This window comes from Mesorhizobium sp. 131-3-5 (assembly GCF_016756575.1).
GTDB lineage: Bacteria > Pseudomonadota > Alphaproteobacteria > Rhizobiales > Rhizobiaceae > Mesorhizobium > Mesorhizobium jarvisii.
The window spans coordinates 4699668-4754521 of the sequence record NZ_AP023254.1; the positions used below are offsets into that span (position 1 = coordinate 4699668).

The 54854-nt window shown below is 63.1% G+C and carries 60 protein-coding genes (2 of these 60 cut by a window edge); 33 read left to right on the forward strand and 27 right to left on the reverse strand.

What is annotated here, in order from left to right; translation table 11 throughout:
• The 5 genes from JG747_RS22995 to JG747_RS23015 all read left to right on the forward strand — a co-directional run.
• Positions 1-1169 carry the 3' portion of a N,N-dimethylformamidase beta subunit family domain-containing protein gene (locus JG747_RS22995; RefSeq protein WP_202360098.1) on the forward strand. The gene continues 472 nt to the left of window position 1, outside the view, so only the last 1169 of its 1641 coding nucleotides appear in the window; its start codon lies off the left edge, out of view; it ends in the stop codon at positions 1167-1169.
• Position 1170: 1 nt separating this feature from the next.
• Positions 1171-2556 (forward strand): aminotransferase family protein, encoded by a 1386-nt coding sequence (locus JG747_RS23000; RefSeq protein ID WP_038646468.1) that lies wholly within the window; start codon positions 1171-1173, stop codon positions 2554-2556.
• A gap of 4 nt (positions 2557-2560) precedes the next feature.
• Positions 2561-3490 (forward strand): 3-keto-5-aminohexanoate cleavage protein, encoded by a 930-nt coding sequence (locus tag JG747_RS23005; RefSeq protein ID WP_064982779.1) that lies wholly within the window; start codon positions 2561-2563, stop codon positions 3488-3490.
• A 211-nt stretch (positions 3491-3701) separates the two neighbouring features.
• On the forward strand, positions 3702-4205 hold the full coding sequence (locus JG747_RS23010) for a GNAT family N-acetyltransferase (protein ID WP_202360099.1): 504 nt from the start codon (positions 3702-3704) through the stop codon (positions 4203-4205).
• Positions 4202-5230, forward strand: a complete 1029-nt coding sequence (locus tag JG747_RS23015; protein ID WP_202360100.1) for a histone deacetylase family protein — start codon at positions 4202-4204, stop codon at positions 5228-5230. The genes JG747_RS23010 and JG747_RS23015 overlap by 4 nt, the downstream gene beginning before the upstream one ends.
• A gap of 15 nt (positions 5231-5245) precedes the next feature.
• Here the strand turns inward: JG747_RS23015 and JG747_RS23020 are convergent, their stop codons facing one another.
• From JG747_RS23020 to JG747_RS37135, 3 genes are all read right to left on the reverse strand, one after another.
• Positions 5246-6514 (reverse strand): cysteine desulfurase-like protein, encoded by a 1269-nt coding sequence (locus JG747_RS23020; protein WP_069092002.1) that lies wholly within the window; start codon positions 6512-6514, stop codon positions 5246-5248.
• A 44-nt stretch (positions 6515-6558) separates the two neighbouring features.
• A complete protein-coding gene (locus tag JG747_RS23025) occupies positions 6559-7626 on the reverse strand; it encodes an aldo/keto reductase (protein ID WP_202360101.1) in 1068 nt (355 codons plus the stop codon).
• A 114-nt stretch (positions 7627-7740) separates the two neighbouring features.
• A complete protein-coding gene (locus JG747_RS37135; protein ID WP_081296003.1) occupies positions 7741-8202 on the reverse strand; it encodes a hypothetical protein in 462 nt (153 codons plus the stop codon).
• Between the two features lie 385 nt (positions 8203-8587).
• Here JG747_RS37135 and JG747_RS23035 point away from each other — a divergent pair, with 385 nt between their 5' ends.
• Positions 8588-8752, forward strand: a complete 165-nt coding sequence (locus JG747_RS23035; protein ID WP_019857809.1) for a hypothetical protein — start codon at positions 8588-8590, stop codon at positions 8750-8752.
• 55 nt (positions 8753-8807) lie between these two features.
• On the opposite strand, the gene JG747_RS23040 is transcribed toward JG747_RS23035, so the two are convergent.
• Positions 8808-9314 carry a DUF1993 domain-containing protein gene (locus JG747_RS23040; RefSeq protein ID WP_027046775.1) on the reverse strand — a complete coding sequence of 169 codons (507 nt, stop codon included), beginning with the start codon at positions 9312-9314 and terminating at the stop codon, positions 8808-8810.
• A gap of 140 nt (positions 9315-9454) precedes the next feature.
• On the opposite strand from JG747_RS23040, the gene JG747_RS23045 reads away from it, so the two are divergent.
• Positions 9455-10507 carry a DUF1176 domain-containing protein gene (locus JG747_RS23045; RefSeq protein ID WP_019857807.1) on the forward strand — a complete coding sequence of 351 codons (1053 nt, stop codon included), beginning with the start codon at positions 9455-9457 and terminating at the stop codon, positions 10505-10507.
• A gap of 26 nt (positions 10508-10533) precedes the next feature.
• On the opposite strand, the gene JG747_RS23050 is transcribed toward JG747_RS23045, so the two are convergent.
• The 7 genes from JG747_RS23050 to JG747_RS23080 are packed head-to-tail and all read right to left on the reverse strand — an operon-like array spanning position 10534 to position 16881.
• Complete coding sequence (locus JG747_RS23050) at positions 10534-11433, reverse strand: alpha/beta hydrolase family protein (RefSeq protein WP_202360102.1); 900 nt, start codon at positions 11431-11433, stop codon at positions 10534-10536.
• Between the two features lie 32 nt (positions 11434-11465).
• Positions 11466-13076: an NTP transferase domain-containing protein gene (locus JG747_RS23055; RefSeq protein WP_202360103.1), complete on the reverse strand. Its 1611-nt coding sequence runs from the start codon at positions 13074-13076 to the stop codon at positions 11466-11468.
• Positions 13073-13777, reverse strand: a complete 705-nt coding sequence (locus JG747_RS23060; protein WP_202360104.1) for an XdhC family protein — start codon at positions 13775-13777, stop codon at positions 13073-13075. Before JG747_RS23060 ends, JG747_RS23055 begins: the two co-directional genes overlap by 4 nt.
• Positions 13778-13783: 6 nt before the next feature.
• The gene (locus JG747_RS23065; protein WP_027046774.1) at positions 13784-14122 is read right to left on the reverse strand and encodes an XdhC family protein; all 339 of its coding nucleotides are present in this window, start codon (positions 14120-14122) and stop codon (positions 13784-13786) included.
• A 50-nt stretch (positions 14123-14172) separates the two neighbouring features.
• A complete protein-coding gene (locus JG747_RS23070) occupies positions 14173-15423 on the reverse strand; it encodes a vWA domain-containing protein (RefSeq protein WP_202360105.1) in 1251 nt (416 codons plus the stop codon).
• Positions 15424-15427: 4 nt separating this feature from the next.
• Entirely contained in the window at positions 15428-16357 is a 930-nt protein-coding gene (locus JG747_RS23075; RefSeq protein WP_019857801.1) for an AAA family ATPase, read from the reverse strand.
• Positions 16354-16881 (reverse strand): flavin reductase, encoded by a 528-nt coding sequence (locus tag JG747_RS23080; RefSeq protein WP_019857800.1) that lies wholly within the window; start codon positions 16879-16881, stop codon positions 16354-16356. Before JG747_RS23080 ends, JG747_RS23075 begins: the two co-directional genes overlap by 4 nt.
• Positions 16882-17061: 180 nt before the next feature.
• Here JG747_RS23080 and JG747_RS23085 point away from each other — a divergent pair, with 180 nt between their 5' ends.
• Complete coding sequence (locus JG747_RS23085; RefSeq protein ID WP_069091996.1) at positions 17062-18129, forward strand: branched-chain amino acid ABC transporter substrate-binding protein; 1068 nt, start codon at positions 17062-17064, stop codon at positions 18127-18129.
• Complete coding sequence (locus tag JG747_RS23090; RefSeq protein ID WP_069091995.1) at positions 18129-19154, forward strand: P1 family peptidase; 1026 nt, start codon at positions 18129-18131, stop codon at positions 19152-19154. Before JG747_RS23085 ends, JG747_RS23090 begins: the two co-directional genes overlap by 1 nt.
• Positions 19155-19163: 9 nt before the next feature.
• Here the strand turns inward: JG747_RS23090 and JG747_RS23095 are convergent, their stop codons facing one another.
• Positions 19164-19418, reverse strand: coding sequence for a DUF2171 domain-containing protein (locus JG747_RS23095; protein WP_010909112.1), 255 nt, complete (start codon positions 19416-19418; stop codon positions 19164-19166).
• A 131-nt stretch (positions 19419-19549) separates the two neighbouring features.
• On the opposite strand from JG747_RS23095, the gene JG747_RS23100 reads away from it, so the two are divergent.
• From JG747_RS23100 to purB, 3 genes are all read left to right on the forward strand, one after another.
• Positions 19550-20275 carry a DUF2259 domain-containing protein gene (locus JG747_RS23100; RefSeq protein WP_202360106.1) on the forward strand — a complete coding sequence of 242 codons (726 nt, stop codon included), beginning with the start codon at positions 19550-19552 and terminating at the stop codon, positions 20273-20275.
• Complete coding sequence (locus tag JG747_RS23105) at positions 20272-20784, forward strand: hypothetical protein (RefSeq protein WP_202360107.1); 513 nt, start codon at positions 20272-20274, stop codon at positions 20782-20784. Before JG747_RS23100 ends, JG747_RS23105 begins: the two co-directional genes overlap by 4 nt.
• A 158-nt stretch (positions 20785-20942) precedes the next feature.
• The gene (gene purB, locus JG747_RS23110; protein WP_038646437.1) at positions 20943-22250 is read left to right on the forward strand and encodes an adenylosuccinate lyase; all 1308 of its coding nucleotides are present in this window, start codon (positions 20943-20945) and stop codon (positions 22248-22250) included.
• 79 nt (positions 22251-22329) lie between these two features.
• Here purB and JG747_RS23115 read toward each other — a convergent pair whose 3' ends face one another.
• Complete coding sequence (locus JG747_RS23115; RefSeq protein WP_202360108.1) at positions 22330-23142, reverse strand: VOC family protein; 813 nt, start codon at positions 23140-23142, stop codon at positions 22330-22332.
• A gap of 245 nt (positions 23143-23387) precedes the next feature.
• Here JG747_RS23115 and JG747_RS23120 point away from each other — a divergent pair, with 245 nt between their 5' ends.
• Positions 23388-23936 (forward strand): RBBP9/YdeN family alpha/beta hydrolase, encoded by a 549-nt coding sequence (locus JG747_RS23120; RefSeq protein ID WP_202360109.1) that lies wholly within the window; start codon positions 23388-23390, stop codon positions 23934-23936.
• Positions 23937-24102: 166 nt separating this feature from the next.
• Positions 24103-25281, forward strand: coding sequence for an acyltransferase family protein (locus tag JG747_RS23125; RefSeq protein WP_202360110.1), 1179 nt, complete (start codon positions 24103-24105; stop codon positions 25279-25281).
• 38 nt (positions 25282-25319) lie between these two features.
• Here the strand turns inward: JG747_RS23125 and JG747_RS23130 are convergent, their stop codons facing one another.
• Positions 25320-26093 (reverse strand): HpcH/HpaI aldolase family protein, encoded by a 774-nt coding sequence (locus JG747_RS23130; protein WP_019857791.1) that lies wholly within the window; start codon positions 26091-26093, stop codon positions 25320-25322.
• Positions 26094-26257: 164 nt separating this feature from the next.
• Entirely contained in the window at positions 26258-26578 is a 321-nt protein-coding gene (locus JG747_RS23135; RefSeq protein ID WP_010909104.1) for a DUF1476 domain-containing protein, read from the reverse strand.
• Positions 26579-26853: 275 nt separating this feature from the next.
• Here JG747_RS23135 and purC point away from each other — a divergent pair, with 275 nt between their 5' ends.
• The 7 genes from purC (at position 26854) to JG747_RS23170 (ending at position 30656) form a co-directional block, all read left to right on the forward strand.
• The gene (gene purC, locus JG747_RS23140) at positions 26854-27648 is read left to right on the forward strand and encodes a phosphoribosylaminoimidazolesuccinocarboxamide synthase (RefSeq protein WP_010909103.1); all 795 of its coding nucleotides are present in this window, start codon (positions 26854-26856) and stop codon (positions 27646-27648) included.
• Positions 27649-27691: 43 nt separating this feature from the next.
• Positions 27692-27934 carry a phosphoribosylformylglycinamidine synthase subunit PurS gene (gene purS, locus JG747_RS23145; protein ID WP_023759521.1) on the forward strand — a complete coding sequence of 81 codons (243 nt, stop codon included), beginning with the start codon at positions 27692-27694 and terminating at the stop codon, positions 27932-27934.
• 18 nt (positions 27935-27952) lie between these two features.
• Complete coding sequence (locus JG747_RS23150) at positions 27953-28207, forward strand: hypothetical protein (protein WP_202360111.1); 255 nt, start codon at positions 27953-27955, stop codon at positions 28205-28207.
• Positions 28204-28872 (forward strand): phosphoribosylformylglycinamidine synthase subunit PurQ, encoded by a 669-nt coding sequence (purQ, locus tag JG747_RS23155; RefSeq protein WP_019857788.1) that lies wholly within the window; start codon positions 28204-28206, stop codon positions 28870-28872. The genes JG747_RS23150 and purQ overlap by 4 nt, the downstream gene beginning before the upstream one ends.
• Before the next feature lie 70 nt (positions 28873-28942).
• Entirely contained in the window at positions 28943-29608 is a 666-nt protein-coding gene (locus JG747_RS23160; RefSeq protein WP_027046772.1) for a glutathione S-transferase family protein, read from the forward strand.
• Positions 29605-30012 (forward strand): hypothetical protein, encoded by a 408-nt coding sequence (locus JG747_RS23165; protein WP_019857786.1) that lies wholly within the window; start codon positions 29605-29607, stop codon positions 30010-30012. Before JG747_RS23160 ends, JG747_RS23165 begins: the two co-directional genes overlap by 4 nt.
• 2 nt (positions 30013-30014) lie before the next feature.
• Positions 30015-30656, forward strand: a complete 642-nt coding sequence (locus JG747_RS23170) for a Pr6Pr family membrane protein (RefSeq protein WP_019857785.1) — start codon at positions 30015-30017, stop codon at positions 30654-30656.
• A 9-nt stretch (positions 30657-30665) separates the two neighbouring features.
• Here JG747_RS23170 and JG747_RS23175 read toward each other — a convergent pair whose 3' ends face one another.
• Entirely contained in the window at positions 30666-30917 is a 252-nt protein-coding gene (locus JG747_RS23175; RefSeq protein ID WP_202360112.1) for a DUF1127 domain-containing protein, read from the reverse strand.
• A 93-nt stretch (positions 30918-31010) separates the two neighbouring features.
• On the opposite strand from JG747_RS23175, the gene JG747_RS23180 reads away from it, so the two are divergent.
• From JG747_RS23180 to JG747_RS23205, 6 genes are all read left to right on the forward strand, one after another.
• Positions 31011-32423, forward strand: a complete 1413-nt coding sequence (locus JG747_RS23180) for an aminotransferase-like domain-containing protein (RefSeq protein ID WP_202360113.1) — start codon at positions 31011-31013, stop codon at positions 32421-32423.
• Positions 32424-32585: 162 nt separating this feature from the next.
• Complete coding sequence (purL, locus tag JG747_RS23185) at positions 32586-34817, forward strand: phosphoribosylformylglycinamidine synthase subunit PurL (RefSeq protein WP_202360114.1); 2232 nt, start codon at positions 32586-32588, stop codon at positions 34815-34817.
• Positions 34814-35338: a hypothetical protein gene (locus tag JG747_RS23190; protein ID WP_202360115.1), complete on the forward strand. Its 525-nt coding sequence runs from the start codon at positions 34814-34816 to the stop codon at positions 35336-35338. Before purL ends, JG747_RS23190 begins: the two co-directional genes overlap by 4 nt.
• Positions 35339-35460: 122 nt before the next feature.
• The gene (locus JG747_RS23195) at positions 35461-35694 is read left to right on the forward strand and encodes a BolA/IbaG family iron-sulfur metabolism protein (protein ID WP_010909092.1); all 234 of its coding nucleotides are present in this window, start codon (positions 35461-35463) and stop codon (positions 35692-35694) included.
• A 153-nt stretch (positions 35695-35847) separates the two neighbouring features.
• Positions 35848-36183 (forward strand): Grx4 family monothiol glutaredoxin, encoded by a 336-nt coding sequence (gene grxD / locus JG747_RS23200; protein ID WP_010909091.1) that lies wholly within the window; start codon positions 35848-35850, stop codon positions 36181-36183.
• 136 nt (positions 36184-36319) lie between these two features.
• Positions 36320-37588 carry a multidrug effflux MFS transporter gene (locus tag JG747_RS23205; protein WP_244748198.1) on the forward strand — a complete coding sequence of 423 codons (1269 nt, stop codon included), beginning with the start codon at positions 36320-36322 and terminating at the stop codon, positions 37586-37588.
• A gap of 10 nt (positions 37589-37598) precedes the next feature.
• Here the strand turns inward: JG747_RS23205 and JG747_RS23210 are convergent, their stop codons facing one another.
• From JG747_RS23210 to rpsD, 4 genes are all read right to left on the reverse strand, one after another.
• Positions 37599-38006 (reverse strand): hypothetical protein, encoded by a 408-nt coding sequence (locus tag JG747_RS23210; protein ID WP_038646420.1) that lies wholly within the window; start codon positions 38004-38006, stop codon positions 37599-37601.
• Positions 38007-38075: 69 nt separating this feature from the next.
• Entirely contained in the window at positions 38076-38903 is an 828-nt protein-coding gene (locus tag JG747_RS23215) for an inositol monophosphatase family protein (RefSeq protein WP_202360116.1), read from the reverse strand.
• Positions 38893-39780 (reverse strand): tRNA 2-thiocytidine(32) synthetase TtcA, encoded by an 888-nt coding sequence (gene ttcA, locus JG747_RS23220; protein WP_038652570.1) that lies wholly within the window; start codon positions 39778-39780, stop codon positions 38893-38895. Before ttcA ends, JG747_RS23215 begins: the two co-directional genes overlap by 11 nt.
• A gap of 134 nt (positions 39781-39914) precedes the next feature.
• Positions 39915-40532, reverse strand: coding sequence for a 30S ribosomal protein S4 (gene rpsD, locus JG747_RS23225; RefSeq protein ID WP_013895883.1), 618 nt, complete (start codon positions 40530-40532; stop codon positions 39915-39917).
• Positions 40533-40904: 372 nt separating this feature from the next.
• Between rpsD and JG747_RS23230 the strand changes: the two genes are divergently transcribed.
• Positions 40905-41102 carry a hypothetical protein gene (locus JG747_RS23230; RefSeq protein WP_027042433.1) on the forward strand — a complete coding sequence of 66 codons (198 nt, stop codon included), beginning with the start codon at positions 40905-40907 and terminating at the stop codon, positions 41100-41102.
• 94 nt (positions 41103-41196) lie between these two features.
• Here JG747_RS23230 and JG747_RS23235 read toward each other — a convergent pair whose 3' ends face one another.
• The gene (locus tag JG747_RS23235; protein WP_010909084.1) at positions 41197-41385 is read right to left on the reverse strand and encodes a DUF3008 family protein; all 189 of its coding nucleotides are present in this window, start codon (positions 41383-41385) and stop codon (positions 41197-41199) included.
• Positions 41386-41547: 162 nt separating this feature from the next.
• Here JG747_RS23235 and JG747_RS23240 point away from each other — a divergent pair, with 162 nt between their 5' ends.
• Complete coding sequence (locus JG747_RS23240; RefSeq protein ID WP_202360117.1) at positions 41548-42930, forward strand: RNB domain-containing ribonuclease; 1383 nt, start codon at positions 41548-41550, stop codon at positions 42928-42930.
• Positions 42931-43011: 81 nt separating this feature from the next.
• Here JG747_RS23240 and murI read toward each other — a convergent pair whose 3' ends face one another.
• Both murI and JG747_RS23250 read right to left on the reverse strand, forming a co-directional pair.
• Positions 43012-43800: a glutamate racemase gene (gene murI, locus JG747_RS23245; RefSeq protein ID WP_202360118.1), complete on the reverse strand. Its 789-nt coding sequence runs from the start codon at positions 43798-43800 to the stop codon at positions 43012-43014.
• Entirely contained in the window at positions 43793-44704 is a 912-nt protein-coding gene (locus tag JG747_RS23250) for an RNA methyltransferase (protein ID WP_064982743.1), read from the reverse strand. Before JG747_RS23250 ends, murI begins: the two co-directional genes overlap by 8 nt.
• 549 nt (positions 44705-45253) lie before the next feature.
• On the opposite strand from JG747_RS23250, the gene JG747_RS23255 reads away from it, so the two are divergent.
• The 3 genes from JG747_RS23255 (at position 45254) to JG747_RS23265 (ending at position 48465) form a co-directional block, all read left to right on the forward strand.
• The gene (locus JG747_RS23255; protein WP_244748200.1) at positions 45254-46228 is read left to right on the forward strand and encodes a right-handed parallel beta-helix repeat-containing protein; all 975 of its coding nucleotides are present in this window, start codon (positions 45254-45256) and stop codon (positions 46226-46228) included.
• Positions 46229-46546: 318 nt separating this feature from the next.
• Positions 46547-47758: an NADP-dependent isocitrate dehydrogenase gene (locus tag JG747_RS23260; RefSeq protein WP_038646407.1), complete on the forward strand. Its 1212-nt coding sequence runs from the start codon at positions 46547-46549 to the stop codon at positions 47756-47758.
• An 80-nt stretch (positions 47759-47838) separates the two neighbouring features.
• Entirely contained in the window at positions 47839-48465 is a 627-nt protein-coding gene (locus JG747_RS23265; protein WP_202360119.1) for a glutathione S-transferase family protein, read from the forward strand.
• Between the two features lie 14 nt (positions 48466-48479).
• Here JG747_RS23265 and JG747_RS23270 read toward each other — a convergent pair whose 3' ends face one another.
• The 4 genes from JG747_RS23270 to recA all read right to left on the reverse strand — a co-directional run bounded on the left by JG747_RS23270 (position 48480) and on the right by recA (position 54285).
• Positions 48480-48959 carry a DUF2269 family protein gene (locus JG747_RS23270; RefSeq protein WP_202360120.1) on the reverse strand — a complete coding sequence of 160 codons (480 nt, stop codon included), beginning with the start codon at positions 48957-48959 and terminating at the stop codon, positions 48480-48482.
• Positions 48956-50251 (reverse strand): SDR family oxidoreductase, encoded by a 1296-nt coding sequence (locus JG747_RS23275; protein ID WP_202360121.1) that lies wholly within the window; start codon positions 50249-50251, stop codon positions 48956-48958. The genes JG747_RS23270 and JG747_RS23275 overlap by 4 nt, the downstream gene beginning before the upstream one ends.
• 10 nt (positions 50252-50261) lie before the next feature.
• On the reverse strand, positions 50262-52928 hold the full coding sequence (gene alaS, locus JG747_RS23280; protein WP_019857764.1) for an alanine--tRNA ligase: 2667 nt from the start codon (positions 52926-52928) through the stop codon (positions 50262-50264).
• Positions 52929-53187: 259 nt separating this feature from the next.
• A complete protein-coding gene (recA, locus tag JG747_RS23285; RefSeq protein ID WP_010909075.1) occupies positions 53188-54285 on the reverse strand; it encodes a recombinase RecA in 1098 nt (365 codons plus the stop codon).
• A gap of 281 nt (positions 54286-54566) precedes the next feature.
• Between recA and JG747_RS23290 the strand changes: the two genes are divergently transcribed.
• Positions 54567-54854, forward strand: partial view of a carbohydrate kinase family protein gene (locus tag JG747_RS23290; RefSeq protein ID WP_019857763.1) — the 5' portion only. Its footprint extends 657 nt past the window's final position; only the first 288 of its 945 coding nucleotides appear in the window; the start codon lies at positions 54567-54569; the stop codon falls past the right edge of the window.

Consider the following 54854-nt stretch of genomic DNA (forward strand, 5'->3'; position numbering starts at 1 on the left):
CGACGGGCACCTGGCTTGCCTACAACACCTGGGGCGGCTCCAACCATTATCAGGGCATCACCGGGCCGGACCGCAACCAGTATTCGCCCATCGTGTCGACGCAGCGCCCCTGGTGCCGCGGCTTCGTCGCGCTGCCCAAAGATGCGCCGCGCGTGCCGCTGGAGGTCGCCGTGCCGCCGAAGACCGTGCCGCGGTATCCGCATATGGAATGGGCGCTGGCCACCGGCCATTCGAAGAAATACGCCTCGTCAGGCTGGGCGAGCTACGACAGCCACTTCTTCCGCTTCGCCGAGCGGGCCGGCTATCATGTCGATCTCGCCAGCCAGCACGATCTGCATTTTTCGCCCGACATTCTCGACGGCTACGACTGCGCCGTCTTCGTGGGCCATGACGAGTACTGGACATGGGAAATGCGCGATGCGGTCGACAATTATGTTGAGCGCGGCGGGCATGCGGCTCGTTTCGCCGGCAATTTCATGTGGCAGACGCGGCTCGAGGACGAAGGCGGGCGGCAGGTCTGCTACAAATATCGTGCCCGGACCGAGGACCCCGCCTACCGCGGCGGCGACGTCACTCGTGCCACCAATTCCTGGGAAGCGCCGGAAATCGGCCGGCCGGGTTCAGCAACCTTCGGCCTCAACGCGACGCGCGGCGTCTATGCCGGCTGGGGCGGCTGCGCGCCGCGCGGCGTGCGTGGTTTTCCGGTGTACCGGCCGGAACACTGGGCGTTCGCCGGCACCGGCATCTACTATGGCGACCTGCTCGGCGCCGACAGCCATGTCTATGGCTATGAGGTCGACGGGCTCGACTTCGAAATCCGCGGCGGCCTGCCCTACCCCACCGCGACCAGCGGAGCGCCGGATAGCTTACAGGTTCTTGCAGTCGGCATGGCCAGCCAGGTCGAGGAAAGCGCCGATATTCCGATCGAGGACCAGTTTTTGACCGACGAGGATGGCCGCTTCACCGCCGAGACTTTGTTCGGCGAGGCGAGCGACGCCAATCTCGAAAAAGTCAAACGCGGCAACGGCATGATCGTCAATTTTCCGCGCGGCAAGGGCGAGGTGTTCCACGCCGGAAGCTGCGAATGGGTCGCCGGCCTGCTAAGACAAGACCCGATGGTCGAACGCGTCACCCAAAATGTCCTTGATCGCTACCTTGGAAAGTCCTGACATGTCGAAGACCCAGACCGCTGCTCGAGATACCGAGGCCCGGCGCCAATCGCATCTGTTCTATCTGTCCAGCCTGCGCCGGCCGCTGATCGATCGCGCCGAGGGCATCTATATGTGGACGCAGGACGGCCGCCGCTTCATCGACGGATCGAGCGGGCCGATGGTCGCCAATATCGGCCATTCCAACCGCAATGTGCTGGACGCCATGAAGCGGCAGATGGACCGCGCCACCTTCGCCTACCGGCTGCATTTCGAGAACGAGCCGGCGGAAGAGCTTGCGCGTGAGCTTGCGGCCAAGCTGCCGGAGGGCATGGACCGCATCTTCTTCGTCTCGGGCGGCTCGGAGGCGACGGAATCCTGCATCAAATTGGCGCGGCAATGGGCCGTTGCCACCGGCCAGGCCAGCCGATGGAAGGTGATCACGCGCTTCCCCTCCTATCATGGCGGCACGCTGGGTTCGCTCTCGATCACCGGCGACGACGCCCTGGCTGAGAACTTTACGCCGATGATGCGGGTGATGCCGACCGTGCCGGCGCCTACCGCCTGGCGCGACCGCGACAACCTTTCGATGGAGCAGCGCGGCATCCGCTATGCCGACATGCTGGAAGAGAAGATCCTGGCCGAAGGCCCGGAGAGCGTCGTCGCCTTCATCATGGAACCTATCGGCGGTGCGGCGACCGCGGCGCTGGTAGCGCCGGACAGCTACTATGCGCGCATTCGCGAAATCTGCGACCGCTACGGCATTCTGCTCATCCATGACGAAGTGATGTGCGGCGCCGGCCGCACCGGGAAATTCCTCGGCGGCGACCACTGGAACTGCAAGCCTGACATCGTCGCGCTGTCGAAGGGGCTGGGCTCGGGCTATGCGCCGCTCGGCGCGCTGGCGGCACCGATGCGGCTGGTGCAGCCGCTGCTGGCTTCCGGCGGCTTCCAGCATGGCCATACCTATGCCGGCAATCCGCTGGCCTGCGCCGCCGGCCTTGCCGTGTTGGGCGAGATGGATCGGCTTGACCTGATCGCCAATGCCGCCGCCATGGGAGGCGTGCTGATGGACGGTCTGAAGGGACTGGCGAAGCGCTTTCCCTTCATCGCCGACGTGCGCGGCAAGGGCCTACTGACCGGCGCCGAGATGGTTGCCGATCCAGAAACGCTGCGGCCGATCGACCAGAGCAGGAAAGCCACGCAGCGTCTGCTCGACCTCGCCTATGAGCGCGGGCTGATCATCTATGGCCGCCGGGTCAAGGGCGGCGTCGACGGCGACAATTTCATGGTCGCGCCACCGATGATCGTCACCAGCGAGCAGGTCGGCGAGATCATCTCCATCATCGGCGACTCGCTGGAGGTTCTGGCATCAGAGCTCGACCTGCCGGTCGAAGGCCGGGGGTAAAGGAATGGCGCCGCGAAAGGTCATCATCACCTGCGCCGTCACCGGCTCGGTCCACACGCCGTCCATGTCGCCCTATCTGCCGGTGACGCCGGACCAGATCGCGGCGGATGCCATTGCTGCAGCGGAAGCCGGCGCGTCGATCCTGCATCTGCACGCCCGCGACCCCAGGGATGGCCGGCCGACCGCCGATCCTGATGTCTTCATGCAGTTCCTGCCGCGCATCAAGCAGGCGACCGATGCGGTGATCAACATCACCACCGGCGGCTCTTCCCTGATGACCCTGGACCAGCGATTGGCGGCCCCATTGCGAGCGGAGCCCGAAATGTGCTCGCTCAATATGGGATCGATGAATTTCGCGCTGTTCCCGATGCTCGACAAGCCACGGGAATGGCAGCACGACTGGGAGCCGAAGCTGCTGGAGGCGACGCGCGACACCATTTTCAAGAACACCTTCGCCGACATGGAAGGCGTGCTTGAGCGGCTCGGCAAGGGTTGCGGCACGCGCTTCGAATTCGAATGCTACGATGTCGGCCATCTCTATTCGCTGGCGCATTTCCGGGACCGAGGGCTGGTGTCGGGACCGCTGTTCATCCAGTTCGTGCTAGGCATTCTTGGCGGCATCGGCGCCGATCCGGACAATCTCATCCACATGAAGCGCATCGCCGACAAATTGTTCGGCGATAGCTACCAATTCTCGGTGCTGGCTGCCGGCCGCCAGCAGATCCCGCTGATCTCGATCGCGGCTGCGATGGGCGGCAATGTCCGTGTCGGGCTTGAAGACAGTCTCTACGATGGCCGCCAGTTGGCGAAATCCAACGCCGACCAGGTGCGCCGCATCCGGGGCATCCTCGACGGCCTGTCGCTGGAGGTCGCCACGCCGACCGAGGCGCGTGAGATGCTGGCGCTGAAGGGCGGCGACCGGGTGGCGTTTTGAGATGATGACAATCTGAAATGATTGCGTTTCGTCACACCCCCCTCTGGCCTGTCGGCCATCTCCCCCGCAAGGGGGGAGATCGGCAGCTTCAGTCTCGCCGCTCCTGCTCGAACGTTTGTGATTGGCGAAAGCCTGGCGGCCGTCCAATCTCCCCCCTTGCGGGGGAGATGTCCGGCAGGACAGAGGGGGGTGCCTTGGCGCCATACCTGTCGTGAGTGCGATTACGCTCCGTCCCGGCACCATCGATGACGTCGACACCATCCACGCCGCGCTTCTCAAACTCGGCAGCCATATCGGCGCGCATCAGGAGATCACGTCCACTTCAGATGATCTCCGCCGCTACGGCTTCGGCGAAAAGCCGGCCTTCTCCACCCTGATCGCCGAGGTCGGCGGCGAATTCGCCGGTCTTTGCCTGTATTTCCCGATCTTTTCGACCTGGATGGGGCGGCCCGGCGTCTATGTGCAGGACCTCTATGTCGAGGACAGGTTCCGTGGCCGCAAGATCGGCGAGCGGCTTTTGCGGTGCGTGGCCGCGGAATGCCGGAAGGACGGCGGCGTCTATCTCAGGCTGTCGGTCGACACCGACAATGAAGGCGCCAAGGCCTTCTATGAAAGGCTGGGCATCGCCTGGTCGAGTTACGAACAGACGCAGAAAATCATCGGCGAGGCCTTTTTTGCCTTCGCCGACGCGCCGGTCAATGGGGAGCAGGAATGAAGGCCTTTTACGCCGAAGAGCAGAAGCGCCACGACCCGAAGGCGTTTCTTTCCAGTGGTGCGGCGCAGCCCAACCCGGAAAAACCGGAGCGCGTCGAGAGATTGTTAGTCGGCGCAAAATCCGCCGGCTGCACGATCGAGCGGCCCCGCGATCACGGTCTCGGCCCGGTCTCGGCGGTGCATACGCCCGAATATCTCGACTTCCTCGAACATATTTTCGAGCGCTGGCAGCGCATCGAAGGCGCCTCGGCGGAAGTGATCCCCAACATCCATCCGATCGCGCGCAATGGTTCCTACCCTGCCTCGGCGGTCGGCCAGGCCGGCTACCATATGGCCGACACCGCTTGCCCGATCTCAGGCGAAACCTGGCAAAGCGCGCTGTGGAGCGCCTGGAGTGCGGTCGAGGCAGCGGAAACGGTGATGGCTGGCGCGCCGGCCGCCTATGCGCTGTGTCGTCCGCCCGGCCACCATGCCTTTGCCGATGTCGCCGGCGGCTTCTGCTTCATCAACAATTCGGCCGTTGCGGCGCAGGTGCTGCGCAAGCAGGCGGCACGCGTGGCGATCCTCGATGTCGATCTGCACCACGGCAACGGCACGCAAGGCATCTTCTATGCGCGCCCTGACGTGCTTACCGTTTCGCTGCACGCCGATCCGGTGCGCTTCTATCCGTTCTTCTGGGGTCATGCCGACGAGCGCGGCGAAGGACCCGGCCTCGGCTATAATTTCAACCTGCCCTTGCCGCGCAAATCCGCCGACGCGGCGTTTCTGGAGGCGCTTGGCGTTGCGTTCCAGCGCATTCGCGCCTTTTCGCCGGACGCGCTGGTGGTCGCGCTCGGCCTCGACGCCTTCCAGGGCGATCCGTTCGGCGGGCTCTCGGTGACGACGCCCGGCTTCTCCCGCATTGGCGAGGCGATTGGCAAACTCGGCCTGCCGAGCGTCATCGTCCAGGAAGGCGGCTATCTCTGCGACGAACTCGGCGACAATCTCACCGCCTTCCTCTCCGGCTTCGGCGGCAGGATGCGGTGACGGTTTCTCCGGGCGTCAGGAGCGCTGCTGCCTGAGCATGGCGATGACCCGGTGCACGCTCTCCAGCGTCTCATCAATCTCAGCCGCCGTGTTGTAGTGGGCGATGCCGATGCGCACGACGCCCTGCTCGGCTGGAATGCCGAGCTGGTGGACGATCTCCCAGGCGTAGTTGTGGCCGGACCAAAGGAAGATGTTTTCGGCGTTCATCTGCCGCACGATCGTCTCCGGTACGATGCCGTCGACGGTGAAGGACACCGTTGGCACGCGATCGGCGAGCCGCTTGCGATCGGTGATGCCATGGATAGTCAGGCCCGGAATGTCGGACAGGCCGTCGATCAGCCTTTGCGCCAGCGGATTCTCGTAGGCGATGGAAACCTCGAACGCCCTGGCGATCTTCTGCCTGCGCGAGCCGCCCTCGCCCGCTGCCGCACCCAGCCCGGCAAAATAGTCGACGGCCGCCGCAAGACCGGCCATCAGCTCGATCTGCGGCGTGCCAAGTTCGAACCGCTCCGGCAGGCCATTGGACGAACAACGGCATTTGTAGGGTTTCAGGCCATCGATGATTTCGCGCCGCCCCCACAAAATGCCCATATGCGGACCGAAGAATTTGTAGGCCGAACAGATTAGGAAATCGCAGCCGAGCTCTTGCACGTCTATCAGGCCATGCGGCGCGAACTGGACGGCGTCGACATAGACCAGGGCGCCAGCCCGTTTTGCGATGGCAGTCAGCGACTTAACCCGGTTGATCGAGCCGGTCAGGTTCGAGGCATAATTCAACGCGACCAGCCGTGTCTTGTCGGACAACAGCCCGGTCAGCGTCGCCTCCTCGACCTGCCAGCTCTTTTCATCGAATGGCAGCCAGCGCACGACGAGGCCCAAATCCTCGGCCAGTTGCAGCCAGGGCGAGACATTGCCCTCATGGTCCATGCGAGTGAGGATGATCTCGTCACCGGGCTTCAGCGCGCGGCCGAGCGTGCGCGACATGTGATAGGTCAGCGTCGTCATATTGGCGCCGATGATGATTTCCTCGAGGCTCGCCGCACCGAGGAAATCGGCCATCGCCTGATGCGCCTCGTCGACGACGGATTGAGCCGCGATCGTCGTTTCGAAATAGCCGCCGAGATTGGCGTTGGTGGTGAGCAGGCAGCGCGACACCGCATCGGCGACGGCCTGCGGCACCTGTGTGCCGGCGGGATTGTCGAGATAGATGCGACGGCGGCCCTTGTCGGTCAGGGAAAGCGCTGGAAATTGTCCCCGCACGGCCTCGATCGAAAAACCCACCATTCTCTCCACCCCTTTGTTATTCCATGATAATCTATCCCCGCCGGTCAGGGGCAGGGATTGCCGACCCGCTGATGGATCGCGTCCACCGCGTTTTGCATCTCTTCGGTCCAGACGACATCCACCGAAGACAACGCCATTTCGAGCTGCGGAATGGTCGTCGCGCCGATAATGTTGGAGGTAACGAAGGGCCGGCTCGAGACATAGGCGTTGGCGAACAGCGCCGGTTCTAGGCCAAAGGAGCGCGCCAGTTCATTGTATTCGAGCAGTGCTTCAGCGGCATTCGGCGTTTCGTAACGCTGGCCGCGATTGAACAATTGCGAGCGCGAGCCCTGCGGTCGGGCGCCATGGTCGTATTTGCCGGTCAAGTAGCCCTGCGCCAGCGGCGAATAAGGCAGCAACGACACCTGTTCGCGCTCGCAGACCTCGGCAAGATTCACCTCGAAGGTGCGGTTGACGAGATTGTAGGCGTTCTGGATCGACGCAACGCGCGGACCAACGCCTTTGTCGGCCTCGGCAAGAAACCGCATGACGCCCCAGGAACTTTCGTTCGACAGGCCGAAATGGCGGATCTTTCCCGCCTTCACCAGCTCGTCGAAGACGGCAAGCGTCTCGGCGATCGGCGTTTCGTCGGCCGGTGCGCCGACTGCATCAGCACGGGGCGCGACCGCCCCGACGCGCGTCGGGTTGGCACCCCAGGGGATATCCCGCTCCGGCCAGTGGATCTGATAGAGGTCGAGATAGTCCGTGCCGAGCTTGGTCAGGGATTTGTCGACGGCGTCAAGAATATCGGCGCGTACCAGTTGCGACGGCCTGTCGCCGCGAAACCAGCTGTTGGCGGTGCGGCCGACGACCTTGGAGGCAAGGATAACCTTGTCGCGGTTGCCCTTGGCCTTCATCCAGCTGCCGATGATCTTCTCCGTCCGCCCCTGCGTCTCCGCTTTGGGCGGGATCGGGTAGAGCTCGGCGGTGTCGATGAAATTGACGCCGCGCGAAAAAGCCAGATCCATCTGCGCGTGGCCGTCGGCCTCGGTGTTCTGCTGGCCCCAGGTCATCGAACCAAGGCAGATCTGGGTAACAAGGAGATCGGTCCGACCGAGACGGCGTTTGTGCATGGAATTTTGCTCCGGAGGGAAAGTCTGCGCGGGAAGGAGGCTGCATGTATAGGGAAAGCCATGCCGCTCTCCAAGCCTCACCAAGCCGACTTTTGCGTGAGCCAGCGGGCCTGGCTAGCGGCGGACACCAGCAACGGCGCGGCGCTTGGCCTCGTCGATCAGCATGTTGGCCACCTGCATGCGGATCATGGCGCGCTGGCGCAGATGCGGGGCGACGCGATCGGGATGGTTGGTGAAAGCAAAGCTGCGGCGCATGCGGCCGAAATCGACGGCGCTCTTGGGCTGGTTCAGGCCCAGTTCGGCCGCGATCGACTCCGGATCGATCGGCGGGAGTTTTTCCTCGGGCTTCGGGTCCTCGGCAGCCAGCGCCAGCTTAGCGTGTTCGAGCAAGGCGGCGAATTCGCTCGCCAGGTCGGCACCGGCCTCGCGATACTCGGCGGCGGATACCTTGATGCGGCCGGAATGGAGTTCATCGGCGACCGACAGATAATCGAACGGAATTGACGGACGCGCGCCAGCCTCGTCGCCCTCGATACCGTCGCCCTTGTCGGAGGCAACGAAGAGGTCGTCGAGCAGCGAAGCGAAATCACGCTTGGCGCTGGTAGCGATGTCAGCCTCCCCCTTGCCTGACTGTCAAAGTTTCCAGACCATAGAACCGGCTCGTTAAAAATACATACCACCGATCTTAATGAATTTAGCCATTCGAGGATCGCGACCGGTCCCTCAAAACAAAAAGCCGGACTGCATTTTCATGCAGTCCGGAAATTCGCCAGGAGTGGCGAGGAAAAACTGGCCATGAGCCAGCGTCGAAGCCTACGGTTGGTGCGACGCGGAAGTTTCAGTCGCCGCAAAAAAATTAGGAAACTTATCCGGACATAGCAGGCATGCAAATGCTGCACTGCACAATTGTCACGATTCACCTATATTGGCTGGCGTGGAGGACCAACCAGGAGCCTGATTCATGGGTTTCTTCACGGAAATGTTCGCCCGGCCGCGCCCGCAGGAACATCTGCGATACCGCGCGGCGCTCGCGCTGCTTCATGCGATGAGCAATGCCGATCGCGCCGATATCGGCATCAAGCCCGCCGATTTTCCGCGCGTCGCCCGCGAAATGTCCATTCGCTAGATGCGTCTCGCGAGATGTCCCGGACGGATCCGGGACATCTCGGAATGCCTGCCCCTTAACGCGATCCCAGGAATGTCGCCTTGCCCAGCGGCACGCCATTGTGGCGAAGGATGTCGTAAGCGGTGGTGAGGTGGAAGTAGAAATTGGGCATGGCCACGTGCAGCAGATACTGCATGCCACCCAACGTCGTTTCGCGTCCGCCGAGTTTCAGTTCGATCACCTTGTCGTCGGAGCCGTCGATATCGGCGGCGGAGAACGTCGCCAGAAGCGCGAGCGTCTTGGCGATCCGCGCCTCGAGATCGGCAAAGCTTGCTTCATTGTCCTCGTATTTTGGTACCTCGCGGCCAGCCAGCCGCGACGGCGCGCCCTTGGCGTGGTCGGTGGCGATCTGCACCTGCCGGGTCAAGGCGAACATGTCGGGTGCGAGCCGCGCCGTCAAAAACACCTGCGGGTCGATCTTGCGGTCAAGCGCATTCTGTTCGGCAGCCGCCAGCACATTGGAAAGTGCTTTCAGCCTGGCTGAAAACACGGGCACGGATGCCTCATACATCGATATCGTCACGTCAGATCTCCTGTCCGGTCGGAACGCCGGCGCAGCGACGTAGCGCCTGCGCGCGCGATTCTTCAAGCGCCGTGGGCTCCACGTCACCACGCCGCCGCAATCGCCATGGTAGAATTTCCGTTATCGACCGGAGATTCCCGATGAGACGCGTCCTTCTTGCAGCGGCTGCCTTTCTCTCCCTTGCCATATCAGGCCAAGCGTCGCTGGCCGCCGACGACGCGCCCGAAGCACCCTATGTCGACGACCGATCGAGCGCCGAGGCGGTCATTCGCTCGCTCTACAGCGCAATCAACCGGCACGAATTCGCCCGCGCCTGGGGTTACTACGGAGACGCAAAGCCGGCTAAGGATTTTGACAGTTTCGTCAAGGGTTATGACGGGACCGACAAGGTGGAAGTCACGACCGGAGCTATTTCCGACGACGGGGCCGCCGGCAGCATCTTCTACAACGTCCCGGTCGCCATCCGTGCCACCGACAAGAGCGGCGGCGAAAAGGTCTTTGCCGGCTGCTACACGCTGCGCCAGGTCAATGCGCAGATCCAGGCCGCGCCGCCCTTCGATCCGATCCACATCGAAAAAGGCGCGCTGAAACCCTCAACGGCGGATTTCGAGGCGGCGCTGCCGCCAAGCTGCGGCGACGGCCCGCCGCCGCCGAAGAAGGATACGGCACTCGAGAAGGCCAAGAAAGCCTTCCTGGCGACCTATAGCGACCAGTGCGACAAGCAGTTCCTGGGCAATGAGCCGGAGGTATTTTCGATCAAGTACAAGGACAAGGATGCGCAGCCCGGCGATCCCGACAAGGAAACGCGGCTGTTCCATTTCTCCTGTTCGGCGGCGGCCTACAATGAAAGTTCGGTCTACTACATGACCGACGAATTGTCTGAAGTGCGGCAATTGCAGTTCGCCGAACCCAAGATGGACATCCGCTACGAGAACAATAACAGCGACGGCAAATTGCTGGGCATGAGCATCGTCGGCTTCGAGACGACCGGTTGGGCGGTCAATTCCAACTATGACGCGGACACCCACACAATCACCACCTTCGACAAGTGGCGTGGCGTCGGCGATGCCTCCGATTCGGGAACCTATCTGTTTCGCAACGGCGATTTCTCGCTGGTCCAGTATGACGTCGATGCATCCTATGACGGCGAGGAGAACCCACAGACGGTCGTCGACTACAACACCGCGCCCTGAGCGCCGGGGCTGCCAGACAGCGCCGGTCAAGGCGCCTTCGACAGCATCCAGTTCAGCGTGCCGCGCCAGTCGACCATGCGGATCGGCGTGCCGTGCGTGCCGGTCTCGAAGCGCACGAACCGGGTCGGATAGGGATAGGCCTTCGACCTGGCGATGATGGAGCGGAAGAAGGCTTCCTGGTTCGCCACGGGAAACACCACGTCATGGCTGCCCTGGCCGAAGAAGACCGGGACATGGCGCCTGAAGGCGGGACTTGCGAGAAAACTCTCGTCCCATAGCGACCCGAGCAGCAGCAGCCCGTTGATGCGCCGGCCGGTATCGTTGCGCGCGGCAAGCTTCCAGCACAGCGCGCCACCCATCGAGCCGCAGGCGACGAAGATTTTCGCGCCCGGCGACTGTTCGGCATAATGATCGATCAAGGCCGCGACCTGTGCGGCCCCCTTGTCGCCGAAATCAGGGAAATCCGGCGAGAGATAAAGCCCGCCATTGCCGGCCATCAGGTTCTTCAGTCGGTTGAAATTGCCGCCGAACGTGAAGTCGTCGACGCCCTGCTTGCGGCTGCCGCCCTGGCCGTGCAGATAGAGCACGATGAGGCCGGCGTCTTGCGTCTTGCCGACGGCGACGTGCCTGACATCGCCGGCGTCCGTCTTCAGCATCAAATCCTGCTGCACCTTGCGCACGCCGGTGTCGGTGTACTGCGGATGCACGCGCTTTTCCGGCACTTCGTCGCGCTGGTTGATATCGCGCATCTCGCGGTAGTCGATGACGGTGTAAGCGCCGCCGTCGCCGGTCGACAATGTCGCCGGATAGGCGAAGAGATCGTCCTTGAAGGGTTTTAGTTCGAGCGCATCGGCCTGGCCGGCAAGGCAAAGAACAAAAACCGCAGCCAGAAACCCGTGGAGGGAAGAAAGAAAACGAAAAGCCATACCGCAGGCTTGCGTAATTCAGCCTGGGTTTGTCAATCCTGCAGCACGCCGCCGGCGCCTTCGAGCGCCTCGCGGGTGTCGACGTCGACAGAGGCGCCCTCGCCAATCTCGACATCGACGACATCGAGCCCCTCGGCCTCAACCAGATGGCGTGCGCCGGTATCACCTTCGAGATGAGCGATGGCCGGGAACAGCGCGCGCGGCAGGAGCACGGGGTTGCCGCGCTTGCCCTGATGCGAGGCGCGGACCACGGAATTGCCTCCGGCCTCGCGGAAGGCATCGATCAGCCGGTCAAGATCGTCAGATTCGATGCCAGGCATGTCTCCGAGGACGATCATCGCGCCGGCGGTGTCTTCGGGGAGATAGGCAATGCCAGCCTTCAGTGAGGTCGACAGGCCATCGGCGAAGTCGGGATTGTCGGCGAAAGTGACGTCGAGGCCAGGCAAAGCCGCGCGTACGCGCTCGCGCTGATGGCCGGTGACGACGATCGTGCCCGACGCCTTCGAGGCGAGAGCGCGCTCTGCAGTGCGACGCACCAGCGGCTTGCCGTCGAACAGCGCCATGAGCTTGTTCGGGCCGCCCATGCGGCTCGACCGGCCAGCCGCCAGGAGCACGATGGCGACCTTGAGCCGGCTCTTGGCCGGCAGCGGTTCGCGCGGCTGCGGCCGCGTCGGGATCTCCATCAGCAGCCCGCCGACCCCCATGCCGGCAATATCCTTCGCGGTGACGTCGAGGCCGGCAACCAGCCGGTCGAGCACCCAGTCGAAGCCGTTTTCCTTGGGACTGCGGGCGCAACCGGGCGCGCCGATGACGCGCTTGCCGCCGAGTGTACCGAGCACCAGCAGATTGCCGGGATCGACCGGCATGCCCGCGCGGACAACTGTTCCGCCCGCCCTCTCGATCGCTGCCGGCACCACATCGGCGAAGTCGCTCATCGCCGAGGCGCCGAAGATCACCACCAGGTCATTGTCGCGCGCCAGCGAGGCAGCAGCCTCCGCCACGGGCGCGATCTCGTGCGGCGTGCGGCGCTCCGCCGTCAACCTGCCGCCCGAACGCGCCAGCCGCGCTTCGGTGACGCGCAGCGTCTTGTCGAGCACACTGGGCTTGATGCCCGGCAGAACCGTCTGGATGACGCCGACGCGCACCGGCTGATAGGCGTTGACGGCAAATATCGCGCCGCCGGCGCAGATTTTCATCACGGTGTCGACCAAGGCGGAGGCGACCGCAAAGGGGATGATCTTCACCGTCGCCACCATCTGACCTTTTTCGACCGGAGCATGCTGCGCGAGCGTGGCAATGGTGATGGCGGGATCGACCGCGTTGATGGCGTCGATCATCCCAGCATCGACCGTGAAGATGCCTGATGCCTTGGCGTGGAGATTGACCCGGCCGGTGGCCGCCGGCCTCACCTCGATGCCGCTGAACCTCATGCTCTCGGCAATTCTCTGCGCCGCGGCGTCCTCGCCGAGATCATCCGAGCCCAGCACCGCCGCAACGACCTGCGAGACGCCAGCCCGCTTGAGTATGGAAACATCTTCGGCGCTCAGCCTGTGCGCCTTGCGAAAGCGCTTTTCACCAGCGGTAGTGGCATGCGCCAGCACCGCGCCTTCGGCCTCTTCAATCGCAATCGGACCGAATTTCACGCCACTGCGCCTTTGGCATCGAGGCCGCGCGAGCGGAAGGCGTGGATGGTCTGAGCGAGAACCGCAACGGCGATCTCGGCGGGGCTGGCGGCACCGATATCGAGCCCGATCGGCGCGTGGATGCGGGCGATCTGGTCGGCACTCGCACCCAGCGCCAGCAGCCTTTCGACGCGCTTGGCGTGCGTCTTGCGGCTGCCAAGCGCGCCGACGTAGAAGCAATTGGCGTCGAGTGCCGCCTTCAACGCGAAATCGTCGATCTTCGGGTCATGGGTTACGGCGGCAAGTGCGGTGTAGCTGTCGAGCGGATGGCGCTTCAACACATCTTCCGGCCACTCGGCATGCAGAGCGACATCGGGAAACCGGTCCGGCGTGGCAAAAGCCGTGCGCGGATCGATGATCTCGACGGGATAGCCGGCGATCTTCGCCATCGGCGCCAGCGCCTGGCTGATATGGACGGCGCCGATCACCACGAGGCGGGGCTGCGGCAGATGCGCGTTGAGAAAGAAGGTCCGCCCTTCGGCCTCGACCGAACCGGAATTGCCCGACCGAAAAGCTCTGGCGATCGCGGCTCCAAGATCGCCGGCGACCTGGTCGCCCTCACGCACGATGCGGTCGCGGCCATCACCGAGATCGGTGACGAGGATCGCCGCGCGCCGGGCGCGGCGCTCGGCATTCAAAGTCTTCAGGGCGTATGGATCCATCTGAGATCAGCCCAACCGCTCGACATACACCTTGATGCGGCCGCCGCAGGACAGGCCGACCTGCCAGGCGGTTTCGTCGGCGACGCCGAATTCCAGCATCTTGGCTTTGCCGGAGTCGATAACGTCAATCGCCTCGCTCACCACGGCGCCCTCGACGCAACCGCCCGAAACCGAGCCGTGGAAATTGCCTTCGGCGTCAATGACCAGATGGCTGCCGACAGGCCTCGGCGCCGAACCCCAGGTCTCGACCACGGTGGCAATGGCGACATCCTTGCCATCTTTCATCCAACCTTCCGCGATGATCAGCGGATCGCGGGCCTCATCGAGATAAAGACTGTCGTTCATCGTTGCTTCTCTCAGGGTCTGTTTTTCCAGGGAGCCGGGAAAACATATGGCTATGCGGCGTGCCTCGCGCCAGCTTCCATCCATCGCCGCGGATCAACGGACTGTGCCGACTTCTTGTCCAGCGACGCGCAGAGGTCGGTGAGCGCCTCGAGATTGTGTACCGAGCGGAATTCATCGACATGCGGCAGCATCGCCTTGACGCCGCGGGCGCGTGCCTGAAAACCGTCGAAGCGCAGCAACGGGTTCAACCAGATCAGCCGCCGGCAGGATTTGTGCAGCCGCTCCATCTCTTCGGAAAGGCCGGCGACATCGTCGCGCTCCAGCCCGTCGGTGATCAGAAGCACGACCGCGCCCTGTCCCAGCACGCGCCGCGACCATATCAGGTTGAACTCGGCCAGGGTGTCGCCGATACGCGTGCCGCCGGACCAGTCCTTCACCGCCGCCGAACAATCGGCAAGGGCGGCATCGGGATCGCGGTGGCGCATCTGCCGGGTCAGATTGGTCAACCGCGTGCCGAAGACGAAGGTGTGGACGCGGCGGCGTTTTTCCGTCAGCGCGTGCAGGAAATGCAGGAAGATGCGCGTGTACTGGCTCATCGAACCGGAAATGTCGGCCAGCACCACCAGCGGCGGGTGGACTTCGCGGGTCGAGCGGAATTTCGGCAGGATCAATTCACCGCCGGTGCGCGCGGCCGAGCGCATCATGGCACGCGGATCGATGCGGCGGCCATGCGCATCGGCTTTGAAGCGCCTGGTCCGCACCATGTCGAAAGGCAGCCGCAGCTCGGCGATCGCCTTCTTCGCGTCCGCCATTTCGGCTGCATTCATCTGGGCAAAATCCTTGCCGCGCAACACCTCGTTGCCGGAAAAGGTGAAGCGGGCATCAACCTCGATCTCAGGGACTTCCTGAGGTGGCTGGTTTTTCTGATGGCCTTCGAACATGGCTTGGCTGACGCGGTTTTCGGCCGCGCGTGGCTTCTGCTTCTCTTTGATGTCGGGCGCCACCGGCGAAAACATCGCCAGCAGTTTCTCGATCAGTTCGCGCGATTTCCAGAACAGCCGGAAAGCCTCGTCGAAGACCGGGTGATCCTCGTGCCTGGACACCAGCACCGCATGCAGCGTCCAGTAGAAATCGTCACGCGAGCCGATGCCTGCGGCCAGCACCGCCTCGATGGCATCCTTGACCGAGGCCGGCCCGACCCGCATGCCTGCCTTGCGCAAGGTGCGGGCGAAATAGACGATGTTGTCGGCGATGCGCCCGTCCGCCGTCGCCTCTTTGGGGTAAGCACCCGGCGCCTTCATCGCGTTACTCCGCCGCCGCGAGCTCGGCCTTGACCTCGTCAAGGATGCGCCGGCCCTCGCCCGTGCCGATGCGGGCAATGTCGTCCTGGTATTTCAACAGCACGCCGATCGTGTCGGAAACGGTCTCCGGATCGAGCGCCACCTTGTCGAGTTCGGTCAGCGCGCCGGCCCAATCTATGGTCTCGGCAACGCCCGGCACCTTGAACAATTCGATCTGGCGCAGTTTCTGGATGAAGGAGACCACCTCCGCCGAAAGCCGCTGATTGGCTCGCGGCACCTTGCGGCGCACGATCTCCAATTCGCGCTCGGCATTGGGATAATCGACCCAGTGATACAGGCAGCGCCGCTTCAACGCGTCATGGATCTCGCGGGTGCGGTTGGTGGTGATGATGACGATCGGCGGCTCTTCCGCCTTGATGGTGCCGAGTTCGGGCACCGTCACCTGGTAGTCGGAGAGGATTTCGAGCAGGAAGGCCTCGAAGGCTTCGTCGGTGCGGTCGAGTTCGTCGATCAGGAAGACCGGAGCCGCCCCTGTCTTGCCGGTCAGCGCATCGAGCACCGGGCGGCGGATCAGGTATTTTTCCGAGAAGACGTTGCGCTCCATCGCGGTGCGGTCGACCTTGCCGGCAGCCTCCTCCATGCGGATCTCGATCATCTGCGCGGCATAATTCCACTCGTAGACAGCAGACGAAACGTCGAGCCCTTCATAGCACTGCAGGCGGATCAGCCGGCGGCCAAGCGCCTGCGCCAACACCTTGGCGATCTCGGTCTTGCCGACACCGGCCTCGCCCTCGAGGAACAATGGCCGGTTCATACGCAGCGACAGGAAAAGCACGGTCGCCAGCGATCGGTCCGCCACATAATCCGCGCCGGTCAGGAGATCGAGCGTCTCGTCGATCGTCCGCGGTACGGGGCGCGGTTTCAGTTCGGTCATTCTTTCTCCGTGAACGCCGCCGCTCCGCTGTCCAGGACATGGTAGCCGCGGGCGTGATAGATCAGCGGCCGCAAATTATCGCCCATGCGCAGGCCTGTCACCTTGCCAAAAAGCACACGATGCGTGGCCAGATCCTTGGTGTCGAACAGTTCGCAGTCGAATACGGCCAGCGCCCCCTTCAGCGTCGGTGCGCCGGTGGAGATCACGTCCCATTCGCCGAGCGCGAAACGCTCCTCGACCGGCAGGCCGGTCATGCCGGAAAAGCCGACCGACAGCGGCTCCTGGTGCGAGGCCAGCGTGTTCAGGGCAAACCGCCCGTTTTTCACGAACAGCTCATTCTTGGCATTTTCGCGGTTGAGACACACCAAGATGGTCGGCGGCGTGTCCGACACCGAGCAGGCAGCGATCACCGTCGTGCCGCGCTTGCCGGCCGGCCCGTCGGTCGTGACCACATGGACGTGGCCGGCAAAATGGCTCATCGCGTCGCGATAGGCCTGTGGCCCAATGTCATTCTTCTTCAGCACCGGAAATTGTCCATAGCCAGAACTCTACCGCTATATATGGCCAGACATGACATGCCACAAGCGAAGTGCTTGGCCCATATCCCCGAATTCGCGTGTTGCACCAAGGCCGGGCAGCCTTTAGGTCTTGGCGGAATTGGCGCTCGCGCTGTTATCGCGGGCTTGGGAGGAACTCTTCTCAGAATGCGACCCGGGGCAACGATATCGGCCGCGCTGGCCTGGCTATTCCTGGCCGGCGCCGCCAGCGCTCAGACGCTGACGCTCGGCGTTGCTGCTCCGTTGTCGGGACCGTCGGCCATCCTCGGCAAGCAGATCGAGGCCGGTGCTGGGCTCGCGGCGCAAGCAAACGGCGTCGAACTCAAGACCGAGGATGATGCCTGCACCGCCGATGGCGGCGCTGCCGCGGCCAGGGCTTTTGCCGCGGCCAAGGTCAGTGTCGTGGTCGGCTTCCTTTGCACCGAAGCCATCGAGGCGGCGATGCCGATCCTCAAGGACGCCAATATCCCGGTCATCACCGTCGGCGTGCGCACCGAAAGCCTCACCGACCGCCGCGCCAAGACCGGCTGGCCGGTCTATCGCCTGGGGCCGCGCGGCGACGATGAGCGCAACGCCGTCGCCTCCACCCTCACCCGCCTGTGGCAGAAGGAGCTGTTCGCCATCATCGATGACGGCACCATCTATGGGCGCGAGATGGCGGAAACATTTCGCGCGGCGGCCGAGCAAGCGGCGCTGAAGCCGGTGTTCGTCGACACGTTCCGGCCGCAGCTCGACAACCAGATAGGGATGATCGGGCGGCTGAAGAAGGCCGGCGCCACGCACGTCTTTGCCGGCGGCGACGGTGACGACATCGCCATTATGGGCCGCGACGCCGCGCAGCTGCAGGCCGGCATCGTCTTTGCCGGCGGCGAAAATCTGCGCACGCCGCCCGGAGACGTGCCCTATGCGACGGGTACGCTGATGATCGCGCCGCCCGAATGGGCCGATGTCGCCGACGCAAAGGTGCTGGAAAGTTTCTCCGCGCGAAAGATCGTGCCGGACGGCTACACGCTGCCGGCCTATGCGGCGGTGGAGATAGCCAAGGCGGCATCGGCCTTGTCCCCAGGCAAGCCGCTGACCGAGGCGCTGAGCGGGCATGATTTCACCACGGCGATCGGGCCGGTCCGCTTCGATGCCAAGGGCGACCTCAGCCAGAGCCCCTACCGCGTCTTCCGCTTCGACGGCACGCGCTTCGTGCCTTTGGAAAGCAATTGATGTTCCGCACCGGTCCGCGCAATCTGATCACCGACGTTGCTGGCCTGCGCGTCGGCAATTCTTCCGACGCCCGGCTGAAATCCGGCGTGACGACTATCCTTTGCGACGAACCAGCGGTGGCCGGTGTCCAGATCCTGGGCGGCGCGCCAGGCACGCGCGAGACGGACCTGCTCGAACCGCACAATTCGATCGAGGCGATCCACGCCGTGGTGCTGTCCGGCGGTTCGGCTTTCGGCCTTGATGCCGCGTCTGGCGTGCAGGCGGCATTGCGCGAGCGCGGCATCGGCTTCGAGGTGGGCGGATTTCGCGTGCCGATCGTGCCGGCGGCCATCCTGTTCGACCTGCGCAACGGTGGGAACAAGGAGTGGGGTCGTTATCCCCCATATCGCGACCTCGGTTATGAGGCAGCGCAATCCGCCGCCACCGATTTCCAGTTGGGCACGGTCGGCGCCGGCACCGGTGCGCTGACCGCCGGGCTGAAGGGCGGCCTGGGCTCCGCTTCGACGCTGCTGGACACTGGCGTCACCATCGGTGCGCTGGCCGCCGTCAATCCGACCGGATCGGTGACCGTCGGGCGCACCCGTCATTTCTGGGCGGCGCCCTTCGAAATCGGCGACGAATACGGCGGGCTCGGCTATCCCGCGCCCATGCCGGACGATGCGAAGGCGATCTTGCTGAAATACCGCGACAGGCAGGCAGACAGGCAGATGGAATCCGGCGGCAACACCACGATCGCCGTCATCGCAACGGATGCGGTTCTCAGCAAGGCCGCTGCGAAACGCCTGGCAATGTCGGCGCATGACGGCTTCGTGCGCGCCATCTGGCCGACGCACACGCCGGCCGACGGCGATCTTGTGTTCGCGCTGGCGACGGGAACAAGCGGCATCCGGCTCGAGGCCGATGCGGCAATCGACCTTTATGCCGCAGCCGGCGCCACCATGGCGCGCGCCATCAGCCGCGGCGTGTTTGCCGCGACGCCGGCGGACAACGACCTGTTTCCCGTCTGGTCGTCGCGTTTGGGCTGAATCAATCGATCAGACCGGATCGGATTTTTCTTCCTCGAACGTCACCGCCACGTCGGAATTCGCCGACAGCCACACCTTCTTGCCATCGACTTCTGCAACCAGGGCCAGAGGAATGTAGTGGTGATGACCTTTGTGAGCGCCCTCGCCGCTGTCGGCCTTGGTCAGCTTGATGCGCTGGCCGTCGACCTTGTCGACAGTGCCGAGATGCACGCCATCGGCGCCCACGACTTCCATATGCTCACGAATTTTGCTGGTGTCGGTCATGGTGGTTCTCCATTGGGACTGCCGACAATAACAAATGACGAGCCGATTGGATGCATCGGCTTCGTCCTGCACGACGTTTTGATTTCGTCGTGCTAGGGATTGCAACGATCACGGCTGCGGGAGTGAAAAAGATGCGAATGCTTTTCCTGTTTGCCATCTCCCTGGCAGTACAGCTTTCAGCGTCTATCGCCGCTCGGGCCGGCGATGTCGCCGAGCTTGAAATCCTTGGCTTCAGCAAGGATGGCGGCGTGTTCGCCTTCGAGGAATACGGCGTCCAGGACGGGTCGGGCTTCCCCTATGCCAACCGCTATTACATCGACACGAGCACCGACAGCTTTCTCAAGGGCACGCCGATCAGGGTCCGGCTCGACGACGAGAACGCCAAGCTCGACGCGGCGCGCCTCCAGGCCCGGCAAAAGGGCGAGGCCATTGTCAGCCAGGCCGAGCTGAGCGCCAACCGCGGCATCACCGCCGGCTTCAACCCGGTGACCGAGCTTTCGGCCGATCCGCACCGCATGGCGGTCAATCCGCGCCCTATCTTCTCTCCGGTCGACCAACCGCTCGAGTTCCGGCTGGACGAGATCGGCATGAACAACACCGAAGGCTGCGACAGTCAGGGCGAGATCAATGGCTTCCGGCTGCTGCGCATCGAAGCGCAGGATGGCGGCACCACCAAATTGCTGCATGAGGACAAGTCTATCCCCAAAAGCCGCGGCTGCCCGAACGGCTACCGCATCGGTGCGGTCCAGACATTCTCCATGGATAGCCTCAGCGCCTATGCGGTGCTGATCGCTGTGCGCCAATATGGCTTCGAGGGTCCGGACTTCCGCTGGATCGCCGTGACCGGCCGCCTGTGACACCGTACGCCGCTACACTCAACGTGAACTACGTCCGCCGCGCCTTGCCAGGGTGGCGCGCGACGCTTTTCGGGTCGTTCTTGTGGGCCGCAACCATGGGCACGAGCGCGCTCATCAACCTGTTGCTGGATAATTGGGTGACTCCGGAGAAAATCCGCACCGTGTCGCTGCTGTTTGCGGGCGGCGGCGCGCTGGCCTTTCCGGTCGGCCTGTTCGCGGCACGGCTGGTCTCGCTCGGAAGGGGCCGGGAGGTCGCCTTCGCGGCGGCAATGGTGTGCCTTGCCGCCGCGACGATCGGGCTGACCGCCGGGTTCTATGCCTTGCAATACCGGTCCTACTATGCCGAATGGCATGCACCGGTCTTCACCCTCACCTGGGGGTTTCAACTCGCCTTCACGATGGCGGTGGCGTCCTACCAGTTCATGGTGCTGGGCATCAGGCTCTATTTTCCGCTTGGGTTCATCGCCTTGTTTGCCGCCAGCCTCTGGTTTGCGCAGCAGCGGCGTTGAGCATTTTGTCTGTCTCTGTTAGGAGGCGGGCTAACCTTGAGCGGTTCAGCGCTTGGTAGAACCGCCGACCCGCTCTAACTCCTTCTTTTTCGCAATTCCTGTGGGAAAACCGCTGCACACTTTTCCTGGAATTGCTCTAGACACATCAGGACTGACCGATGATCCCTCGCTATTCCCGGCCGGAAATGGTCGCCATCTGGTCGCCCGAAACCCGGTTTCGCATCTGGTTCGAAATCGAGGCCCATGCCTGCGACGCGCTGGCCGAACTCGGCGTCATCCCGAAGGAAGCGGCAAAGACCATCTGGGAAAAGGGCGGTGCCGCGAAATTCGACGTCGAGAAGATCGACGAGATCGAACGCGTCACCAAGCATGACGTCATCGCCTTCCTCACACATCTTGCCGAATTCGTCGGACCGGATGCGCGTTTCATCCACCAGGGCATGACGTCTTCGGATGTCCTGGACACCTGCTTTGCCGTCCAGCTTACCCGCGCCAGCGACATTCTGCTCGCCGACATTGACGGCCTGCTTGCCGCGCTCAAGCGCCGCGCCTTCGAACACAAGGACACCGTTACCATCGGCCGCAGCCACGGCATCCATGCCGAGCCGACAACCTTCGGCATCAAGCTGGCGCAGGCCTATGCCGAATTCTCGCGCTGCCGCGAGCGGCTGGTGCACGCACGCGAAGACATCGCCACCTGCGCCATATCAGGGGCAGTCGGCACCTTCGCCAACATCGAACCCTATGTCGAGGAGCATGTCGCGGCAAAGCTAGGGCTGAAGCCGGAGCCGGTGTCGACGCAAGTGATCCCGCGCGACCGCCACGCCATGTTCTTTGCCACGCTCGGCGTCATCGCCTCGTCGATGGAGCGGCTGGCGACCGAGATCCGGCACCTGCAGCGCACCGAGGTGCTGGAAGCGGAAGAGTATTTTTCGCCGGGCCAGAAAGGCTCGTCGGCAATGCCGCACAAGCGCAATCCGGTGCTGACGGAAAACCTCACCGGCCTTGCCCGCATGGTGCGCTCCATGGCGCTGCCGGCGATGGAGGATGTGGCGCTCTGGCACGAGCGCGACATCTCGCACTCCTCTGTCGAGCGCATGATCGGGCCGGACGCCACGGTGACGCTGGATTTCGCGCTGTCACGCCTGACCGGCGTCGTCGACAAGCTGGTCGTCTATCCCGAGAACATGCTGAAGAACATGAACAAGTTCCGCGGCCTGGTGCATTCGCAGCGCGTCATGCTGGCGCTGACGCAAGCCGGCCTGTCGCGCGAGGACTCCTACCGGCTGGTGCAGCGCAACGCCATGAAGGTGTGGGAGCAAGGCGCTGATTTTCTTGAGGAACTTTTGGCCGACAAGGAAGTCACCGCCGCGCTCCCCGAGGCGGAAATTCGCGAGAAATTCGACCTGGGCTACCACACCAAGCACGTCGACACGATCTTCAGGCGGGTGTTTGGGGAGGCTTGAGAACCTAAACGCGCCAAAGAAAAAGGCCCGCCTTTCCGGCGGGCCTTTTCGTATCCGAACCTGCGAGGGACAAAGCCGATCACGCCTTTCCAGGAATGGTCCTGATCACCGTGCCCCAGGGATCCTCACGGGTCGTTTCGCCGGTCACATTGTCCGAACGCATCTCGACCCAGGCGAGGCCCGAGCGCGACGGGTCGCGACGGCTGGCGCCGGCGCTCTGCCAGGCATTGGCGCCGATGTGATGATGGTAATGGCCTGACGACAGGAACACTGCCTGACCGCCATATCTGGCCACCGTGTCGAAGCCGAATTCCTGGTTCCACCAGGCTTCCGCCTCTTCCGGCCTGCCGACACGCAGATGGACATGGCCGACAATGCTGTTTTCGGGCGCGCCTTGCCAGCCTGCATCGCCGGCCGGCACTTCGCCGACGACAGCCGGAATGTTGAGCCGTTCGGTCGCCATGGCGATCTTGTCGCCGTTCCATTTCCAGTCCTGCGGTCGACGGTCGGCATAGATCTCGATGCCGTTGCCTTCGGGGTCGGTCAGGTAGAGCGCTTCGCTGACCAGATGGTCGGACGCACCCTCGATGGCGATCTTGTCTGATATGGCGTGGCTGATCCAGCGGCCGAGATCGGCACGGCTGGGCAGCAGGAAGGCCGTGTGGAACAGGCCGGCGCTACGCGGATCGTCCGGTTTGGCGGAAGCATCCGGCTCAAGGACCAGCAACGGACGGCTGCCGGCGCCGAGCGTGATCGCGCCATCGGCACGGCTCAATTCCTGCAGGCCGACAACCCTGCGGTAATAGGCGGCGAGGCTTTCGGCATCGCGCGCCTTCAGCCCGACGCGGGCAACGCTCACCGGCGTGGTGGCGGCAAATGGCAGTTCGCTCATCGTAATCTCCATTGCGGCAACGCTTGATGAAGCTCCCAATGCCAGGAGCCCGGCGCCGCCGATCATTGTACGTCGTGTCAGCGCCAAAATCCCGGTCCTCCACGGCTGTTTCTCTCCCAACGACAGATCGTCGATCGCGATCGTTCACACAAGACGGCGAAAAGCGAACATGGTGTTCACCATTACGAGCAGGAACGCGTCCATCAACGGTTGCATGAGGCAATCGCGCTCGCTATCTCAGCGCCATGAAAGTCAAAGATGCAGATATCCTGATCGTTCCGGGCTACACCAATTCCGGACCCGAGCATTGGCAAACCCGCTGGCAATCGAAACTGTCGACGGCGCGTCGCGTCGAGCAGGCAGAGTGGTCGAAGCCGGTGCGCGAGGACTGGACGGCGAGCGTGGCCAAAGCGGTCAACGAGGCTGAGAAGCCGGTGGTCATCGTCGCACATTCGTTAGGGGTGGCTGCGGCCGTGCAGGCCATCCCGCAATTCGTCAAACCGGTCGCCGGCGCCTTCTTCGTGGCGCCGCCCGATGTCGCCAACCCAGAGATCAAGCCGAAGCACCTGATGACCTTCGGCCCCTACCCGCGCGAGCCGCTGCCTTTTCCGTCGATCGTGATCGCCAGCCGCAACGACCCGTTCTGTGCCTTCGATGTCGCCGAGGACATAGCCGGCGCCTGGGGTTCGCTGTTCATCGATGCCGGCGAGACCGGCCATCTCAACCAGGATTCCGGCTTCGGCCCTTGGCCCGAAGGCTCGATGACCTTCGCCAAGTTCCTGACGGATCTGTGATTCAGACCCAAAGTCGACGCACAGAGTCCCCGAAGAAACCCCCGAGCTCCAATAAACAATAATTTAAGGTGGCTCGCGATACTTCTTATACGCGGCGAACTCTGTTCACCGCGTATATGCGATATTGCTCAATAACAATTCTTCACGCTCAAACGAAAGTAAGCGCTTGCGCAAGGACGCTTCACTCGAATTTTTGAGGGGTGCTGCAGCGCTGGTCGTTTTGAATGGGCATATTTTGCGTGCTTTCGCCCCGTCGGCGGCGGGCGGAGACGGAGACAACGCCGCGCAATCCCTCAAGACAAGTCTGGCTTTCATCGCCTTCAATGGCGGCTCTGCCGTCTACTTGTTTTTCGTCCTCTCTTCCTATGTGCTTGTGAAGCGCTATTTCCAGTCCCGCGAAGCGCAAGATCTGCTGCTGGGTGCGATTAAGCGTTTGCCTCGTCTGGCGGGACCAGTGCTTGTCACGGTTCTGGCATCCTGTTTCATCTTCAAGCTCGATCTGTATTTCTTCAAGGATGCGGCTGCGGTCACCCAATCCGAGTGGCTGAGCAGATTCGGCAATGCTTCAAGGGTGCTCTCGCCGGAGACAGCGAGTTTCGCCGACGCGTTCCAGCAAGGGGCCTGGCGGACGTTTATCTACGGCGACAAATATTATGACAGCAGCCTGTGGACCATGACGGTCGAGTTCTGGGGGAGCATGTTGACTTTCGCCCTCGCCCCCATCGTCTTTTTCCTCCTGGGCCGCTGGACGCTGCTTTCCTGGTTCTGCATAGCAACAGGCGTGTTCCTGGCGCTGCAAGTCAGCTTCTTCTTTTGTGCCTTTCCGGCCAGCCTCATGCTCTATCCGCTTCTCGCCATGGGTTTGCGCCCGAATCGCTGGGTAAGAGGCGCCATGGTGATCGTTTCCCTTACGCTGCTGGGCTACGCGGGGAGTGCTGTCGGCATATATCGGCCCTTTGCGCTGCTTGAGACCGCGGTTTCTGATGATGTCGGCCTGAGGCAAGCCTGCGTGGCCATCCCGGCAAGCATCATGTTGGTCTACGCTATGCTAAGTGTGGAGGAGCCTCCAGCATGGCTCTCGGGCAAGGCGGCACGTTTCCTGGGCGACCTGTCTTTCCCGCTCTACCTCGTGCATCTGCCCGTTATCTGCTCACTGGCATCATGGGTTCTGTTGGTCAGCGGTTCCACCGCACTTGGTGCCGCCGCCGCCATGCTGGGTTCGATCCTCGCGGCGTTGCCGCTCGTGATCTTCAACAACTGGTGGGTCCAGGTGCTCGGCGCCCTGTTCAACAGGTTCAGGCGCGGCGGCCCTATCGCCGCGGCGCCTGCTGCAGCGAGCGCCTGACCGCCCGGCGCCGCGACGGCAGCTCGTCCGGTTCGGGTTCAGGCTCCGATCGAATCCTTGATATCTTTCAACAGTGTCTTTGCCCCCAATGAAATCAACGCATGCTCGGACCCGGTGGCGAGCAGGCGATAGCCCATCGAGACGACACGGCCGGCAATTGCTGGTTCGACGACATAGATCGCGGCATGTTTTCCGGCCTTGCGGGTGCGCTCGGCCACCGCCGCCACCGTCTCCATCATGCTCTCCAGCGTCGAACTGACCGTGGCGCCATTGGTCCAGGCAATCGAGAAATCCGACGGCCCGAGGAAGATGCCGTCAATGCCGGGCGTGTCGAGAATGCCGTCGAGCGCGTCGAGCGCGGCGCGCGTCTCGACCATGGCAAAGGCCATGGTGCGCTGATTGGTGTCGCGCAGCCATTCGGCATAGTCGCCCTTGCCGTGGCGCGGAAAGGCGTAGGTGGGCCCCCACGAGCGCTCGCCGAGCGGTGGATATTTCATTGCCGCGGCGAACAGTCTTGCATCGGCCACCGAATTCACCATCGGCGCGATCACCGCCTCGGCGCCGAAATCGAGCGCCCGGCTTGCCATGTCGAAACGGCCGACGGGGATGCGCACCAGCGCCGGCTTGTTTGCGGCAAGCACGGGCATAAGACCGCGCAGCACGCTGTCCTCGTGATGACCGCCATGCTGCATGTCGAGCGTGATGGCATCGAAGCCCTGTTTGGCGAGGATCTCGACGGTCAGGGCGTCCGGCACTCCGGACCAGGCGGTGACCAGGGTTTCATCGGCAGCAAGGCGGGACTTCAGGGACATCTAATCTCTTTCCTCGTTAATGTCGGCAGTTTCAGCCGGAAACCACGGCGAAGGCAAAGAAAAACCGCCCGGCTTGGCCGGGCGGTCGATTGGTCCAGTCAGTCCTTTGCCGCAGGTTCCGTCGCAAAACCGGGACATTTTTGCGAAACCTGCGTCTTCCCGGATCAGGTGTTCTTGATCTGCTCGATCGCCTGCGCCATCAGTTCGTCCATGGTGCGGCGGATCTGATGGTCAGACTGCTCGACACCGGCGGCATCGAAATCCTTGCGGATCTTGCGGAACACGTCGTGATCACCGGCTTCCTCGATGTCGGAAACAACGACTTCCTTGGCATAGGCATCGGCGTCGGCACCCGACTTTCCGAGCTTTTCGGCGGCCCACAGGCCGAGCGCCTTGTTGCGGCGCGCCGACGCCTTGAAACGAAGCTCTTCGTCGAATGCAAATTTGCGCTCGAAGCCTTCTTCGCGATCTTTCATGCTGCTCATGGCGTCCCTCCGGGTCAAATCCGATTCGTTGGCAAGAGATATGTGTGTTGCCAAAGCACAAACCAAAAGGTCGCGAGCCGGTCAATACGCTTCGTCATATGCTGCGCTGCGGCATTTCAGTCCCGAAAGCGGTTGATTGGACGGATTTGCCGATTGAGCAAACGGTGTGATTGGGATAGACCCGGCATTGAACCCAACCGTCGCCGCACTAATATAGGCAGACGGACAGGAACTGGTCGCTTGCCGCCTGCCCGCAAATCCAGAGAAAAAATCAGATGAAAAATCGCCGCCGCATTTATGAAGGCAAGGCCAAGATCCTCTATGAGGGCCCGGAGCCGGGTACACTCATCCAGTTCTTCAAGGATGATGCGACCGCTTTCAACAAGAAGAAACACGAGGTCGTCGACGGCAAGGGCGTGCTCAACAACCGCATTTCCGAGCACATCTTCAACCACTTGAACCGCATGGGCATCCCGACCCACTTCATCCGCCGGCTCAACATGCGCGAGCAGCTGATCAAGGAAGTCGAGATCATCCCGCTCGAGGTGGTGGTGCGCAACGTCGCCGCCGGCTCGCTGTCCAAGCGCCTCGGCATCGAGGAAGGCACCGTCCTGCCGCGCTCGATCATCGAATTCTACTACAAGGCCGACGCGCTCGACGATCCGATGGTGTCGGAAGAGCACATCACCGCCTTCGGCTGGGCAAGCCCGCAGGAGATCGACGACGTGATGGCGCTCGCCATCCGTGTCAACGATTTCCTCTCCGGCCTGTTCATGGGCGTCGGCATCCAGCTCGTCGACTTCAAGATCGAATGCGGCCGCCTGTTCGAGGGCGACATGATGCGCATCGTCGTCGCCGACGAGATTTCGCCGGACTCTTGCCGCCTGTGGGACGTGGCGACGCAAGACAAGCTCGACAAGGACCGTTTCCGCCGCGACATGGGGGGCCTCGTCGAGGCCTACCAGGAAGTCGCCCGCCGCCTCGGCATCATGAACGAGAACGAGCCGCCGCGCCCGACCGGCCCGGTGCTTGTCGCTTCGACCGACGTCGTCAAAGGCAAGCCGCACTGATAGCGGCTTGCGATCCGATACTTAGAACAGGAGCATGTCCAGCGTGATCAAGGCCCGCATTACCGTCACCCTCAAGAACGGCGTCCTCGACCCGCAAGGCAAGGCGATCGAACACGCACTGTCCGGTCTGGGCTTCGGCGGCGTCGGCGCGGTGCGGCAGGGCAAGGTGTTCGACGTCGAACTGGCGGAAAGCGACAAGGCCAAGGCCGAGGCGGATCTGAAAGCCATGTGCGACAAGCTGCTGGCGAATACGGTAATTGAGAACTATAGTGTGGCCATAACCTGAGGTTGTGCCGGAGCCACTATGCCGGAAGTTACGAATGAGCTGATGTTCGAGCTTCTGAAGCGCGTTCATCACGAGATTGCTGAGCTTCGTCAGGATGTTTCTGAAACGAAACGGGAATTGAATGTGATGCGGGGTCACATGGTGGCGACGCAAAGCGATATCCACAACATCTACGGAATTCTCGCCCGTCAGGATGATCGGCTCGAACGTATTGACCGCCGTCTCGACCTGCGCGAACTTGCCGAAGCTCAAAGGCCTTTTGAACCAAAATGAAATCAGCCGTCGTCCTCCTGCCTGGCCTCAATCGCGACCGCGACATGATCGCGGCACTGACCAAGATTTCAGGAAAACCGCCGGTTACCGTCTGGCAGACCGACACTGAAATCCCTGACGTCGACCTGATCGCCATCCCAGGCGGCTTCTCCTTCGGTGACTATCTGCGCTGCGGCGCGATCGCAGCGCGCATGCCGGTCATGCGGGCCGTCGCCGAAAAGGCGGCCAAGGGCGTCGCAGTCGTCGGCGTCTGCAACGGCTTTCAGATCCTGGTCGAGGCCGGCCTGCTGCCGGGGGCGCTCATGCGCAACACCTCGCTGAAATTCGTCTGCCGGCAGGTCAAGCTCGAGGTCACCAACGCCAACACCATGTTCACCCGCCGTTACCAGCCGGGCCAGATCATCCGCTCGCCGGTGGCGCATCATGACGGCAATTACTTCGCCGATGCCGAAACCCTTGCCCGCCTCGAAGGCGAAGGCCAGGTGGTGTTCCGCTATGCCGAGGGCACCAATCCCAATGGCTCGATCAACGACATTGCCGGCATCATCAGCGAACAAGGCAATGTGCTCGGCCTGATGCCGCATCCGGAAAACCTGATCGAGGCCGCCCATGGCGGCAGCGACGGCCGGGCGCTGTTCGAAGGCGCGCTCGGTATCGCCGCTTGACGATCTCAGCCGCGAATGCGGCAAGCTTTACACGGACATCGAGTCCATTGCTCTGGGGAGAGAGACGGTCATGAAACTCTATTCGCGGCCGTTGTCGCCCTATTCGTCGATCGTGCGGGCTCTGGCCTATATCAAGGACGTGCCCCTCAAGATCATCGCGCCGCCGCCGGGTTTTCCAATCCCCGAAGCGTTTCGCGCCATTTCGCCGATGAACCGGATTCCGGTGCTGATCACCGGCTCGGGTGAAACCATCGTCGAATCGGTTGTCATCGCCGAATATCTCGAGGAACGGTTTCCGGAACCGGCGCTGCTGCCGCCCGATTCCAAGGACCGCGCGCTGGTACGCATGTTCGCCCGCATCACAGATCTCGACGTACTGACGCCGATGATGAAGCTATTCGAGCTGCATTTCGTGCCGAAGCGCAACAATGCCGAGATCGACGCCCAATTCGCCCGCCTGCATCACGGGCTGGCGGCGATCGAGGCACGCATGGCGCAGGGCCCCTTCGCGCTGGGCAACGACATCAGCTTTGCCGACGCCTGGCTGACGCCGACCCGTTTCATCTTCAACAATTTCCGCGCCATGACCGGTCGCCACGACCTGCTCGACGCCTATCCCAAATTCGATGCCTATCAGCAGATCGCCTCGCAGCATCCGGCCTTGTCGCGGGTCTGGGGCGAGATGACCGACGGCCTGAAGATCTCTCTGACCGAACTCGAGATGGGTGCCGCTTGATCAAGAGCAAGACGATCGTTCTCGTCGCAGCCGCAGGCTTTGCCCTGGCGTCATGCCAATCGACCCCGAAGAGCACGCCGGCGCCCTCAGGCAAAAGTGCGGCACTGCTGGCCATGGAACAAGTGGCGATCGCGGCCCACAAATGCTGGATCGCCAGCAAGGACCCGGCCTTCAAGCAATATCAGATGGCCAATGAACTGAACTCGTTCAGCGGCACGCCGCGTTTCCTTTTGGTGCCGGCCAAGCATTATGGCGGCAAGCCGTTGCTGGTTGTGCAAGCGCAAGGCAATTCGAGCCGCGTCGACGTGTTCGGACCGCTGATGAACGACCCGCTCGGCGCACGCATCGGCTCGGACATTGCCCGCTGGCAGACGGGCAATCCGGCCTGCGCCGCCACCGCCTGAGCATGGGCCGCTTCCTGCAGGTGACGGGTCTGGCCATTGGTCTGGTCGGCCTCGTCCTGCAGTTCTGCATCAGCATCCCAGCGTCGATGGAAGCCGGCCGCAGCCTGCTCGGCTCGATCGTCTTCCTGTTCAGCTTCTTCACCATCCTGACCAACATTGGCGCTGTGCTGGTGTACACATCCCTGCTGTCATCCACCGGCTATGCCTGGCTGCCGGCTTTCGCCGGGCCGCGGATGCGTGCGGGTGTTGCGGTTTCGATCACCGTCGTCTTCATCGTCTATGCCACGGTTCTGGCACGGCTCTGGCAGCCGCAAGGCCTGTTCCTGCTCTGTGATGTGCTGCTGCACTATGTGACGCCAGTCCTGTTCGTGCTGTGGTGGCTGGTAGCAGGGGCCGACGGCAGAACGAGATGGAGCGACATTTCCTGGTGGATGCTCTACCCCATCGCCTATCTTGCCTATGCGCTGGTACGGGCACCGATCGCGGGTGAAGTGCCCTACCCTTTCCTCGATGTCGCCAAGAACGGCGCCGCCAGCGTAGCCATTGCGGCATTGGCCATCACCGCGCTGTTCCTGGTGATCTCTATCATTGCCGCTTTTATCGATCGCGGCATCGGCCATCGCGAGGCCAAAAGGGTCCGTTGAGATTGGCCTCTATTCCCAAAAGCGCCTGATGCCCTCACGATGGGCATCACAGCGAGAGATGCCGATATCCTTGAGCTGATCGTCGGTCATCTCCAGCAAAGCCAGCCGGCCGCGCCGGCGCTCCAGCAAATGGCCGATCCATCGTGCCAGCGAGCTGACCAGACGCACCAGACGGCCGACAAAGCCTCGCTGGCCGGCCGGACGCAGCGCCTCGCCTGGAACCGCGCCTCTGGAATGGCGGATTGTCGCGATTGTATCCATTTTCTTTCTGCCAAGACTCTCAATTGCACCCATTTTGGTGCGCGATTGATATGTATTGACTCATATTTCGGTGCAATATAGAAAATTGTCACCATGACAAATTGGCTTCCAGATCTGACCGGCGGCGCCGGACCGCTCTACCAACGCCTTGCGGACTCCGTTGAAGCGGGCATCGACCAGGGCGTGATCGGCGCTGGGACAAAACTGCCACCGCAGCGCGACCTCGCCTATGACATCGGCACCACGGTTGGCACGGTCGGCCGAGCCTACCAATTGCTGCGTGAGCGCGGGCTGGTGAGCGGCGAAGTCGGGCGTGGAACCTATGTGCTTGGCCGGCGCGCCGACGGCGTGAAACCGGAGACACCCGACGTCAGCGTGGAAGGCACGCGCTATGTCGATGCGCCCCAGGACAAGCTGCGTTTCGACAGCACGGCGGCGCCCGATGTCGGCCAGGGCGCTATCGTCGCCGAAGTCCTGTCGCGCACCGCGCAGGATCATCCCCATGAAATCTCGAGCTATACGCGCGATTTTCCTGCCCGCTGGTACGAAGCCGGCGCCCGCTGGCTGTCGAGAAACACCTTCCGCCCGGCCGCCGACAGCATCGTTCCGACGCTTGGTACCCATGCCGCGGTGATGGCGGCGATCGCCGCACTCACCACGCCGGGCGACTATGTCGCCTTCGAACACCTCACCTATTCGCAGATCTCGCGTAGCGCCGGACTGATCGGCCGGCGCACGGCGTTGGTGGCGTCGGATGACGAAGGCCTCGACCCGGCCGATTTCGAGCGCGTCTGCGCGCAAAAGCACCCGAGGATGATCTTCCTGATGCCGACGACGCAGAATCCGACCCTGACGACACTGTCCGCCGGGCGCCGCGAGGCGATCGCGCGTGTCGCGCGCGAATACAACGTCATCCTGATCGAGGATGATCTTTACGGCCACCTGACCGACGATCCGACACCGTTGCTCGCTGAATATGCCCCGGAGAGAACGATCGTCGCCGGCGGCCTGTCGAAATCGGTGGCGGCCGGAATCCGCGGCGGCTGGCTCTCCTGTCCTCCCGCCTATCGCCACCGGATCCGCATCGCCCACAAGATGATCACTGGCGGCATGCCCTTCCTGCTGGCGGAGGTGAACACAAGGCTGGTGCTTTCCGGTCAGGCCGGCGATATCCGCAAGCGCAGCATCGCCGAAATCAGCGCCCGCATCGCGATCGTGCGCGAGACCTTGGCCGGCTTCGCGTTCAAGTCACACGACAAGGTGCCCTTTGTCTGGCTGACTTTGCCCGACCCATGGCTTTCCGGCACCTTCAAGAATGCCTGTCTCGAACATGGCGTGCTGATAGACGACGAGGACGAGTTCAAGGCCGGCCGCTCCGAACAGGTCTTTCATGGCGTCCGCTTCGGTACTTCGCAGCCGAAACAGCGGGGCGATGTCGCCGACGGCGTCGCCGTCATCCGCCGTCTCCTCGACGAAGGCCGCGCCGGCTACGACAGCTTCTCCTGAACCTCGAGCGCCTTGGGCGCCTGGGAATACCACCCATTCGGACTGCCCTGTGGCTTTGTCGAGTTTTCGTGCGTTTTTCGCTCGTCGACGGGTGTATCGGCTGCAAAGCTTGCGATAAGAGGGGACTCAAAATCCCCGCTCCATGGACATAAATCACCGCCCATGACCATTTCCAATTCCGTGCCGATCACCCCAGAGCTCATTGCCGCGCATGGGCTGAAGCCCGACGAATATCAGCGCATCCTGGACCTCGTCGGACGCGAGCCGAGCTTTACCGAGCTCGGCATCTTCTCGGCAATGTGGAACGAGCACTGCTCCTATAAATCCTCCAAGAAGTGGCTGCGCACGCTGCCCACGACAGGACCGCAGGTCATCCAGGGGCCGGGCGAGAATGCCGGCGTGGTCGACATTGGGGACGGCGACTGCGTCGTCTTCAAGATGGAGAGCCACAACCACCCCTCCTTCATCGAGCCCTATCAAGGCGCGGCGACCGGCGTCGGCGGCATTTTGCGCGACGTCTTCACCATGGGCGCACGACCGATCGCGGCGATGAACGCGCTGCGCTTCGGCGCGCCTGACCACCCCAAGACCAGGCATCTCGTCGCCGGCGTGGTTTCGGGCGTCGGCGGCTACGGTAATTCCTTCGGCGTGCCGACAGTCGGCGGCGAGGTCAATTTCGACGCCCGCTACAACGGCAACATCCTGGTCAACGCTTTTGCCGCGGGCCTCGCCAAGACCAATGCCATCTTCCTGTCGGAAGCCAAGGGCGTCGGGCTGCCGGTCGTCTATCTCGGCGCCAAGACCGGCCGCGATGGCGTCGGCGGCGCCACCATGGCGTCGGCCGAGTTCGACGACAAGATCGACGAGAAGCGCCCGACCGTGCAGGTCGGCGACCCCTTCACCGAAAAGTGCCTGCTCGAGGCCTGCCTCGAGCTGATGGCCTCGGGCGCCGTCATCGCCATCCAGGACATGGGTGCGGCCGGCCTCACCTGTTCGGCGGTCGAGATGGGCGCCAAGGGCGACCTCGGCATCGAGCTCGATCTCGACAAGGTGCCGGTGCGCGAGGAGCGCATGAGCGCCTACGAGATGATGCTGTCGGAAAGCCAGGAGCGCATGCTGATGGTGCTGCGCCCCGAGAAGGAAAAGGAAGCCGAGGCGATCTTCCACAAATGGGGCCTCGACTTCGCCATTGTCGGCAAGACCACCGACGATCTGCGCTTCCGCGTGCTGCACCAGGGCAACCAGGTCGCCGATCTGCCGATCAAGGATCTCGGCGACAAGGCGCCGGAATATGACCGCCCCTGGATCGAGCCGAAGAAGCCGGCGCCGCTCGCCGCCAACGACATTCCGCAGGCCGATGTTGCCGATGCGCTGCTGAAGCTGCTCGGCGGACCGGACCTGTCGTCGCGCCGCTGGGTCTGGGAGCAGTACGACACGCTGATCCAGGGCAATTCGCTGCAGCTTCCCGGTGGCGATGCCGGCGTGGTGCGGGTGGAAGGCCATGAGACCAAGGCGCTCGCCTTCTCGTCGGACGTGACGCCGCGCTATTGCGAAGCCGATCCCTATGAAGGCGGCAAGCAGGCCGTGGCCGAGTGCTGGCGCAACCTGACAGCCACCGGCGCACTGCCGCTGGCGGCGACCGACAACCTCAATTTCGGCAATCCGGAAAGGCCCGAAATCATGGGCCAGCTGGTCGGCGCGGTGAAAGGCATCGGCGACGCCTGCCGCGCGCTCGGCTTCCCGATCGTGTCGGGCAATGTCTCGCTCTACAACGAGACCAACGGCCAGGGCATCCTGCCGACACCGACCATCGGCGGAGTCGGGCTGATCGCTGACTGGTCGAAGATGGTGCGCATCGGCTTTGCGGCTGAGGGCCAGATGATCCTGCTGGTCGGCGCGCCAGCCTCCTGGGGCACGCATCTTGGTCAGTCCGTCTATTTCAGGGACATCCATGGCCGCACCGACGGTCCGCCGCCGCCGGTCGACCTCGCGCATGAGAAGCGCGTCGGCGACCATGTGCGCACGCTGATCGCCTCCGGCATCGTCACTGCAGCGCATGACGTTTCCGATGGCGGCATCGCCGTGGCGCTGGCCGAAATGGCGATGGCGTCGGGCATCGGCGCGACTGTTCCCGGCCTTGTCGGCACCGATCCGATCCCCGTGTGGTTCGGCGAGGATCAGGGCCGCTATCTGCTGACGCTGTCGATCGACCCGCATGGCGAGGAATGGGACGCCATCCGCAAGCAGCAGGGCGAACTCGGCATCTTCGCGCCGTGGATCGGCTCGACCGGAGGCGATGCGCTGAAGCTCGGCGATGCCAGGGCAATCCCGGTCAGCGCTTTGAAGGCCGCCCATGAAGGCTGGTTCCCGCGCTTCATGGACCAGGCCAGTTGAGCACACTGGCTGCCCGGGCGCTGCTTGCAGTCGTTTTCTGGCCGTCGCTGTTCTTCTTCTGGTTCCTCGGGCCGTTCGTCTTTTTCCTGTTGTCGACAACCTCGAGCGAGGTTTGCCCGCGGCTGGAAACGCGCGCCGAGTTCCTTGACGCGGCCAACGGCACGCTGCCTATGCTGGGGCTACAGAACCTCATCTATGCGGTTCCGATCGTCTGTCTGGTATTCTGGAACCGGCTTCTGCCGGACCCGGCACGAACAAACCGGATCGTCACCTGCATCAAGCTTTTCGCCGTCGCGGCCGTTCTGGGCGCCTTGTGGGAATATGGCTCGTCGCTTGTCTGCGACGGCTATGGCCAACCGTTCTTCTCGCCCGTCTGGCAGATCACCGGCTACCTGCCGATCGCCAATCTTGCGGTCAACATCCCCCTCTATATCCTGGTTTTCAGTCTTGGCCGCACCTTCTCGATGCGCGAAGACGACCCAGCGGCCGATGCGGTCGATCCGGAGGAGAATGCGTCCTAGGCGACAATCGCGCCGGCGGCGGATGGAACGGCTTCAATCGCGGCCGGAAAGGCTTTAGGTTTACCCCGACTCTCATCGCAAGGGCGGCCACATTGCCGCCCGCCCGAAATAGGAATTCTGCAATGGCAATGGATGCCCACGACATCGAAAAACTGATCAAGGACGGCATTCCGGACGCCAAGGTGACGATCCGCGACCTCGCCGGCGACGGCGACCACTATGCGGCTGAAGTCGTCGCCGAGAGCTTTCGGGGAAAAAGCCGCGTCCAGCAGCACCAGATGGTCTATGATGCGCTGAAGGGCAATATGGGCGGCGTGCTGCACGCACTTGCGCTGCAGACCAGCGTTCCCGACTGAGGCCGTTCCGGCCAACACCCGCTTGGCCCAAACCCGCCCATCCTTTGCGCCATTTCGGCCATGGCGCGGCTAATGTCTTGTTTCGGGCAACCTATGGGTTTATTTGAAAGACATGCTTCGAGCCTGACTCCCACAGGCGTGAAAGGATATTCCATGAGCGGTATCAACGACTACATCGACAATGAAGTGAAGGGCAACGACGTCGTGCTTTTCATGAAGGGCACGCCCGGTTTTCCGCAGTGCGGTTTTTCCGGACAGGTAGTCCAGATCCTCGACTATATAGGCGCCGACTACAAAGGCGTGAATGTCCTGGATTCGGCTGAACTGCGCCAGGGCATCAAGGACTATTCCAACTGGCCGACGATCCCGCAGCTCTACGTCAAGGGCGAATTCGTCGGCGGCTGCGATATTGTCCGCGAGATGTTCCAGGCCGGCGAGTTGCAGACCTTCCTGGTCGAAAAGGGCGTCAGCGTCAAAGGCGCCGCCTGATTTTGGGCATGTCGTAACGACTTCATTGAACACCGGGGCACCCCACCTCGGCAATCTTTATGTCCCGGTATCGGGACCAAGACGAGCCAATGCGCCGGCCCGCCGGCGCGTTTTCGTTTGAGAGATCGGACTTGCCGTGGACCAGCAATCAACAGCGCCGCAATCGGCAAGCAAACTGCCTATTCCGCGCTGGGAGTTCATTGCGCTGTGCGCGGCGCTGATGGCGCTGAATTCGCTGGCCATCGACATCATGCTGCCGGCGCTGCAGCAGATCGGCGCCTCGCTCGGCGTTGAGAATGAAAACCACCGGCAATATGTGGTCACCGCCTACATTCTGGGTTTTGGTGGCGGCCAGCTGTTCTTCGGGCCGATCTCCGACCGGTTCGGCCGCCGCTCGCCGCTCGTCGCCGGGCTGATCATTTATGTGGCGGCAGCCGCGGCCGCCGCCATCGCGCCAAGCTTTGAAACGCTGTTGATGTGCCGCGCCGTGCAAGGCATCGGCGCGGCGGCCACGCGCGTCATCGCGGTCTCGATCGTGCGCGATACGTTCGAAGGCCGGCGCATGGCGGAGGTGATGTCGCTGATCTTCATGGTGTTCATGGCGATACCGGTCATTGCGCCGGGCATCGGCCAGTTCATCATGCTGTTCGCGACCTGGCACTATATCTTCGTCACCATGGCCGTCGGCGCGCTGATCGTGTCGGCATGGTCGCTGCTGCGCCTGCCTGAAACGCTGCGGCCCGAATATCGCCGGCAACTGACGGTTTCCACCGTCCTCGGCGGATTCCGCATCGTGCTCACCAACCGCATCGCGCTCTGCTACGCCTTTGCCAGCACTTTCATCTTCGCCGCCATGTTCGGCTTCATCGCCTCGGCGCAGCAGATCTATGTCGGCATCTTCAACGTCGGCGAGATGTTCCCGGTCATCTTCGCCGGGGTCGCCGGCGTGCTCGCCTTCTCCAATTTCCTGAACTCGCGGCTTGTCGGCCGCATCGGCATGCGCCGGCTGTCGCAGAGCGCGCTGCTTTTGTTTCTGGTCATCAGCCTGGCCTGGCTGGTGGTTTCGCTGGAAATCAAGATGCCGCTCTGGCTGTTCATCACCTTCTTTGCCAGCGCCATGCTTCCCTTCGGTGCGCTTGGCGCCAATTTCAACGCATTGGCGATGGAGCCGCTCGGCCAACTGGCCGGCACGGCATCGTCCATACTGGGTTTCATGCAGACGTTTCTCGGCGGCATTCTCGGCACGCTGATCGGCCAGGCTTTCAACGGCACGGTGACGCCGCTTGCCGCCGGATTCTGCAGCGTCTCGGTCGCGGCGCTGCTGATGATCCTCATCGCTGAGCGCGGCAAGATGTTCCAGCCGCACAATCCACCCATTTCAGGGCATGTCACCGACCTGCATTAGACCACGTGCGTCAGGATGCACCTACAAGTGCCGCCGTGAATCGAGGCGCAAGCGTGCGCCCGGCGATTGCACCGCCCATACTGTCCGAAAAGGGCAATGGCAGCGCATCGTCGAGCGCCTTGAGGATGGATGCCACGAAGGCCCGGCTGAGTTGCGGATTGGTCCCCAGATCCGAATAGGTGGCGCGAGGCTTGCCGATCAGCGTGCCGTTGCGGCGCAGCGAGAACTGCAGCGTCAGCGACATGCCCGCGGTTCCCGCTGGCGGCATCCAGCAGGCATAGATAGCCTCCGACATCTCTTTGAGGGTGTCGACCGGATCGGTGCTGTGGCAGGGGCGCTCTTGCGCGATTGCCGTGTTGGCGCTTGCAAACAAGACGGCAGCGAGAGCCGCCGCGAAAATTGCGAACCGAGGTTTCATCCGAGGGCCTGCGCGAAAGCACCAACTCTTGGGCCGCGCACGGTCAAGCGCCGGCCTCTGGAAGTGATCCTACCCAGCCCACAGCTCTCGGCGCAACTCCTGCCAGCTTTCAGGATCGGGGGCGACCAGCAGGCCGCCGCCGACATGCGACGGCAGATAGGCTGTGCCGTCGAAGCGCGCGGCATGGCCGCCGGCCTCCGCATGGATCAGCACGCCGGCCAGATGATCCCATGGCATCAGCTTGTTGTAGACGACGAAATGGCCATGGCCGCTCGCCAGCAAGCGGTATTCGTGGGCGGCGCAGCGGTAGTTGAACTGCGACAGCGTCTTGGTCTGGTTGCAGGCCAGCCGCGTGCGGTCGGGCTCGGCCATGTACTGCCAGGAAACCGCGCCGGTCATCTGCGCGATCGGCGCGCTCGCCGCAACCCGCACTGTCTCCAGCGTACCATGCGCATGGCGGATATGACTGCCCGCACCCTTGGCGCCGATCAGCCAGTCCTTGCCGACCGGATCATGGATGATGCCGGCGACCGTCTCGCCCTTGACCACGACGCCGAGCATGACGCCGAACAGCGGCACGCCGGAGGCGAAATTGAAGGTGCCGTCGACCGGGTCGATGACGAAGGCCAGATCGGCGTCGCCCAGGCCATCGAGCAGCGTCGGGTCGTCGGAACAGGCTTCCTCGCCGACAACCATGGCCGAGGGATAACGCTGGCGCAGCCTGGCGGTGATCAGCCGCTCGGCGTTGACGTCCGCTTCCGTCACCAGATCGGCGGCTGAGGTCTTCTGCCTGACGTCGCCATCGCCCAGCCGGCGGAAGCGGGGCATGATTTCGGTGTCGGCGGCCTCGGCCAGCAGGTTGGCCAGCCAGTCGATCGCGTTGTCGTCAAATGTCATCGGATGCGTCTTGTCCTGTGATGAGGGTCTGGTTCAGGGCGGCGAAATCGAACAGTTTCCTGTCGAGGAGATGCGACGGCCTGGTGTTGGACAGGGCGCGGATCATGGTGTCCTTGCGGCCGGGCATGCGCTTTTCGATATCCTCCAGCATCGCCTTCATGGCGTTGCGCTGGAGACCTTCCTGGCTGCCGCAGAGGTCGCAAGGAATGATCGGGAACCGCATCGCCGCGGCGAATTTTTCGAGGTCGATCTCGGCGCAATAGCTCAGCGGCCGCAGCACCATGACGTCGCCTTCGTCGTTGAGCAGCTTTGGCGGCATGGCGGCGAGACGGCCACCATGGAACAAGTTCATGAAAAAGGTTTCGAGAATGTCCTCGCGATGATGGCCGAGCACCAGTGCCGAGCACCCCTCCTCGCGCGCGATGCGGTAGAGATGGCCGCGCCGCAGCCGTGAACAGAGCGAGCAATAGGTGCTGCCTTGCGGCAGCTTGTCGGTGACCACCGAATAGGTGTCCTGGTACTCGATGCGGTGGGCAATTCCGTTGGCGTTGAGATAGTCGGGCAGGATGTGCTTGGGGAAATTCGGCTGGCCCTGATCGAGATTGCAGGCCAGCAATTCGACCGGCAGCAGCCCGCGCCATTTGAGGTCGAGCAGCAAGGCAAGCAGGCCGTAGGAATCCTTGCCGCCCGACAGCGCGACCAGCCAGCGCTGTCCCGGCTCCACCATCGCGAAATCCTCGATCGCCTGGCGGGTCAGCCGCAGCAGCCGCTTGCGCAATTTGTTGAACTCGACCGAGGATGGCACATCGGCGAACAGCGGGTGGGAGCCGCCTTCGGCGGTCGGCTCAAGCGTCTCGATGTCTGGCAGCATGTTCATGGCGCGGCGGCCCCGGAATGTAATGTCCGCCCGGATTAGCGCATTGGCCGGAAAATCGAAACGGCAAAGCGGATGCACCAAACAAAAAGGCCGCCTCGAGGGCGGCCTTTTCGGTATCGCTAAAAAGCGTTCGCTTAGCGCGAATAGAATTCGACGACCAGGTTCGGCTCCATCTGGACCGCGAACGGAACGTCCGCCAGGCCAGGGATGCGCGAGAAGGTCGCGACCATCTTGTTGTGGTCGGCTTCGATGTAGTCCGGTACGTCGCGCTCGGCGAGGCCGACCGATTCCAGGACGATGACCAACTGCTTCGACTTTTCGCGCACTTCGACGACGTCGCCCGGCTTGCAGCGGTACGAGCCGATGTTGACGCGCTTGCCGTTGACGTTGACGTGGCCGTGGTTGACGAACTGACGGGCCGCGAAAATGGTCGGCACGAACTTGGCGCGGTAGACGACCGCGTCGAGACGCGATTCGAGCAGGCCGATCAGGTTCTCCGAGGTGTCGCCCTTGCGGCGGTCGGCCTCTTCATAGACCTTGCGGAACTGCTTTTCCGAAACGTCGCCATAGTGACCCTTCAGCTTCTGCTTGGCGCGCAGCTGCAGGCCGAAGTCGGAAAGCTTGCCCTTGCGGCGCTGGCCGTGCTGGCCGGGGCCGTATTCACGCTTGTTGACCGGGGACTTCGGGCGGCCCCAGATATTTTCGCCGAGACGACGGTCGATCTTGTATTTCGCGGATTCGCGCTTGCTCATCGCATTCCCTTTTCAAAACAACACACCCGGCACCTCATGGTCCGGGTGAAGGAAACGCGCCCTCCTCTGGCCTCCGTTTTCGAGACCTGACAGGGTTTTCCCACGCAACGCGGCGGAAAACCCACGGGACACGTCAGTTCAAACAAAACCAGAAACCAAGGCAACCGGTCTTGCGCATACAAAACAAACACCGGACATCGCTGCCCGGCGTTGGCGGCTGGTTAAACCGAGATTTAACCGGTGTCAAGCTTGTGAGTGGCGCGGCGCAACGCAACCCTATAGCGTTCACGACGTTATGCGATGCCGGATGTGGCGGGAGGTTTGCGCCAACGGCACCAGGAAGGGATCTGGAGCTAGAGGAGTCCAATCAGCATGAAGAAGTTCTTCCTTACCTTGGCCGGTGCCGCGGTATTGGCCGGATCGATGGCGGTGGCGCCGGAACCGGCCATGGCGCGCCATTGGCACGGCCATAAACAGGTCTGCCGCATCATCGTGAAGAAAAGAGTGGTGTGGCGGCATGGCCACCGCAGGGTGATCGTCGAGCGTATACGGCGCTGCCATCGCTGGTAAGGCAAAACATCCGCCTACGGACTTTGCATTAGAAACAAGGCCCGCGGTTCCGCTGCGGGCCTTGTTTGCTGGGCCGGCGTTTCGCGAACGACCCTCAGTCTTTCGACTTCTTTTCAGGCAGCCCCTTGCGCTTGGTCTCGGCGAATTCCTCAAGCTGCTTTTCGCTCATGGATTCGTACATTCCTTTGGAAGCGCCTTTGAGCTCGCTCTTTTTCGTCTCGCCGCGCTTGGCGGAGAGTGCGGCGCCGGCGGCTTTCTGCTGGGCTTTCGAGGTGGCTGGCATGGCGGTTCTCCTTTGCTATCAGGCAGGGAAACGCCGCTCTTCGGCGGCGGTTCCAGTGCCGATGGCCCCGTTTCTCGTCCGATCGCCGCCGGTCAGGCAGCCAGCTTTGGCGAATTCGTCGGCAGCCTTCCCGTGTCCGAAACCCTGGTGTAGGACGGCTGCATGAAGTCTCTGACAGACCCCTCACAAGCGCTCTCCACCGGCCTGGCGAAAATCCGCACCGAATTCCACGTGCCGGATGGATTTCCGGCTGACGTGATGGCCGCGGCGGAGGCGGCGGCCAGACGCGTGCCGAACCAGCATGCCGATCGAACGGACATGCCCTTCGTTACGCTCGATCCGGCGGCCTCCACCGATCTTGACCAGGCGTTCTGGATCGAGGCAAGCGGCGGCGATCTTCTCTTGTATTATGCCATTGCCGACGTTGCATGGTTCGTCGAGGACGGCGACGCGCTGGATCGCGAAGCCTGGACGCGAGGCGAGACGCTGTACCTGCCGGACGGCAAGGCAGGGCTCTATCCGCCGGCAATTGCCGAGGGCGCGGCGAGCCTGTTGCCTGACGGACCACGTCCAGCCGTGATCTTCACCGTTCGGGTCGCTGAGGATGGCGCGGTAAAGTTGGACGGTGCGGAGCGGGCAATCATCCAAAGCCGCGCGAAGCTCGCCTATGATAGCGTAAAGGCTTCCGACGTTCCGGCCGACTTCGCCGAAATGGCGCGGCGCATGGCGGCAAACGAAGAGCGTCGCGGCGCGTCCCGCGTCGACCCGCCCGAGCAGGAGGTGGAAAGGCTTGCCGATGGCAGCTTCCGGCTTTCGTTCAGACCGATCCTGCAATCCGAACAAGACAACGCCGCGCTTTCACTGGCCGCCAATATGGCGATCGCCGACGCCATGTTCGCGCACAAGACCGGCTTGTTCCGTGTGATGTCTGGGCCGGATGCTTCCAAGGTGCAGAGACTGCGCAACGCGGCACGGGCGCTCGGTCTGTCCTGGCCGGCCTCAACCAGCCTGCGCGACTACCAGCACACACTCGATCCGGCTGATCCGAAACAGGCGGCGTTGATGCTGGAAATCCGCCGCGCGGGCAATGGCGCGTCCTACCAGCCCTACCAGGAGGGTGTCGTTCCCTGGCATGAGGCGATGGCTGCGACCTATGCCCATGCAACCGCGCCACTCAGGCGATTGGCCGATCGCTATGTCGTGCGCTGCGCGCTGGCTATCGCCAACGACCAGCCCGTGCCGCAGGCTGTCACCGATGCGTTCGCCGGACTGCCGAAGGTGATGGGACGTGGGGATGCCCGCGCTTCGCAAATCAACCATGCGGCCATCGACCTTGCCGAGGCGGTGATGCTCAGGGGGCGCGAAGGGGAAACGTTCAAGGCCGTCGTCACCGACTTCGTCGACCATGGCGTGCGCGTTCAGCTTGCCGACATGCCTGTCGTTGCCACCGTAAAGGCCTCCGGTCTCAGGCAGGGCGACGGCGTGACGCTAAAGCTGGCCTCGGCCGATCCGGATCAACGCAGCATCGTCTTCGAACCCGTTTGAGCGACTGGCGCTCCGCCGCTTGGGTCTTGATTTTATGCATGTCGTTTTCCCAAAACCGAGGTCACTTTTGGGCGACATGCATTACCTCACGGACAGTCCAAAGCCCTGCATCAGCCGGCCGACGGCGAAATCCGCCTTGCCTGACGTGAAGACGGCGATGTCAGGCTCGCCTTGCGGCAGCGCCCCGTCGACGGGCGGCAAGAGCGAAAGGGCACGCCTTGCGATCGCTTCGGCCGGATCGATCCAGTCGACCGGCCATGGCGCGGTCTTGCGCATGCGGTTGACCAGGAACGGATAGTGCGTGCAGGCCAGCACGACAATGTCGGTCCTGAGCCCCTCATGTTCCATGAAACAGGGCGCGATCTCGGCACGCACGGCTTCCTCGTCGACAAAGCCCTCGCGCATATAGACTTCGGCAAGGCCCGCCAGCCTGTCGCTGCCAACCAGGCGGACATGGCATTTCTGCGCCCATTTGCTGATCAGATCGCGCGTGTATTGCCGCTTCACCGTACCCGGCGTTGCCAGCACGGAGACCAGACCGGAGCGGGTGCGCTCCGCCGCCGGCTTGACCGCCGGCACGGTGCCGACGAAGGGATGGCCGGGAAATCTCTCGCGCAGCGCATCGATCACCAGCGTCGAGGCGGTGTTGCAGGCAATGACGGAAATCGCAGGCGCAAACCGGTCGAGCAATTTGGCGAAGAGTTCGAGTATGTGGGTGCGCAGTGCCGGTTCTTCCCAGGCGCCGAAGGGAAAGGCCGCATCGTCCGCGACATAGACGAAGCGCCGGTCCGGCATCAGCACGCGCGCCTCGCGCAGCACGGTCAGCCCGCCGACGCCGGAATCGAACATCAGGATCGGCTGGTCAGTCATTGTCGGTTCCCTTGCCGCCCAGCGGCGGCGTGTCCTCATCGTCACCCATAGGCTTGTGCGCCTGGCGATCTGCCTCTGCCTTGCCGGCGCGCGCGGCGGCCGGAAGCCGCCTTGGATCATCGCCCGGCGAGCCGTCGCCGCGCGGCATTGCCGGCGAAAATCTGTCAAGCGAGGAGATGATGCCGCGCAGCACCTTCAACTCCGGCTCGGCAAAGCCGGCGCGCGTCAGCACGGCGCGCAGATTGTCGACCATCTTGGGCTTCTTCGGCGCCGGCCGGAAATAGCCGCGCGCTTCCAATGCGCCTTCGAGATAGGCAAAAAGGCCGTGCAGCTCTTCCTTGCTGGCCGGCTTCATCTGCGGCCCGGTGAAATTGGTCTTGGTCTCGTCCTCGAGGCCGGACTTCATCCACTCATAAGACATCAGCAGCGCGGCCTGTGCGATGTTGAGCGAGGAGAAATCGGGATCGACGGGAAAGGTGACGATCTCGTCGGCGAGCCCGACCTCGTCATTGTAGAGACCGAAGCGCTCGCGGCCGAACAGGATGCCGGTGCGCTGCCCCATGCCATGGCGGGCGCGCAGCACCCTGCCCGCTTCCACCGGCCCGCGCACGGCCTTGAAGCCGTCGCGCTGCCTGGCGGTTGTGGCGAAAACGAAATTCAGGTCGGCAAGCGCCGAGGCCAGATCGTCGAACACCTTCACGGCGTCGATGACATGGTCGGCACGGCTGGCGGCGGCGCGCGCCTTCTCGCTCGGCCAGCCGTCTCGCGGATTGACCAGACGCAGTTCCGACAGGCCGAAATTGGCCATGGCGCGCGCGACCATGCCGATGTTCTCGCCGAGCTGCGGCTCGACGAGGATGATCGCCGGACCGCCGGGGCCACGCTGAAAGTCTGTTCCGGTCATGTGTTCCAGATGATTGCGCTACGAGGTCACCGCGTCCTGCCATATCGATACGGCTTTTTGAAGAGTTGTCGGTGACCTGGCGACAAATAGCCTTGTCTCGCCACCCCTGTGTTTGCGCGAGAAATCCAAATTAGCTCCATCGGCGGGCTCGAGCAAATGGTCACGCGCCCGTACAAGCAGACCAGCCATGTGCTCCTTCTTCTCAAGAGATGGTAGAGATGTGGGCATCGCGGCACTCTGGCGACGACAAGCTATCCAACCCTATACTCGCTGATGGCCCGGCCTTACTCTTCTTATCAGCAACATCTTCCGGTTACAGAAATAACCTATTAGCTATATGTATATTTAAATACAGCGATGCGCCTGTCGCTGTGACATAATCTTAGGAAATTGCAATATCAAAACCGCTTGGGGTCAAGCTGTATCGGAGAATGCATTTTGAAGACGGAGCGTGTCTTGCACGCTCCTGTCATTTATCTATGCCCCAAGCGTTTCGACACGGGTTTTCAATGGCCGACACGGGTGTTGGCCAAACGTCAGGAGGGGCAAATGAACGTCTTACGATTTTTCCTTTCAATCGCTGTGTTGCTTCTGGCATCAGTCTTCCTGATTGCTCCGGCTTCCGCGCAAGCGACACGCACCTGGGTTTCCGGCGTCGGCAACGATGCCGATCCATGCAGCCGAACGGCACCTTGCAAGACGTTTGCCGGCGCCATCTCGAAGACGGCGACGGCCGGCGAGATCAACTGTCTGGACCCGGGCGGATTTGGCGCGGTCACCATCACCAAATCCATCACCATCGACTGCAGAACGACTGAAGGCGGTGTGCTTTCGGCGCTCGTGAACGGCATCATCATAAACACGCCTGTCGGCTCCGTCGTGCATCTTCGCGGTCTCGACATAGACGGCGCGGGCACCGGACTCGACGGCGTGCGGATGACCGGCCAAGGTCAACTGCATATCGAGGACTGCAACATCGAGCGGGTGACCAGCAATGGCGTCGAATTTCTTCCCAACGGTGCCAGCGAACTCTACATGATCAATACGCGGATAGCCGAGGCGGCCGGTGGCGCCATTCTCATCAAAACGACTGGCGCCATTGGCATCAATGCCATCCTGTCCAGGGTGGAACTGACCAACAGCGCCAATGGCATTCTTGTCGACGGCACCGGCAACACCTCTGCCATGAATATGGCACTGACCGACAGCCTGGTCAGCGGCAACACCGGCAACGGAGTGGCGGTCAAGTCCGTCGCCGCGGCATCGTCGGTACGCGCGACGATCGTCAACACCACGATCAGTTCCAATGCCGGCGTCGGCGTCAACGCCAACGGCGCCGCCAGCGGCGCCGGCAGCGCCATCGCCTTTCTCGGCGCCTCGACGGTGTTTGGCAATGTCACCGGGGTCAGCAACACCGGCAGCGGCGCCGTCCAGTCGTTCAAGAACAACATGATCTCCGGCAACGTGGTCGACGGCACACCGATCACGGCCTTCCCCGGCCCTGGCGGCACGCCGCTGCAATAAGCGCGCCTGCCGCCTGCGTGCGGCAGCATGAAACAAAGGCGATGCCGCCTGCCTCTCGATGGGCGGTGCGGCATCGATTTTGTTCACGATTGCAGGATCGGTTCACCGTTCGCGGAAACGCCGAACCGCTCCGTCCCCTTGTTTTGCGGCAATTTCGAACGAAAAACCGCTTCACACTTTTCCTGGAATTGCGCCAGCAGCGGCCTGCTTCCGCATTGCCCCGGTTTGCGCCGCCCGGATCGCTTTGCTATAGGCGAAGTCCCTATCCTGGCGGGGCCGACCCGCCATCCCCCAACTGTTGAACGAGGCATTCTTTCCATGGCGAAGATCAAGGTGGCGAACCCGGTCGTCGAACTCGACGGCGACGAGATGACCCGCATCATCTGGCAGTTCATCAAGGACAAGCTGATCCACCCTTATCTCGACCTCAAGCTCGAATATTACGATCTCGGCATCGAGCATCGCGACGCCACCAACGACCAGGTGACCATCGATTCGGCCAACGCCATCAAGAAATACGGCGTCGGCGTGAAATGCGCGACGATCACCCCCGACGAACAGCGCGTCGAGGAGTTCAAGCTGAAGAAGATGTGGAAGTCGCCGAACGGCACCATCCGCAACATCCTCGGCGGCACCATCTTCCGCGAGCCGATCATCATGAAGAACGTGCCGCGCCTGGTGCCGGGCTGGACCAAGCCGATCATCGTCGGCCGCCACGCCTTCGGCGACCAGTACCGCGCCACCGATTTCCGCTTCCCCGGCAAGGGCAAGCTGACGATCAAGTTCGTCGGCGAGGACGGAAAGGTGATCGAACATGACGTGTTCGACGCGCCCGGCGCCGGCGTCGCCATGGCCATGTACAATCTCGACGAGTCGATCCGCGAATTCGCCCGCGCCTCGCTGAATTACGGCCTGCTGCGCAACTATCCGGTCTATCTGTCGACCAAGAACACCATCCTCAAGGCCTATGACGGCCGCTTCAAGGACATTTTCCAGGAAGTCTACGAGGCTGAATTCGAGGCCGAGTTCAAGGCGAAGAAGCTGTGGTACGAGCACCGCCTGATCGACGACATGGTGGCCTCGAGCCTGAAATGGTCGGGCGGCTATGTCTGGGCCTGCAAGAACTACGACGGCGACGTGCAGTCCGACACGGTGGCGCAGGGCTTTGGCTCGCTCGGCCTGATGACCTCGGTGCTGATGACGCCCGACGGCAAGACGGTGGAAGCCGAAGCCGCGCACGGCACCGTCACCCGCCACTACCGCCAGCACCAGAAGGGCGAGGAAACCTCGACCAATTCGATCGCCTCGATCTTCGCCTGGACGCGCGGGCTGGCGCACCGCGCCAAGCTCGACGACAATGCCGAGCTGAAGCGTTTTGCCGAGACGCTGGAAAAGGTCTGCATCCAGACCGTTGAGTCCGGCTTCATGACCAAGGACCTGTCGCTCTTGATCGGCCCCGACCAGCCCTGGCTCTCGACCACCGGCTTCCTCGACAAGATCGACGAGAACTTGCAGAAGGCGATGGCCTAAGAACCCAGCTTTACACATGCCGAAGGCTCCGAAAGGAGCCTTCGCCTTTTTTGGGCCAGCGAAAGCGAAGGGCTGACAGCATGACCAAGCCGATCCTCTATGGCGCGGACTACAGCGTCTATGTGCGCATCGCGCGGATGGCGCTGGAGGAGAAGGGCATCGACTACGAACTCATGCCGCTCGACATCTTCGCCGCCGAGGGCATCCCGGCCTGGTATCTCGAACATCACCCGTTCGGCCGCATCCCGGCTTTCGAGCATGACGGTTTTCGCCTTTTCGAGACGAATGCGATTACCCGCTATGTCGATGAGGCTTTCGACGGTCCGGCGCTGCAGCCCGCCGATACGCGTGGCCGCGCCAGGATGGGCCAGATGACGGCCATGCTCGACGCTTATGGCTACCGCGCCATGGTCTGGGACGTTGCCGTCGAGCGGCTCGAAAAGCCAGAGCCGGATGAGACCCTGATCGCTAGTGGCCTGAGCCAGGCCCAAACGGTCCTCAGGGTACTCACCTCACTCAAGGCTCCCGGACCTTGGCTGCTCGGCGATCACGTGACACTGGCCGACCTGCATGCCGCGCCGATCATCGCCTATTTCCTCAAGGTTGCCGACGGGCAGAAGCTGCTGGCCGAGTTTCCCGAGATTCAGGCCTGGTGGGACCGCATCGCGGCCAGACAAGCCTTTGCCATGACCGAAAAGGCCGATTGACAGCCAAGGCGGCGCTAAAACCCTATCTCGGGCCGGGTCACCATCAGCCAGAGAATGGCAAGCACGGCGGCGAAAGCCGGCAAGCCGCAAGCAAACCAGATGCGAAACAGGCGTTTCTCTTCGGCGGGCAGCGGCGCGTTTTCGATGGCCGCCTGCCGCGCCAGGTTGCGGATCCGGATCTGAATCCAGACGACCGGCAGCCAGAACAGGCCGGTGACGACATAAAGCAGCAAGGACAGAACGATCCAGCCTTCGTAGAGCGGCCAGCCCAGTGCCTGAGCCAGCAGCACGCCCGTGATCGGCTGCACGATGACGGCGGTCGCCGTAAAAATCGTGTCGGCGATGACGACCGTGCCCGCGACATGGGCGACGAGGTCGGCGCGTCCGCTGCGTTGCGCCATTAGCATGAAGAAGGCGATGCCGGCGCCAGTGCCGAACAGAACCGTGGCGCCGATAACATGCGCCCAGCGCAATATGTCGGCCCAGAGGCTCATCGCTCGTCGAGCACCGCGAGCGCCACCAGCACCAGGCAAAGCGCCGGGATCGTCTTGACCAGCGGTCCCAGTGGATCGAGCCATAGGCCGGGGACAAGGAGCGTCGCGCCCGCCAGATAGGACAGCGTGATCGCAATCATCGCCAGCAGCGCGTGCCGGGCCAGGGATCGAACCACGACAGCCGCGCCAACCAGGATATCCGCAGCACTTCCGACCGGAACCAAGATGTGAGCGAGGCTCGCCGAGACGCCGTGCGAAACAAGGATATCCGCCGCTGCCTCTTGCCGGATCAGGCCGACGACACCCGAAACAAGCCAGAACAAGGACAGGCAAGCGAAGATGACAGGCTTTGCCAGCCAGAGGCGGGCGAACCATCGTCCCTGGACATTGGCGGGCATATCGGCCAGCGTTGCTTCCAGCGGCTGAAGCGGACGGCCGGAAATTCGGTTCCAAGCCGCTGCGTCGCCCGTGACGCCGCGCGCCACGGCAGCAAGGGCTGCGCTGCGCAGCGGGGACCGCCAGCCAAGAATGCCAAGCATATCGGCAACCGCGCCCGCAAGCCGGCCGAGAATGGCAGGCATCGGCACCACTCTTGCGGGCTGCAGGCCAAGCCACGCACGCAAGGCGGTCAAGACCTCGGCGAGCGGTCTGGCATTGGCTTCAACGAGATCGACGGCAAGTCGGGGCGGCAGCGATCCGGCGACCGCCCGTGACACCGCTTCGGCAACGTCGGTGACCGCCACGGTCTGGATCGGCTGGCGCGTCATGACGGCCGGAACAAAACCCGGAAATGCCGCAAGGGCACGCAGAAGTGCCGTTCCGCCATAGGCGGCGGGCGCGATCACCAGGCCCGGCCGCAGGATGGTCCACGCCAGCGAGGAGCTTGCGACGGCCTGGTCGCCTTGCGCCTTGGTGCTGAAGAAAGGATTTGCCGAAGCGAGATCGGCGCCGATCGCGGAGATCTGCGCAAAGCGGTGCACACCGGCCTGTTCGCAGGCAGCAACGAGTGCCACCACCGCGCCCCGGTGAACGGCGTCGAGGCGGTCGCGTGGGCCGTCCTGCAAGGCGCCCGCCGCGTTGACCACCGCGTCCATGCCCGCAACCGCCGGCAGCCAGTCTTCAGCGGCAAGCAGTTTCGACATATCCGCCGCGATCCAGCGAACCGCCGGCCGGCGTCGCCCGGCATCCTGAACATCGCGACCGAGGCCGGTCACATGATGACCGTCGCGAAGCAAACGGCCAATGACGGCGTCCCCGATCAACCCATAGCCACCGAGGACGAGAACATTCATCTCATGGCTTTCAGGCGGCTTCGAGCGCCGCCTTCACAGCCGCGATCGCATCATTGGCCTTCGAGGCATCCGGGCCGCCGGCCTGGGCCATGTCGGGCCGCCCGCCACCGCCCTGCCCGCCCAAGGCGGCGGAGGCGACGCGCACCAGGTCGACGGCGCTGAAGCGGCCGACGAGGTCGTCGGTAACGGCGACGACGACGCTTGCCTTGTTGTCCTCGCCGGCACCGACAAAGACGACGACGCCGGAGCCGAGCGAGGTCTTGCCGGCATCGGCCAGCGGCTTCAGATCCTTCGGCGAGACGCCGGAGACCGCCTTGCCGAGGAAGCCAACACCCGCGACCGTCTCGTTCTCCGAGGGTGCACCCGCCGCGGCACCGCCGCCCAGCGCCAGTTTCTTGCGCGCTTCGGTCAGGTCCTTCTCGAGCTTCTTGCGCTCTTCGAGCAAAGCCTCGACGCGGGCCGGCACGTCGGCGGGCGAGATTTTCAGCACGGCTGCCGCCGCCTTCAGACGCCGATCCTGCTCGTCGAGATGTTTTCTGGCCGCCTCGCCGGTCAGCGCCTCGATACGGCGCACGCCGGCGGCGACCGCGCTGTCGGAGACGACGCGGACCAGGCCGATATCGCCGGTCGCCCTGACATGCGTGCCGCCGCAGAGTTCGACCGAATAGGGCCGGTTGGCCTTGGCGCCGTGCAGGCCCGTGCCCATCGACACGACGCGCACCTCGTCGCCATACTTCTCGCCGAACAGCGCCATGGCGCCTTCCGCAATCGCGTCGTCGACCGACATCAGGCGCGTGGTCACCGGGCCGTTCTGCACGACGATTTCGTTGGCCATGCGCTCGACCTCTTCGAGTTCCTCGGCCGAGATCGGCTTGTTGTGCGAGATGTCGAAGCGCAGACGCTCGGGCGCGACCAGCGAGCCCTTCTGCGCGACATGAGTGCCCAGCACCTCGCGCAGCGCCTCGTGGATCAGGTGCGTGGCGGAGTGGTTCGCCCGCAGCCTGGTGCGGCGCGCATGGTCGACTTTGAGCTCGACGGCGGCGCCCGTCCTGACCGTGCCGCTCGCCACCTTGCCCAGATGCACGAACAGCCCGTCGGCCTTCTTCTGCGTGTCCGCGATCTCGATCGAGAACCCTTCGCCGGAGATGATGCCGGTGTCGCCCATCTGGCCGCCGGACTCGCCATAGAAAGGCGTCTGGTTGACGACCACCGCAACGGCATCGCCCTTTCCGGCGCTGTCGACGGTCTTGCCGTCCTTGACCAGCGCCTGGATCAGGCCTTCCGCCTGCTCGGTCTCGTAACCGAGGAATTCGGTGGCGCCGGTCTGTTCGCGCACGGAGAACCACACCGTCTCAGTGGCGGCCTCGCCAGACCCGGTCCAATGCTTGCGCGCCTCGGCCTTCTGCTGCTCCATCGCATTGGTGAAGCCGGCAAGATCGACCGAGATGTTGCGCTGGCGCAGCGCGTCCTGCGTCAGGTCAAGCGGGAAACCGTAGGTGTCATAAAGCTTGAAAGCCGTCTCGCCATCCAACATGTCGCCGGCATGCAGCGTTTCCGTCGCCTCGGAGAGCAGGCCGAGGCCGCGCACCAGCGTCTTGCGGAAGCGCGTCTCCTCGAGCTTCAGCGTCTCGGTGATCAGCTGTTCGCCGCGCAGCAGCTCGGGATAGGCCTGGCCCATCTCGCGCACCAGAGCCGGCACCAGCTTCCACATCAGCGGTTCGTTCGCGCCGAGCAGCTGCGCGTGGCGCATGGCGCGGCGCATGATGCGGCGCAGCACATAGCCGCGGCCTTCGTTCGAAGGCAGCACGCCGTCGGCGACCAGGAAGGACGACGAGCGCAAATGATCGGCAATGACGCGGTAGGAGGCCACCGTTTCCGCGTCAGGCGCGCGCCCGAGCGCGGAGGACGCCGCATCGATCAAATGCCGGAACAGGTCGGTTTCGAAAACGCTTTCCACGCCCTGCAGGATGGAGGCCATGCGCTCCAGCCCCATGCCGGTGTCGATCGACGGGCGCGGCAGGTCGATGCGCTCCTCCTTCGTCACCTGTTCATATTGCATGAACACCAGGTTCCAGAATTCGAGGAAGCGATCACCATCCTCTTCGGGGCTGCCGGGAGGACCGCCCCAGATGTGCTCGCCGCGATCGATGAAGATTTCCGAGCACGGCCCGCAGGGACCGGTGTCGCCCATCGCCCAGAAATTATCCGAGGTCGCGATGCGGATGATGCGATCATCCGAGAAGCCGGCGATCTTCTTCCAGAAGCCGGCCGCCTCATCGTCGGTGTGATAGACAGTGACCAGCAGCTTGTCCTTCTTCAGCCCGAACTCCTTGGTGATCAGGTTCCAGGCAAGCTCGATGGCACGCTCCTTGAAGTAATCGCCGAAGGAGAAATTGCCGAGCATTTCGAAGAAGGTCAGGTGGCGCGCGGTGTAGCCGACATTGTCGAGGTCGTTGTGCTTGCCGCCGGCGCGAACGCTCTTCTGGGCGGTGGTGGCGCGCGAATAGGACCGCTTCTCCAGACCGGTGAAGACGTTCTTGAACTGCACCATGCCGGCATTGGTGAACATCAATGTCGGATCGTTGCGCGGCACGAGCGGGCTCGAGGCCACGACCTCGTGGCCCTCCTTGCGGAAATAGTCGAGAAAGGTCGACCGGATCTCGTTCACGCCACTCATGACTGCTGCCTTTTCGCGAAAACCGCCGGCGCGGCCGGCGGAAACTGGTGTCTGCTTTCCAGAAATAGACTTGGCCTTTTAGCGGGCACGCTCCAGCCTGTCCAGAAACACGGAACTGCGCCAATCCTGGGAGTCTATTGGCCCCAAAAACGAAAACCGCCGGCGCGAAGGCCGGCGGTTTTGGACGCGGTACTAAAGAACTCGATTACTTAAGCATCAGGTCATAGGCCGACTTTATGGCCGAACTCTGTCCGTTGCCCTACATCGCGCCGGCTTCGTCCTCAAAACCGTCGTCGCCGCCTTCAGACCCGCCATTTTCGAGGAACTTTTCGGCGATCAGCCCGGCATTCTGCCTGAGCGCCAGTTCGATTTCGCGTGCCGTATCGGGATTGTCGCGCAGGAACAGCTTGGCGTTTTCTCGGCCCTGGCCGAGGCGTTGCGAATTGTAGGAGAACCAGGCGCCGGACTTCTCGACCACGCCGGCCTTGACGCCGAGATCAACCAGCTCGCCGGTCTTGGACACGCCCTCGCCATACATGATGTCAAACTCGACCACCTTGAAGGGCGGCGCCAGCTTGTTCTTGACCACCTTGACGCGGGTCTGGTTGCCGACGACCTCGTCGCGGTCCTTGACCGAGCCGATGCGTCGAATGTCGAGGCGCACCGACGCGTAGAATTTCAGCGCGTTGCCGCCGGTCGTGGTCTCGGGCGAACCGAACATGACGCCGATCTTCATGCGGATCTGATTGATGAAGATGACCATGGTGTTGGAGCGCGAGATCGAGGCGGTCAGCTTGCGCAGCGCCTGGCTCATCAGGCGGGCCTGCAGGCCGGGCAGCGAATCGCCCATCTCGCCCTCGATTTCGGCGCGCGGCGTCAGTGCCGCGACCGAATCGACCACCAGCACGTCGATGGCGCCGGAACGCACCAGCGTGTCGCAGATCTCCAGCGCCTGCTCGCCGGTGTCGGGCTGCGAGATCAGCAGGTTTTCAAGATCGACGCCGAGCTTGCGGGCATAGACCGGGTCGAGCGCGTGTTCGGCGTCGACGAAGGCGCAGATGCCGCCCTTCTTCTGGGCTTCGGCCACCGTGTGCAGCGCCAGCGTCGTCTTGCCCGAGCTTTCCGGCCCGTAGATCTCGATGATGCGGCCGCGCGGCAGGCCACCGACGCCGAGCGCGATGTCGAGGCCGAGCGAGCCGGTCGGCACCGTTTCGATCTCGACGACCTGCTCGTTCGCGCCGAGCCGCATGATCGAGCCCTTGCCGAAAGCCCGCTCGATTTGCGACAGCGCCGCATCCAGAGCCTTTGATTTGTCCACTGCCTTATCCTCTACAAGCCGCAAAGAATTCTGAGCCATGATACATCACCCCTTGGTCGTCAATGAAGGCCGGACAATCCGTAATCCCTGCCATTTTGTACCTTTTTTGTTCTCGTTTGGCAAGAGGGATCAAATATCTGAAAAACAAGTCATATCCGGATTTGTTCTTTTTTCGTACCAAGAGATCGAACAGGAACGCGCCCCACATTGGGCCAGACTGTTCGATTGTATCGATCCGCCGAATCGCCATCTTGCTGGCGAAGGTCTGCGGCGCAGTCTAGCGCTTGTGCAGTCGCAATAACAAAGGGCATATCGCCAGCATGGTGAAATCCATAGAGATACTGGCCGTGGGCGGCGCCCATATCGACCGGCGTGGCCAGGTGTCCGGCGCCTACGTGCCGGCCGCGTCCAATCCCGGCACGATGCGCGAGGATGTCGGCGGCGGCGTGTTCAACGCGCTGCGCAGCACGGTGCGGCGCGGCGTATCGGGCTCGCTGATGTCGATGCGCGGCGGCGATGCCGGGGCCGACACCATTTCGCGAGCCATCGCCGAGGCAGGCATCGCAGACCTGTCGGCGGTCTTCCTCGACCGCACGACGCCGAGCTAT

Bases quoted from the DNA above. Each gene is read 5' to 3' on its own strand.
- JG747_RS23000 (WP_038646468.1), top strand. From the start codon at position 1,171: ATGTCGAAGACCCAGACCGCTGCTCGAGATACCGAGGCCCGGCGCCAA.
- JG747_RS23005 (WP_064982779.1), top strand. From the start codon at position 2,561: ATGGCGCCGCGAAAGGTCATCATCACCTGCGCCGTCACCGGCTCGGTC.
- JG747_RS23015 (WP_202360100.1), top strand. From the start codon at position 4,202: ATGAAGGCCTTTTACGCCGAAGAGCAGAAGCGCCACGACCCGAAGGCG.
- JG747_RS23020 (WP_069092002.1), bottom strand. From the start codon at position 6,514: ATGGTGGGTTTTTCGATCGAGGCCGTGCGGGGACAATTTCCAGCGCTT.
- JG747_RS23025 (WP_202360101.1), bottom strand. From the start codon at position 7,626: ATGCACAAACGCCGTCTCGGTCGGACCGATCTCCTTGTTACCCAGATC.
- JG747_RS23035 (WP_019857809.1), top strand. From the start codon at position 8,588: ATGGGTTTCTTCACGGAAATGTTCGCCCGGCCGCGCCCGCAGGAACAT.
- JG747_RS23045 (WP_019857807.1), top strand. From the start codon at position 9,455: ATGAGACGCGTCCTTCTTGCAGCGGCTGCCTTTCTCTCCCTTGCCATA.
- JG747_RS23050 (WP_202360102.1), bottom strand. From the start codon at position 11,433: ATGGCTTTTCGTTTTCTTTCTTCCCTCCACGGGTTTCTGGCTGCGGTT.
- JG747_RS23060 (WP_202360104.1), bottom strand. From the start codon at position 13,777: ATGGATCCATACGCCCTGAAGACTTTGAATGCCGAGCGCCGCGCCCGG.
- JG747_RS23065 (WP_027046774.1), bottom strand. From the start codon at position 14,122: ATGAACGACAGTCTTTATCTCGATGAGGCCCGCGATCCGCTGATCATC.
- JG747_RS23070 (WP_202360105.1), bottom strand. From the start codon at position 15,423: ATGAAGGCGCCGGGTGCTTACCCCAAAGAGGCGACGGCGGACGGGCGC.
- JG747_RS23075 (WP_019857801.1), bottom strand. From the start codon at position 16,357: ATGACCGAACTGAAACCGCGCCCCGTACCGCGGACGATCGACGAGACG.
- JG747_RS23085 (WP_069091996.1), top strand. From the start codon at position 17,062: ATGCGACCCGGGGCAACGATATCGGCCGCGCTGGCCTGGCTATTCCTG.
- JG747_RS23090 (WP_069091995.1), top strand. From the start codon at position 18,129: ATGTTCCGCACCGGTCCGCGCAATCTGATCACCGACGTTGCTGGCCTG.
- JG747_RS23095 (WP_010909112.1), bottom strand. From the start codon at position 19,418: ATGACCGACACCAGCAAAATTCGTGAGCATATGGAAGTCGTGGGCGCC.
- JG747_RS23100 (WP_202360106.1), top strand. From the start codon at position 19,550: ATGCGAATGCTTTTCCTGTTTGCCATCTCCCTGGCAGTACAGCTTTCA.
- purB (WP_038646437.1), top strand. From the start codon at position 20,943: ATGATCCCTCGCTATTCCCGGCCGGAAATGGTCGCCATCTGGTCGCCC.
- JG747_RS23115 (WP_202360108.1), bottom strand. From the start codon at position 23,142: ATGAGCGAACTGCCATTTGCCGCCACCACGCCGGTGAGCGTTGCCCGC.
- JG747_RS23120 (WP_202360109.1), top strand. From the start codon at position 23,388: ATGAAAGTCAAAGATGCAGATATCCTGATCGTTCCGGGCTACACCAAT.
- JG747_RS23130 (WP_019857791.1), bottom strand. From the start codon at position 26,093: ATGTCCCTGAAGTCCCGCCTTGCTGCCGATGAAACCCTGGTCACCGCC.
- JG747_RS23135 (WP_010909104.1), bottom strand. From the start codon at position 26,578: ATGAGCAGCATGAAAGATCGCGAAGAAGGCTTCGAGCGCAAATTTGCA.
- purC (WP_010909103.1), top strand. From the start codon at position 26,854: ATGAAAAATCGCCGCCGCATTTATGAAGGCAAGGCCAAGATCCTCTAT.
- JG747_RS23150 (WP_202360111.1), top strand. From the start codon at position 27,953: ATGCCGGAAGTTACGAATGAGCTGATGTTCGAGCTTCTGAAGCGCGTT.
- purQ (WP_019857788.1), top strand. From the start codon at position 28,204: ATGAAATCAGCCGTCGTCCTCCTGCCTGGCCTCAATCGCGACCGCGAC.
- JG747_RS23160 (WP_027046772.1), top strand. From the start codon at position 28,943: ATGAAACTCTATTCGCGGCCGTTGTCGCCCTATTCGTCGATCGTGCGG.
- JG747_RS23170 (WP_019857785.1), top strand. From the start codon at position 30,015: ATGGGCCGCTTCCTGCAGGTGACGGGTCTGGCCATTGGTCTGGTCGGC.
- JG747_RS23175 (WP_202360112.1), bottom strand. From the start codon at position 30,917: ATGGATACAATCGCGACAATCCGCCATTCCAGAGGCGCGGTTCCAGGC.
- JG747_RS23180 (WP_202360113.1), top strand. From the start codon at position 31,011: ATGACAAATTGGCTTCCAGATCTGACCGGCGGCGCCGGACCGCTCTAC.
- purL (WP_202360114.1), top strand. From the start codon at position 32,586: ATGACCATTTCCAATTCCGTGCCGATCACCCCAGAGCTCATTGCCGCG.
- JG747_RS23195 (WP_010909092.1), top strand. From the start codon at position 35,461: ATGGCAATGGATGCCCACGACATCGAAAAACTGATCAAGGACGGCATT.
- grxD (WP_010909091.1), top strand. From the start codon at position 35,848: ATGAGCGGTATCAACGACTACATCGACAATGAAGTGAAGGGCAACGAC.
- JG747_RS23210 (WP_038646420.1), bottom strand. From the start codon at position 38,006: ATGAAACCTCGGTTCGCAATTTTCGCGGCGGCTCTCGCTGCCGTCTTG.
- JG747_RS23215 (WP_202360116.1), bottom strand. From the start codon at position 38,903: ATGACATTTGACGACAACGCGATCGACTGGCTGGCCAACCTGCTGGCC.
- ttcA (WP_038652570.1), bottom strand. From the start codon at position 39,780: ATGAACATGCTGCCAGACATCGAGACGCTTGAGCCGACCGCCGAAGGC.
- rpsD (WP_013895883.1), bottom strand. From the start codon at position 40,532: ATGAGCAAGCGCGAATCCGCGAAATACAAGATCGACCGTCGTCTCGGC.
- JG747_RS23230 (WP_027042433.1), top strand. From the start codon at position 40,905: ATGAAGAAGTTCTTCCTTACCTTGGCCGGTGCCGCGGTATTGGCCGGA.
- JG747_RS23235 (WP_010909084.1), bottom strand. From the start codon at position 41,385: ATGCCAGCCACCTCGAAAGCCCAGCAGAAAGCCGCCGGCGCCGCACTC.
- JG747_RS23240 (WP_202360117.1), top strand. From the start codon at position 41,548: ATGAAGTCTCTGACAGACCCCTCACAAGCGCTCTCCACCGGCCTGGCG.
- murI (WP_202360118.1), bottom strand. From the start codon at position 43,800: ATGACTGACCAGCCGATCCTGATGTTCGATTCCGGCGTCGGCGGGCTG.
- JG747_RS23250 (WP_064982743.1), bottom strand. From the start codon at position 44,704: ATGACCGGAACAGACTTTCAGCGTGGCCCCGGCGGTCCGGCGATCATC.
- JG747_RS23255 (WP_244748200.1), top strand. From the start codon at position 45,254: ATGAACGTCTTACGATTTTTCCTTTCAATCGCTGTGTTGCTTCTGGCA.
- JG747_RS23260 (WP_038646407.1), top strand. From the start codon at position 46,547: ATGGCGAAGATCAAGGTGGCGAACCCGGTCGTCGAACTCGACGGCGAC.
- JG747_RS23265 (WP_202360119.1), top strand. From the start codon at position 47,839: ATGACCAAGCCGATCCTCTATGGCGCGGACTACAGCGTCTATGTGCGC.
- JG747_RS23270 (WP_202360120.1), bottom strand. From the start codon at position 48,959: ATGAGCCTCTGGGCCGACATATTGCGCTGGGCGCATGTTATCGGCGCC.
- JG747_RS23275 (WP_202360121.1), bottom strand. From the start codon at position 50,251: ATGAATGTTCTCGTCCTCGGTGGCTATGGGTTGATCGGGGACGCCGTC.
- alaS (WP_019857764.1), bottom strand. From the start codon at position 52,928: ATGAGTGGCGTGAACGAGATCCGGTCGACCTTTCTCGACTATTTCCGC.
- recA (WP_010909075.1), bottom strand. From the start codon at position 54,285: ATGGCTCAGAATTCTTTGCGGCTTGTAGAGGATAAGGCAGTGGACAAA.